Source organism: Acidovorax sp. Q11 (assembly GCF_054950075.1).
In genome coordinates this window covers 1-56,186 of sequence record NZ_JBUDZG010000020.1, presented here as the reverse complement: position 1 = coordinate 56,186, position 56,186 = coordinate 1, and the positions used below count along the sequence as shown (strand labels likewise).

Annotated in this window: 50 protein-coding genes, 1 tRNA gene and 1 riboswitch; of the genes, 22 read left to right on the top strand and 29 right to left on the bottom strand. The window is 65.0% G+C overall.

The window, feature by feature from the left end; all coding sequences use genetic code 11:
* The first annotated feature begins 32 nt into the window (after positions 1 to 32).
* A complete protein-coding gene (locus ACYZGB_RS15865; RefSeq protein WP_462389629.1) occupies positions 33 to 857 on the top strand; it encodes a DNA ligase in 825 nt (274 codons plus the stop codon).
* Between the two features lie 276 nt (positions 858 to 1,133).
* Here ACYZGB_RS15865 and ACYZGB_RS15860 read toward each other — a convergent pair whose 3' ends face one another.
* Complete coding sequence (locus ACYZGB_RS15860) at positions 1,134 to 3,419, bottom strand: Orn/Lys/Arg family decarboxylase (RefSeq protein WP_462389627.1); 2,286 nt, start codon at positions 3,417 to 3,419, stop codon at positions 1,134 to 1,136.
* Positions 3,420 to 3,566: 147 nt separating this feature from the next.
* Here ACYZGB_RS15860 and ACYZGB_RS15855 point away from each other — a divergent pair, with 147 nt between their 5' ends.
* The 3 genes from ACYZGB_RS15855 to ACYZGB_RS15845 all read left to right on the top strand — a co-directional run bounded on the left by ACYZGB_RS15855 (position 3,567) and on the right by ACYZGB_RS15845 (position 5,124).
* Positions 3,567 to 3,992: an NfeD family protein gene (locus tag ACYZGB_RS15855; protein WP_124514360.1), complete on the top strand. Its 426-nt coding sequence runs from the start codon at positions 3,567 to 3,569 to the stop codon at positions 3,990 to 3,992.
* A gap of 42 nt (positions 3,993 to 4,034) precedes the next feature.
* Positions 4,035 to 4,952, top strand: a complete 918-nt coding sequence (locus ACYZGB_RS15850; protein ID WP_462389678.1) for an SPFH domain-containing protein — start codon at positions 4,035 to 4,037, stop codon at positions 4,950 to 4,952.
* 82 nt (positions 4,953 to 5,034) lie between these two features.
* Positions 5,035 to 5,124 (top strand) — tRNA-Ser (locus ACYZGB_RS15845).
* A 206-nt stretch (positions 5,125 to 5,330) separates the two neighbouring features.
* On the opposite strand, the gene ACYZGB_RS15840 is transcribed toward ACYZGB_RS15845, so the two are convergent.
* Complete coding sequence (locus ACYZGB_RS15840) at positions 5,331 to 8,093, bottom strand: DUF349 domain-containing protein (protein WP_462389625.1); 2,763 nt, start codon at positions 8,091 to 8,093, stop codon at positions 5,331 to 5,333.
* 1,112 nt (positions 8,094 to 9,205) lie between these two features.
* Here ACYZGB_RS15840 and ACYZGB_RS15835 point away from each other — a divergent pair.
* From ACYZGB_RS15835 to ACYZGB_RS15820, 4 genes are all read left to right on the top strand, one after another.
* Entirely contained in the window at positions 9,206 to 10,045 is an 840-nt protein-coding gene (locus ACYZGB_RS15835) for a lytic transglycosylase domain-containing protein (RefSeq protein WP_462389623.1), read from the top strand.
* A 67-nt stretch (positions 10,046 to 10,112) separates the two neighbouring features.
* A riboswitch (ZMP/ZTP riboswitch) is annotated at positions 10,113 to 10,264 on the top strand.
* 36 nt (positions 10,265 to 10,300) lie between these two features.
* A complete protein-coding gene (gene glyA / locus ACYZGB_RS15830) occupies positions 10,301 to 11,545 on the top strand; it encodes a serine hydroxymethyltransferase (protein ID WP_462389621.1) in 1,245 nt (414 codons plus the stop codon).
* 21 nt (positions 11,546 to 11,566) lie between these two features.
* Positions 11,567 to 12,016, top strand: a complete 450-nt coding sequence (gene nrdR / locus ACYZGB_RS15825; protein ID WP_462389619.1) for a transcriptional regulator NrdR — start codon at positions 11,567 to 11,569, stop codon at positions 12,014 to 12,016.
* Between the two features lie 347 nt (positions 12,017 to 12,363).
* On the top strand, positions 12,364 to 13,263 hold the full coding sequence (locus ACYZGB_RS15820; protein ID WP_462389676.1) for a DMT family transporter: 900 nt from the start codon (positions 12,364 to 12,366) through the stop codon (positions 13,261 to 13,263).
* Positions 13,264 to 13,294: 31 nt separating this feature from the next.
* Here the strand turns inward: ACYZGB_RS15820 and ACYZGB_RS15815 are convergent, their stop codons facing one another.
* Positions 13,295 to 15,091, bottom strand: a complete 1,797-nt coding sequence (locus ACYZGB_RS15815) for a bifunctional metallophosphatase/5'-nucleotidase (protein WP_462389617.1) — start codon at positions 15,089 to 15,091, stop codon at positions 13,295 to 13,297.
* Between the two features lie 36 nt (positions 15,092 to 15,127).
* On the bottom strand, positions 15,128 to 16,225 hold the full coding sequence (gene aroC / locus ACYZGB_RS15810) for a chorismate synthase (RefSeq protein WP_462389615.1): 1,098 nt from the start codon (positions 16,223 to 16,225) through the stop codon (positions 15,128 to 15,130).
* Between the two features lie 151 nt (positions 16,226 to 16,376).
* Here aroC and ACYZGB_RS15805 point away from each other — a divergent pair, with 151 nt between their 5' ends.
* Complete coding sequence (locus ACYZGB_RS15805; RefSeq protein WP_462389613.1) at positions 16,377 to 18,614, top strand: sensor domain-containing protein; 2,238 nt, start codon at positions 16,377 to 16,379, stop codon at positions 18,612 to 18,614.
* 59 nt (positions 18,615 to 18,673) lie between these two features.
* Here ACYZGB_RS15805 and ACYZGB_RS15800 read toward each other — a convergent pair whose 3' ends face one another.
* Complete coding sequence (locus ACYZGB_RS15800) at positions 18,674 to 19,123, bottom strand: CBS domain-containing protein (RefSeq protein WP_094290784.1); 450 nt, start codon at positions 19,121 to 19,123, stop codon at positions 18,674 to 18,676.
* A 124-nt stretch (positions 19,124 to 19,247) separates the two neighbouring features.
* Between ACYZGB_RS15800 and ACYZGB_RS15795 the strand changes: the two genes are divergently transcribed.
* Together ACYZGB_RS15795 and ACYZGB_RS15790 are read left to right on the top strand one after the other, a co-directional pair.
* Positions 19,248 to 20,561 carry an O-acetylhomoserine aminocarboxypropyltransferase gene (locus tag ACYZGB_RS15795; protein WP_462389610.1) on the top strand — a complete coding sequence of 438 codons (1,314 nt, stop codon included), beginning with the start codon at positions 19,248 to 19,250 and terminating at the stop codon, positions 20,559 to 20,561.
* An 85-nt stretch (positions 20,562 to 20,646) separates the two neighbouring features.
* Entirely contained in the window at positions 20,647 to 21,465 is an 819-nt protein-coding gene (locus ACYZGB_RS15790; protein WP_462389608.1) for an alpha/beta fold hydrolase, read from the top strand.
* Between the two features lie 30 nt (positions 21,466 to 21,495).
* Here ACYZGB_RS15790 and ACYZGB_RS15785 read toward each other — a convergent pair whose 3' ends face one another.
* A complete protein-coding gene (locus ACYZGB_RS15785; protein WP_462389606.1) occupies positions 21,496 to 22,758 on the bottom strand; it encodes a DUF418 domain-containing protein in 1,263 nt (420 codons plus the stop codon).
* Positions 22,755 to 23,363, bottom strand: a complete 609-nt coding sequence (locus tag ACYZGB_RS15780) for a TetR/AcrR family transcriptional regulator (protein WP_462389604.1) — start codon at positions 23,361 to 23,363, stop codon at positions 22,755 to 22,757. Before ACYZGB_RS15780 ends, ACYZGB_RS15785 begins: the two co-directional genes overlap by 4 nt.
* 190 nt (positions 23,364 to 23,553) lie before the next feature.
* Between ACYZGB_RS15780 and ACYZGB_RS15775 the strand changes: the two genes are divergently transcribed.
* Positions 23,554 to 23,889, top strand: a complete 336-nt coding sequence (locus tag ACYZGB_RS15775) for an Mpo1-like protein (protein ID WP_462389603.1) — start codon at positions 23,554 to 23,556, stop codon at positions 23,887 to 23,889.
* A gap of 88 nt (positions 23,890 to 23,977) precedes the next feature.
* Here the strand turns inward: ACYZGB_RS15775 and ACYZGB_RS15770 are convergent, their stop codons facing one another.
* Positions 23,978 to 25,195, bottom strand: coding sequence for a YihY family inner membrane protein (locus ACYZGB_RS15770; RefSeq protein WP_462389674.1), 1,218 nt, complete (start codon positions 25,193 to 25,195; stop codon positions 23,978 to 23,980).
* A 328-nt stretch (positions 25,196 to 25,523) separates the two neighbouring features.
* On the opposite strand from ACYZGB_RS15770, the gene ACYZGB_RS15765 reads away from it, so the two are divergent.
* Both ACYZGB_RS15765 and ACYZGB_RS15760 read left to right on the top strand, forming a co-directional pair.
* Positions 25,524 to 25,955 (top strand): DUF2069 domain-containing protein, encoded by a 432-nt coding sequence (locus ACYZGB_RS15765; protein WP_462389602.1) that lies wholly within the window; start codon positions 25,524 to 25,526, stop codon positions 25,953 to 25,955.
* Positions 25,956 to 26,013: 58 nt separating this feature from the next.
* Positions 26,014 to 27,432 carry an FAD-binding oxidoreductase gene (locus ACYZGB_RS15760; RefSeq protein WP_462389600.1) on the top strand — a complete coding sequence of 473 codons (1,419 nt, stop codon included), beginning with the start codon at positions 26,014 to 26,016 and terminating at the stop codon, positions 27,430 to 27,432.
* Between the two features lie 27 nt (positions 27,433 to 27,459).
* Here ACYZGB_RS15760 and ACYZGB_RS15755 read toward each other — a convergent pair whose 3' ends face one another.
* Complete coding sequence (locus ACYZGB_RS15755; protein ID WP_462389599.1) at positions 27,460 to 28,551, bottom strand: hypothetical protein; 1,092 nt, start codon at positions 28,549 to 28,551, stop codon at positions 27,460 to 27,462.
* Positions 28,552 to 28,730: 179 nt separating this feature from the next.
* On the opposite strand from ACYZGB_RS15755, the gene ACYZGB_RS15750 reads away from it, so the two are divergent.
* Positions 28,731 to 29,198: an N-acetyltransferase family protein gene (locus tag ACYZGB_RS15750; RefSeq protein ID WP_462389597.1), complete on the top strand. Its 468-nt coding sequence runs from the start codon at positions 28,731 to 28,733 to the stop codon at positions 29,196 to 29,198.
* A gap of 209 nt (positions 29,199 to 29,407) precedes the next feature.
* Entirely contained in the window at positions 29,408 to 29,839 is a 432-nt protein-coding gene (locus ACYZGB_RS15745) for an SMI1/KNR4 family protein (protein WP_462389595.1), read from the top strand.
* A 173-nt stretch (positions 29,840 to 30,012) separates the two neighbouring features.
* Here the strand turns inward: ACYZGB_RS15745 and ACYZGB_RS15740 are convergent, their stop codons facing one another.
* The 9 genes from ACYZGB_RS15740 to ACYZGB_RS15700 form a co-directional block, all read right to left on the bottom strand.
* Positions 30,013 to 31,050 (bottom strand): PfkB family carbohydrate kinase, encoded by a 1,038-nt coding sequence (locus ACYZGB_RS15740; protein ID WP_462389593.1) that lies wholly within the window; start codon positions 31,048 to 31,050, stop codon positions 30,013 to 30,015.
* Positions 31,051 to 31,078: 28 nt separating this feature from the next.
* Positions 31,079 to 32,626: a xylulokinase gene (gene xylB, locus ACYZGB_RS15735; protein ID WP_462389591.1), complete on the bottom strand. Its 1,548-nt coding sequence runs from the start codon at positions 32,624 to 32,626 to the stop codon at positions 31,079 to 31,081.
* A 153-nt stretch (positions 32,627 to 32,779) separates the two neighbouring features.
* Positions 32,780 to 33,712, bottom strand: a complete 933-nt coding sequence (locus ACYZGB_RS15730) for an AraC family transcriptional regulator (RefSeq protein ID WP_462389589.1) — start codon at positions 33,710 to 33,712, stop codon at positions 32,780 to 32,782.
* Between the two features lie 30 nt (positions 33,713 to 33,742).
* Entirely contained in the window at positions 33,743 to 35,134 is a 1,392-nt protein-coding gene (dalD, locus tag ACYZGB_RS15725; RefSeq protein ID WP_462389588.1) for a D-arabinitol 4-dehydrogenase, read from the bottom strand.
* 19 nt (positions 35,135 to 35,153) lie between these two features.
* Complete coding sequence (locus ACYZGB_RS15720) at positions 35,154 to 35,888, bottom strand: SDR family oxidoreductase (RefSeq protein WP_462389586.1); 735 nt, start codon at positions 35,886 to 35,888, stop codon at positions 35,154 to 35,156.
* Positions 35,885 to 36,937, bottom strand: a complete 1,053-nt coding sequence (locus ACYZGB_RS15715; protein ID WP_462389585.1) for an ABC transporter ATP-binding protein — start codon at positions 36,935 to 36,937, stop codon at positions 35,885 to 35,887. The genes ACYZGB_RS15720 and ACYZGB_RS15715 overlap by 4 nt, the downstream gene beginning before the upstream one ends.
* A gap of 49 nt (positions 36,938 to 36,986) precedes the next feature.
* Positions 36,987 to 37,835, bottom strand: coding sequence for a carbohydrate ABC transporter permease (locus ACYZGB_RS15710; protein WP_462389583.1), 849 nt, complete (start codon positions 37,833 to 37,835; stop codon positions 36,987 to 36,989).
* A gap of 17 nt (positions 37,836 to 37,852) precedes the next feature.
* Positions 37,853 to 38,716 (bottom strand): carbohydrate ABC transporter permease, encoded by an 864-nt coding sequence (locus ACYZGB_RS15705; RefSeq protein ID WP_056163511.1) that lies wholly within the window; start codon positions 38,714 to 38,716, stop codon positions 37,853 to 37,855.
* A 146-nt stretch (positions 38,717 to 38,862) separates the two neighbouring features.
* Entirely contained in the window at positions 38,863 to 40,194 is a 1,332-nt protein-coding gene (locus ACYZGB_RS15700) for an ABC transporter substrate-binding protein (protein ID WP_462389581.1), read from the bottom strand.
* Between the two features lie 439 nt (positions 40,195 to 40,633).
* On the opposite strand from ACYZGB_RS15700, the gene ACYZGB_RS15695 reads away from it, so the two are divergent.
* Positions 40,634 to 40,921 carry a DUF4148 domain-containing protein gene (locus tag ACYZGB_RS15695; RefSeq protein WP_462388874.1) on the top strand — a complete coding sequence of 96 codons (288 nt, stop codon included), beginning with the start codon at positions 40,634 to 40,636 and terminating at the stop codon, positions 40,919 to 40,921.
* Between the two features lie 92 nt (positions 40,922 to 41,013).
* Entirely contained in the window at positions 41,014 to 41,307 is a 294-nt protein-coding gene (locus ACYZGB_RS15690; protein ID WP_462389579.1) for a DUF4148 domain-containing protein, read from the top strand.
* 154 nt (positions 41,308 to 41,461) lie between these two features.
* On the opposite strand, the gene ACYZGB_RS15685 is transcribed toward ACYZGB_RS15690, so the two are convergent.
* Positions 41,462 to 41,974 (bottom strand): N-acetyltransferase family protein, encoded by a 513-nt coding sequence (locus ACYZGB_RS15685; protein ID WP_462389577.1) that lies wholly within the window; start codon positions 41,972 to 41,974, stop codon positions 41,462 to 41,464.
* 113 nt (positions 41,975 to 42,087) lie between these two features.
* Between ACYZGB_RS15685 and ACYZGB_RS15680 the strand changes: the two genes are divergently transcribed.
* The 4 genes from ACYZGB_RS15680 to xth all read left to right on the top strand — a co-directional run bounded on the left by ACYZGB_RS15680 (position 42,088) and on the right by xth (position 45,041).
* A complete protein-coding gene (locus ACYZGB_RS15680; RefSeq protein ID WP_462389575.1) occupies positions 42,088 to 42,957 on the top strand; it encodes a thymidylate synthase in 870 nt (289 codons plus the stop codon).
* A 97-nt stretch (positions 42,958 to 43,054) separates the two neighbouring features.
* Entirely contained in the window at positions 43,055 to 43,669 is a 615-nt protein-coding gene (locus tag ACYZGB_RS15675) for a DUF4337 domain-containing protein (RefSeq protein WP_462389573.1), read from the top strand.
* A 31-nt stretch (positions 43,670 to 43,700) separates the two neighbouring features.
* Positions 43,701 to 44,189: a dihydrofolate reductase gene (locus ACYZGB_RS15670; protein WP_462389572.1), complete on the top strand. Its 489-nt coding sequence runs from the start codon at positions 43,701 to 43,703 to the stop codon at positions 44,187 to 44,189.
* A gap of 75 nt (positions 44,190 to 44,264) precedes the next feature.
* Complete coding sequence (xth, locus tag ACYZGB_RS15665) at positions 44,265 to 45,041, top strand: exodeoxyribonuclease III (RefSeq protein WP_252661563.1); 777 nt, start codon at positions 44,265 to 44,267, stop codon at positions 45,039 to 45,041.
* Positions 45,042 to 45,195: 154 nt separating this feature from the next.
* Here the strand turns inward: xth and ntrC are convergent, their stop codons facing one another.
* From ntrC to ACYZGB_RS15615, 10 genes are all read right to left on the bottom strand, one after another.
* A complete protein-coding gene (ntrC, locus tag ACYZGB_RS15660; protein ID WP_462389570.1) occupies positions 45,196 to 46,839 on the bottom strand; it encodes a nitrogen regulation protein NR(I) in 1,644 nt (547 codons plus the stop codon).
* Between the two features lie 51 nt (positions 46,840 to 46,890).
* On the bottom strand, positions 46,891 to 47,913 hold the full coding sequence (glnL, locus tag ACYZGB_RS15655; protein WP_137745198.1) for a nitrogen regulation protein NR(II): 1,023 nt from the start codon (positions 47,911 to 47,913) through the stop codon (positions 46,891 to 46,893).
* A gap of 84 nt (positions 47,914 to 47,997) precedes the next feature.
* Positions 47,998 to 48,510, bottom strand: a complete 513-nt coding sequence (locus ACYZGB_RS15650) for a hypothetical protein (protein WP_462389569.1) — start codon at positions 48,508 to 48,510, stop codon at positions 47,998 to 48,000.
* A 213-nt stretch (positions 48,511 to 48,723) separates the two neighbouring features.
* Positions 48,724 to 50,139, bottom strand: coding sequence for a type I glutamate--ammonia ligase (gene glnA, locus ACYZGB_RS15645; protein ID WP_462389567.1), 1,416 nt, complete (start codon positions 50,137 to 50,139; stop codon positions 48,724 to 48,726).
* A gap of 172 nt (positions 50,140 to 50,311) precedes the next feature.
* A complete protein-coding gene (locus ACYZGB_RS15640) occupies positions 50,312 to 51,133 on the bottom strand; it encodes a competence/damage-inducible protein A (RefSeq protein WP_462389565.1) in 822 nt (273 codons plus the stop codon).
* Positions 51,130 to 52,074, bottom strand: a complete 945-nt coding sequence (locus tag ACYZGB_RS15635; protein WP_462389563.1) for an EI24 domain-containing protein — start codon at positions 52,072 to 52,074, stop codon at positions 51,130 to 51,132. Before ACYZGB_RS15635 ends, ACYZGB_RS15640 begins: the two co-directional genes overlap by 4 nt.
* A 41-nt stretch (positions 52,075 to 52,115) precedes the next feature.
* Positions 52,116 to 53,129 carry a sterol desaturase family protein gene (locus ACYZGB_RS15630; RefSeq protein ID WP_462389671.1) on the bottom strand — a complete coding sequence of 338 codons (1,014 nt, stop codon included), beginning with the start codon at positions 53,127 to 53,129 and terminating at the stop codon, positions 52,116 to 52,118.
* An 87-nt stretch (positions 53,130 to 53,216) separates the two neighbouring features.
* Complete coding sequence (locus ACYZGB_RS15625) at positions 53,217 to 54,026, bottom strand: polysaccharide deacetylase family protein (protein WP_462389561.1); 810 nt, start codon at positions 54,024 to 54,026, stop codon at positions 53,217 to 53,219.
* Between the two features lie 17 nt (positions 54,027 to 54,043).
* Complete coding sequence (locus tag ACYZGB_RS15620; protein WP_462389559.1) at positions 54,044 to 55,027, bottom strand: YncE family protein; 984 nt, start codon at positions 55,025 to 55,027, stop codon at positions 54,044 to 54,046.
* A gap of 185 nt (positions 55,028 to 55,212) precedes the next feature.
* Positions 55,213 to 55,971, bottom strand: a complete 759-nt coding sequence (locus ACYZGB_RS15615) for a 16S rRNA pseudouridine(516) synthase (RefSeq protein ID WP_462389557.1) — start codon at positions 55,969 to 55,971, stop codon at positions 55,213 to 55,215.
* Between the last annotated feature and the right edge of the window lie 215 nt (positions 55,972 to 56,186).

Below are 56,186 nucleotides of genomic sequence, written 5' to 3'. Positions count from 1 at the left end.
GCCTGGGGGTGCTGGGCCTGCTGCCTGCCGCCATGGCAGTGCACGCGGCCGATGCCCCCGCCCTGCTGCTGGCCAACGTATACCGCCCCGGCATGCCGCTGGCCGACTACTGGGTGAGCGAGAAGTACGACGGCGTGCGGGGCTACTGGGACGGCCACATGCTGCGCACGCGCGGCGGCGAAACGGTGGCCGCGCCCGCCTGGTTCACCGCAGGCTGGCCAGCCACCCCCATGGACGGCGAGCTGTGGGCGGGGCGAGGCAGTTTTGCACATGCCCAGTCCACCACACGCCAGCAGCAGCCAGACGATGCGGCCTGGCGGCAGATGCGCTTCATGGTGTTTGATCTGCCCACCCAGGGCGGCCCGTTTGATGAGCGCCTGCCCGCACTGAAGGCCCTGGTCGCCCAGATCCACCAGCCCTGGGTTCAGGCCGTGCCGCAGCACCGCGTGGCCACCGACGCCGCCCTGCAAGCACTGCTGCAGCGCACGGTGCGCGCGGGCGGCGAGGGGCTGATGCTGCACAAGGGCAGCTCGCTGTACCGCTCAGGCCGCAGCGACGACCTCATCAAGCTCAAGACCCACGAAGACACCGAGGCGCTGGTGGTGGGCCACCTGCCGGGCAAAGGCAAACATGCAGGGCGACTGGGTGCGCTGCTGGTCGAAATGCCAACTGGCCAGCGCTTCAAGCTGGGTGCAGGGCTGACGGATGCCGACCGCGCCGATCCGCCGCCCATTGGCAGCTGGGTGACCTACCGCTATCGCGGCACACATGACGGCGGCCTGCCGCGTTTTGCGAGTTTTGTGCGGGTGCGGCTGGACAGGCCTGTTGCCACGATGCCCACAACAGCAACACGCTGAACCAACTATCAAAAAATAGCTACCAGCGCTTGATGGACGCGCGGTGGCAGCCTTTTTGACTTAAATTTTCACCCACCCCACCAGGCTCCGGCCGTGGTGGTGCTGTGGGCGGGCTCAGAGACTGAGAGTTTTTTGGCTGTGCCCGAAAGGTGCGCAAAAACACCCTGGATCTAGGCGCAAAGCACAGCCATAGCGCGGGCTATGGCGAGCATTTGCAACGACGAGCCGGGGTGTTTTTGCGGACAAGGCGGGCGCGGACGGAAGACGCTCAGTCTCTCAGGGCCTGCCCGCTACGCAATCGGCGTAGTAGCGCACCTGGCCGCTCTCGTCCTCTACCTCCACCAGGCCGTGGATGTCGGTCTCAAAACCCGGGCACAGCTTCGCAAATTCGCGCGCGAACTTGAGGTAGTCCACGATCTTCTTGTTGAACACCTCGCCAGGGATCAGCAGCGGAATGCCCGGTGGGTAGGGCGTGACCAGGCCCACGGTGATGCGGCCTTCCAGGTGGTCAATCTCCACGCGCTCGGTCGTGCGGTGCGCAATGTGCGCGTAGGCGTCCGACGGCTTCATGGCGGGCGTGAGGTCCGAGAGGTACATCTCGGTCGTCAGGCGCGCGATGTCGTACTTGGCGTACATCTCGTGCACATGCTGGCACAGGTCGCGCAGGCCCATGCGCTCGTAGCGCTTGTGCTGCTGGCAGAACTCCGGAAGGATGCGCCACATGGGCTGGTTCTTCTCGTAGTCGTCCTTGAACTGCTGCAGCGCCGTCAGCAGCGTGTTCCAGCGGCCCTTGGTGATGCCGATGGTGAACATGATGAAGAAGCTGTACAGGCCCGTCTTCTCCACCACCACGCCGTGCTCGGCGAGGTACTTGGTCACGATGCTGGCGGGAATGCCGGTCTTGTCGAACTTGCCATCCAGGTTCAGGCCGGGCGTGACGATGGTGGACTTGATCGGGTCCAGCATGTTGAAGCCGTCAGCCAGCTGGCCAAAGCCGTGCCATTTGCTGCCGTTCTTCTTGCCCTTGCCATCGCTGCGGATGATCCAGTCCTCGGCGCGGCCCAGGCCCTCGTCCACGAGCTTGTCGGGGCCCCAGACCTTGAACCACCAGTCGTTCTTGCCGAAATCTTCTTCCACCTGGCGCATGGCGCGGCGGAAGTCCAGGGCTTCGAGCAGGCTTTCCTCCACCAGCGCGGTGCCGCCGGGCGGCTCCATCATGGCGGCGGCCACGTCGCAGCTGGCGATGATGCTGTACTGCGGCGATGTGGACGTGTGCATCAGGTAGGCCTCATTGAAGAGGTGGCGGTCCAGCTTGGCGGTCTGCGAGTCCTGCACCAGCACATGGCTGGCCTGGCTGATACCGGCCAGCAGCTTGTGGATGGACTGCGTCGCATACGTCACCGAATACTTGGGGCGCGTGCGCTTCTTGCCCATGGCGTGGTAGCTGCCATAGAACGGGTGGAAGGCCGCGTGCGGCAGCCAGGCCTCGTCAAAGTGCAGGTTGTCCACGTAGCCATCGAGCATGCCCTTGATGGTCTCGGTGTTGTAGAGCACGCCGTCGTAAGTGGACTGCGTGAGCGTGAGCACGCGCGGCTTGACCTTTTTCGCATCCACGCCCTTGAGCAGCGGGTTGGCCTTGATCTTGGCCTGGATGGCGGCAGGCTCGAACTCGCTTTGCGGAATCGGGCCAATGATGCCGAAGTGGTTGCGCGTGGGCTTCATGAACACGGGGATGGCCCCGGTCATGATGATGCTGTGCAGGATGGACTTGTGGCAGTTGCGGTCCACCACCACGACGTCGCCGGGGGCCACGGTGTGGTGCCACACCATCTTGTTGGACGTGGACGTGCCGTTGGTCACGAAGAAGCAGTGGTCGGCATTGAAGATGCGCGCGGCGTTGCGCTCCGATTCGCCAATGGCGCCGTTGTGGTCCAGCAGCTGGCCCAGCTCTTCCACCGCGTTGCACACGTCGGCGCGCAGCATGTTTTCCCCATAGAACTGGTGGTACATCTGGCCCACGGGGCTCTTGAGGAAGGCCACACCGCCCGAGTGCCCAGGGCAGTGCCAGCTGTACGAGCCGTCTTCGGCGTAGTCCAGCAGCGCCTTGAAAAACGGCGGCTGCACGCTCTCCAGGTAGCTCTTGGCCTCGCGGATGATGTGGCGCGCCACGAACTCAGGCGTGTCCTCGAACATGTGGATGAAGCCGTGCAGCTCGCGCAGGATGTCGTTGGGCAGGTGGCGGCTGGTCTTGGTCTCGCCGTGCACGTAGATGGGCACTTCGGCGTTCTTGCGGCGCACCTCGCCGATGAAGTTGCGCAGACTCAGAACGATCGGGTCCAGCCCTTCGCCCACAGTGAACTCTTCATCGTCGATGGACAAGATGAAAGCGCTGGCGCGGCTTTGCTGCTGCGCAAATTGGGACAAATCCCCATAGCTGGTGACCCCGACCACCTCAAAACCCTCGGCCTCAATGGCCTGCGCCAGGGCGCGGATACCCAGACCCGAAGTGTTCTCGGAACGATAGTCTTCATCGATGATGATGATGGGAAAGCGAAACTTCATGCGCAGCCTCCGTGCAAACGTGCCCTGCCCGGCCAAAAAACGAAATAGGCGCGAAGTGTAAGGAATAACGTTGCCGCGCCTTTGAACTGCCTCCCTTTTGACCCAGAATGTGGTGCACTAAACACAACCGACCCAAGGAGGTTCAGCATGGAGGCATCCACCATCTGGTGGCTGGCAGCGGGGGCCGTGGTCGTTGCGGAGCTGCTTACCGGGACGTTTTATCTGCTGATGGTGGCGCTGGGGCTGGTTGCTGCAGCATTGGCCGCCCACATGGGCCTCTCGGCAACAATGCAAGTCGTGGCGGCTGCGGCGGTTGGCGGTGTTGCCGTGGTGGGCTGGTACTACTTCAAGAAGAAGCGCCCCGAAGACCCCTCAGCCCGCGCCGACCGCAGCGTGAACCTGGATGTGGGGGAAACCATTCTCATCAGCGAATGGGGTTCCGACGGCACCACCCAAGTGAAATACCGAGGCGCAAGCTGGACCGCGATTCATCGCCCCGGAGTGACGCCTGCCACCGGAATGCACAAAGTTGTCGAACTTGTAGGCAACCGCCTGCTGGTAGAACCTTTGTAACCCTCTTCAGCAATCTCTCCCGAAAGGTTTGATATGGACGGCATCTACATCGCATACGCCATCGCCATAGTGGTCGTTGTCGTCGTGATCCGCAGCTTCAAACAGGTTCCCCAGCAAAACGCCTGGGTTGTCGAAAGGCTCGGCAAGTACCACGGCACGCTGGGCCCGGGTTTGAAGGTCATCATTCCCTTCTTCGACAAGGTGGCCTACAAACACAGCCTCAAGGAAATCCCGCTCGACGTGCCCAGCCAGATTTGCATCACGCGCGACAACACCCAGTTGCAGGTGGACGGCATTTTGTACTTCCAGGTGACGGACCCGATGCGCGCCAGCTACGGCTCCAGCAACTACATCGTGGCTGTCACGCAACTGGCGCAGACCTCACTGCGCTCGGTCATCGGCAAGCTGGAGCTGGACAAGACCTTCGAAGAGCGCGACATCATCAACGCCCAGGTGGTGCAAGCGATTGACGAGGCCGCGCTGAACTGGGGCGTGAAGGTACTGCGCTATGAAATCAAGGACCTGACTCCTCCTAAGGAAATCCTGCACGCCATGCAGGCCCAGATCACCGCTGAGCGTGAAAAGCGTGCGCTGATTGCAGCCTCCGAAGGCCGCCGCCAGGAACAGATCAACATCGCCACTGGCGAGCGCGAGGCCTTCATTGCCCGCTCTGAAGGTGAAAAACAGGCCGTCATCAACAAGGCCATCGGCGAAGCCGAGTCCATCCGTGCCGTGGCCCAGGCCACCGCAGAGGCCATCGAGCGCGTGGCCACCGCCATCCGCCAACCCGGCGGCGAACAGGCCGTGCAGCTCAAGGTGGCGGAAAAGGCGGTGGAGGCCTACAGCCAGGTAGCGTCCGACGCCACCACCACGCTCATCGTGCCCAGCAACATGACCGAGGTGTCGGCCCTGATCGGCTCGGCCATGAAGATGGTGCAGGCGTCGCAGAAGGCCGGCTGAAAACGGGCCAGCACCTTTTTTTGCCGCCAATCCCGCTACCGGCCCAGATAGGTGCAATCCTGTGGCTATAATCGAGGGCTTCGGAGAGGTGGATGAGCGGTTTAAGTCGCACGCCTGGAAAGCGTGTGTGGGCTAATCCCCACCGCGGGTTCGAATCCCGCCCTCTCCGCCATATGCAAATTTTCAGAGCACTTCCTGTGCTTTGAAAACGCCAAAAAAATCCCCGCATGCCGGGGATTTTTCATTTCTGCTGCCTACATCCCGCCGCAGCCAATCACCATCACACCACCCATCCGTGCATCTGCGCATTCGCCAGCACGGACACGCGGCACATGCCCGGGAGCCCCTTCGGACTACCCGAGCAGCACCCTCATTCCTTTACTGCTTGCGCAGCAGCGTCTTCAGCACGTTCTGCAAACGCCGGGCACTGGCAGCGTCGCTGGCACTGGCCAGCACGCGGGCAGCGTCCTGGCCCCAGGTCTGGGCCGGTGCCGGGTCGTTGCGGCGCGTCAGCAGTTGCAGTTGCAGCATGCGCCGAGCAGCGATGTGCTCCGCAGGTGTGGGGGCTTCGGCTGCCATTTCCAGGCGCAGCAAGGCCTCGGACGCATCTCCCTGGGGCGCGGCAGACAGAGCCTGGGCCCATGCGGTGCGCACGGATGCCGTCACGCGGCCACCCAGGTCTTGTGCGCTGGGGACCTGGGACGGATCGCGCTTGTCCCACGCGGCGAGCAACTGGGTCAGGGTTTCACCATGGGCCTGGGCTGCCAGCTTTTTCAATGCCAGCTGGGCATGCTCCATGGCGTCGCGCTGTGCCCTGAAGGCCGCATCGCCCAGGCGGGGACCACGGTCTTCATGTGCTGGACGCTCACCCATGCGGCCGCCACGGTCATTGCGATCACCAAAACGGCCTTCGGTGCGCGGGCCACGGCCCGCGTCACGGTCGCCGGGACGGCCATCGCGACGGTCGCCTGGGCGCGCGCCACGGCCAGGGGCGGCTGGTGCATCCTTTTTCATGCCAGGGCGGTCGTCGCCACGCACAGCTACCACGGGGCGGGCCGGCTTGGGGGGTGCCACAGGGGCCGCAGCAGGTGCTGCAGCTTCGCCATCAGCCAATGCCTCGCTCGCTTCGGCATCCGCCACAGGGGCATCACCCCCACCGGCCTGCTCTGCAGGCGCGGCTGCGCTTTGCGCTGCCTCCGCCTTCTGCGCTGAAGCAACTGCTTCGGCCGCCTGGGCCTGGCCACGCAATGCCGCCTCCAGCGCTTGCACGGCAGCACGGATCTGCTGGGCATCGCCCGTGGCATTGGCGGCTTCCAGAGCCTTGGAGGCGTCCAGCACCACGCGGTCGCGCGCGCTCAGCTCGGTAGTCGCCTTTTCCCGGTCGGCCGACTTGCGATTGAACGCCTCGTCAATGGGTTTACGGAAAGCATCCCACAGCTTTTGTTCGTGCTTGCGATCCAGCGGCACAGACTGCGCCTCGGCTTGCCAGCGCTGCTGCAGGGCCTTGACCGCGTCGATGCGCAGCGTGGGCGCAGCGCCCAGTGCCGCTGCCTCCTCGATCATGGCGTGGCGGCGGGCCAGGCTGTCTTTTTGCGCAGCCTCCAGCGGCGCAGCAGCCAGTGCAATGGCCTGCTTCCACTGCGGCTGCAGTTCGGCAAACAGCTTTTCGCCCACATGGCCGCCCTCGCGCCAGCGGTCACCAAACTGGTACAGGGCGCGGTTCATGCCCTTCCAGTCGGTCGATGCGGCGTGCTCTTGCGCCCAGGCCTTGACCTCTTCGATCAGCGCCAGGCGCTGCGCCTTGTGCTCAGCCGCTTCGGTGCGGATCTTGTCCAGCCAGGCCTCGACGACCTTGTGCGCGGCATTGCAGGCTTCGTCGAATTTCTTCCACAAGGCGTGGTTGGGGGCGCCGCCCTGATCTGCCTGTTTCCATTGGTCACGCAGGTTGCGCAGGGTCTCCTGCATCTTGCGGCCACCCAGGGCCTGCCCTTCGGGGCGATTGAGCAATGCCTCGGCCTTGGCGACGAGGTCTTCGCGCACCTGGTCAGCGCTCCAGCGCTGCCAGCCTTCCAGCTCGCCCGCAGCCACCAGTGCGGTGTGCACCTGCTGTTCCAGCGCGTTGTCGATGTGTTTGCCATGCACCTTGAGTACAGCCCGCAGGGCGGCTGCGGCACCAGCGCTGGCCTTGCCATGGCCTTCGGCAGTTTCCTTTTCCAGCGTTGCCAGGGCTTCGCGCACCACCTGTGCAGCCTTTTCCACCACCTCGGGGGCCACCTTGGACTTGGGGGCACGCGCGGGTTTGGCTGCAGCCGCAGCGGCGGCGGCCTCGGTAGGCAGGCCTCGCGCGGCACGCAGCTCGTCGGCCCACACGGGCACGGGGGGCAGTGGTGCTGCAGCGTCTTCGGCCGCAGCGGCCGCCTGGGCCACGGCGGGCTGGAAAGCTTCCCACACCACCAGCAGCTGGGTGCGGGAGGCATCCAGCAGTGGGGGGAAACGGGCTTCCACGCTCACCCAGCTGGCGTCGCCTGTCAGCTCCTGGGCCTGCTCCTGCCAGCGCGCGACGTCGGCGCGCAGCAGTTCGAGTGCGGCGTGGGCATCGCGCCAGGGCTTGGTCGAGAGCACTTCAATGCGTTGTGCGAGCAGCACGGCGGCTTCGCGCTGCACCTGCACGCGGTGCTGCAGGTCTTCGATGACCTTCACGCGGTCAGCCATCTGCACCTTGAGCAGCGACAGCGGTTCACGCGACAAGGGCGCACCGGCCTTGGCCGCATCGCGCTGCCAAGCCAGGGCGTCTGCAATATTGAGCTTGGGGGCGGCCAGCAGCGCCTGGGCTTTCTCGGCCCATTCGGCGGCGATTGCTTCTTGCCCCTTGGCGCGGCGGATTTCATCCAGGCGCTCGCGCACGGCACGGGCGGCCCCCTTGTCACGGCCGCTCAGCTCCTTGAAGACTTCCTGCAGCTGTTCGGGCGCGGGCTGGGTGGCCAGCCAGTCACGGATGCGGGAGGCGCGCTCGCCAGACGTGGCGGCAGAAAAAGCGCCGCCGGTCAGCGCGTCGAGCGGATGCGGCTCTTGGGTTTTGGCTGGGGCCGGATTCACTTCAGGTGCGTCGGACATTTTGCTGCGGGAAAAAAATGGAAACATGGATCCAATGGATAACGAAGGCACCCCCTGGCGCATTGCCAAAAGAGGACCTGCCACGGCAAGCGCACTGCATGCGTGCCGGACAACAAAGGGGCTATTTTCACCGGGTTCTGAGCGGGTGCCTTTGCGTGCACCACACCAACCTTCAACAGGTGATCTGGCACAAGGCTTGGACAAGCAGCCGACAGGCTGCGCCCCCTCCATGGGAGCCACGCCCCACTGCGGGCGAACAGTCGCCCCACCAGGGACAGCCCCCATTATCTATATATAGACGCCAATACCCAATCGCCAAGGGATCCTCTGCACGAATCGAGCGGCAAGTGGGCGCTGCGGATCGGGATGGGCTGCAAGGCGCAAAACGCAGCAATAGCCGTAGCTATTGCAAGTATTTGCAACGCCGCAGACCGCCCGAGACCGCTGATGCACACGGCGCGGTGATCTGTGCAGAGGATCCCAAGGGTGAAGCGCAAACAAGAAAGCCCGACGGACAGGGCCTCATGGCCTGCCCGCCGGGCTTGACGGCTGACACAACGGTCTTTGCCATCGGTCGCGATGCGGAGATGAAGGTCCGCATGGCGAGGAGGCAAGGGATTGCCTCCAGGGGTTGCCTTGGAAGCGGCATCTGCTGCACCTTGGCACTGAATGCCCTCGGAGGGAGATTTCGCTTCGTCTGGCGATGCCTGAAATCTACAGGCGCCTCCACCTTACCAAAGTCGTCCTCCGGGCTCAAATCGGATTCTCAATGACGGCCAGACGGCCGATTGAATTTGACACGAGAGCGTCACAACGACCACCCGCGCCAGACGACTTCCAACCCCTCCAAGAGCCCAAAAACTGTGATTTTTTACATATTTTTCATAACTCAATCATCTAACAACAAAGATTGTTAGTATTGACTATGCATTTAGAGAGCTTCTAGAATCCGCCAGCCCCAAAAACGGGCTAGTAAAAACCCCAACCCGCTGCCGAACCCGGCTAAGTCAAACCAGGCAACAAGCACTCCACAGACGTGCAGCCCGGACTTGATGGCGTACCAATCCAGGCGACTTGCCGGGAAGGTGCAGTCCCAGTGACTGCCCCGAGTTCCCGCTGTGCCTCAGAAAGGAAGAGCTATGACAGCGTCAGGAAAAATAGTCTCCGGCGTGCGAACCTTCGCGGCCGATGTGACCGAAGGTTTTCTTGAAATCACCCACAACAGCTTTGCCCTCATCGGCTTGGCCGTTGCCTTCATCATCATTGCCCTCACTGCCCGGCCCGATCTGCGCCAGGCAGGCGAAGAGCGCCTCATGGGCTGGCTGCAGGCCCGCCAGGTGGAAATGTTGGGCATGCCCATCGAGCCCGAAGCCAGTGAGCGCGCCACGGCCGCCAACCCCAAGGACCTGCCCAAGGAGCAGGCCGCAGTGGCCTTCTGGCTAAGCAAAAAGTACCGCGTGGCGCCCGAGCCGCTCAGCGTGCTGGTGGCCGAGGCTTATGAGATCGGCACCCGCGCCAAGATCGACCCCACGCTGATCCTGGCGATCATGGCCATCGAGTCGAGCTTCAACCCGTTTGCGGAAAGCGCCGTGGGCGCCCAGGGCCTCATGCAAGTCATGACCCGCGTGCACACCGACAAGTACCAGAGCTTCGGCGGCCACTTTGCGGCCTTCGACCCGGTGAGCAACCTGCGTGTGGGCGTCAAGGTGCTGCAGGAATGTATTGCGCGCGCTGGCTCCGTCGAGGGTGGCCTGCGCTACTACGTGGGCGCCGCCAACTTGGCCGACGATGGCGGCTATGCTGCCAAGGTGATGGCAGAGCATTTCCGCCTGCGCCAGGTCGCCAACGGCCGGGCCATACCTTTCAACCCACCCCCATCGCTGTCCACCCAGGCGCCTGCCCAGAGCATTCCGGCCGCCGCCCCCCCGGCAGCGCCCACCGCCAACGCCGACAAGGTGGCCATGCTGTCGGGTCTTTGAATCCCACGGCCCACCGGGGATTTGTGCGATGCACCTCGTAGGTGCACGCCACCGTGTCGGCTACACTAGCGGAGTACGCGACTGGCGATAGGCGCAGCACCCGCACAGGATGCTGCCGCTGACGTGGAAACCGACAAGGGCCCGCCCCTTGTGAACCACTGGGAAGCGTGCCGCACGGGGTTCACCCGCTGCGTTCAGCCGTTCGCCTGGGCAGCCCTTGTTTCAAGGGACACAAGTTCTTAGGACTGCCAAACCATGTACGACCGCAACATTCTTGTCGAACAAACCGACCCCGAACTCTTTGCCGCCATCCAGGCCGAAAACAAGCGCCAGGAAGAGCACATCGAACTCATCGCCAGCGAAAACTACGCCTCCCCCGCCGTCATGTGGGCGCAAGGCACCCAGCTGACCAACAAGTACGCCGAAGGCTACCCAGGCAAGCGCTACTACGGTGGCTGCGAGCACGTGGACGTGGCCGAACAGCTGGCCATCGACCGCGTCAAGCAGATCTTCGGCGCCGATGCCGCCAACGTGCAGCCGCACTGCGGCGCATCCGCCAACGAAGCCGTGTTCCTGGCCTTCCTCAAGCCCGGCGACACCATCATGGGCATGAGCCTGGCCGAAGGCGGCCACCTGACGCACGGCATGCCACTGAACATGTCGGGCAAGTGGTTCAACGTGGTCAGCTACGGTCTGGACGCTAACGAAGCCATCGACTACGAAGCGATGGAAATGAAGGCCCACGAAACCAAGCCCAAGCTCATCATCGCCGGTGCATCGGCCTACAGCCTGCACATCGACTTTGCACGCTTTGCCAAAGTGGCCAAGGACGTGGGCGCCATCTTCATGGTGGACATGGCCCACTACGCCGGCCTGATCGCCGCTGGCGTGTACCCCAACCCCGTGCCCCACGCCGACGTGGTGACATCGACCACGCACAAGAGCCTGCGCGGCCCCCGTGGCGGCATCATCCTGATGAAGGCCGAGCACGAGAAGGCCATCAACAGTGCCATCTTCCCCGGCCTGCAAGGCGGCCCGCTGATGCACGTGATCGCAGCCAAGGCCGTGGCCTTCAAGGAAGCGATGCAGCCCGAGTTCAAGGCTTACCAGGAACAAGTGGCCAAGAACGCCAAGGTCGTGGCCGAAACGCTGACCGCACGCGGCCTGCGCATCGTGTCCGGCGGCACCCAAAGCCACGTGATGCTGGTGGACCTGCGCGCCAAGGGCATCACCGGCAAGGAAGCCGAGGCCGTGCTGGGCGCCGCCCACATGACCATCAACAAGAATGCGATCCCCAACGACCCTGAAAAGCCGATGGTGACCAGCGGCGTGCGCATTGGCACCCCCGCCATGACCACGCGCGGCTTCAAGGAAGAAGAAGCCCGCATCACGGCCAACCTGATTGCTGACGTGCTGGACAACCCCCGCGACGAGGCCAACATCGCCGCCGTGCGCGCCAAGGTCAACGCCCTGACCGCACGTTTCCCGGTCTACCGTTAAGTAAGCCGGTCCTGGAAGTCCATGAAGTGCCCCTTCTGCAGCCACCTCGAAACGCAAGTCGTTGAAACGCGGGTGTCTGAGGATGGGGTCTTCATCCGCCGCCGCCGCCAGTGCGGCGCGTGCGACAAGCGCTTCACCACCTACGAGCGGCCGGAGGTGAACTTCCCGGCCATCGTCAAGAAGGACGGCCGCCGCATCGAGTACGAGCGCGGCAAGCTGCTGGCCTCGTTCAACCTGGCGCTGCGCAAGCGCCCGGTGAGCACGGAGCAGATCGACAGCGCCATCGAGCGCATCGAAGAAAAGCTGCTCAACCTGGGCCAGCGCGAAGTGCTGTCCGGCCGCATTGGCGAACTTGTCATGCGCGAACTCAAGAAGCTCGACAAGGTGGCCTACATCCGCTTTGCCAGCGTCTACCGCAGCTTCGAAGACATCGACGACTTCCGCGCCATGGTCGATGAGGTGCGCAAGTAAGTAAGTAAGTAAGTAAGTAAGTAAGTAAGTAAGTAAGTAAGTAAGTAAGTAAGTCACCGCCAAGCCAGGCGACGGAGCCGCCCCCACCCTGTCTAGCGGTGGCTTGGATTTCAGGCTTTTTTGGCGCCCACCGCGCGCCCACCAAGCCTTGGCAGCTATCAATAGCATAGCAATCAAAAGCACCACTGTTGTCCAGCAGGCTCCGCCAGCCGCGCTGTCACCAAGGCTACAGGACGCAGCGCTCCTGAAAAAATAGCTGCAAAGGTATACTGGACGCGCGCAAACGGCTCTTTTTGCTTTAAATTTCTCACCCGCACATGCGGCACACCCAGCGCCCGTGCCCGACAATCGCTGCGGTGAAAACCCGCCACTTCCTGCAGCTGGTGCTGCTGTCTGCCCTGTGGGGCGCCTCGTTCCTCTTCATCCGCATTGCCAGCCCCGTGCTGGGCCCCAACGTGATGGCGGCCCTGCGCATCGGGCTGGCCACACTCACGCTGATCGGCATCATGCGCGTCGCCAACGAGTCCTGGCCCTGGCGCCACTGGCGCGAGCTGTTCGGGCTGGGCACGCTCACCGTCGCCCTGCCCTTTTTGCTGTACGCCTGGGCGGCCTTGCACCTGCCAGCGGGCTACAGCTCGCTGCTCAACACCATGGCCGTGCCTTTTGGCGTGATCGCCGCCGCCTGGATGAAGGAGGACACGCTGAGCGCGCGCAAGTGGCTGGGCTGCCTGTGCGGCTTTGCGGGCGTGGCGCTCATCGTGCAGTTGGGCCCGGTGCAGCCCACGCCCGCTCTCTTGCTGGCGGCAGCGGCCTGCGTGACGGCATCGGCCTGCTATGGCATCTCGACCACCTGGATGAAACGCGCCACCCAGCGCATGTCCCCGCTGTCGATTGCCGCAGGCATCCATGCCGCCGCCCTGGTGCTGCTGCTGCCGGGCGCGGCCTGGAGCCTGCCTGAGGCGCGCTTCACGCCCGGCGCACTGGCCGCCGTGGCGGTGATGGGCATCGTGACCTCGGGCCTGGCGTATTGGCTCAACCTGCGGGTGCTCAAACATGTCTCGCCCGTGGCCGCCATGAGTTCGGCCTTCATGATCCCGTTGTTTGGCGTGGCCTGGGGCCATGTGTTCCTGGGCGAGGCCCTGGGGCCGGGCATGCTCTGGGGCGGTGCGCTGGTGCTGGTGGCGACCGGGCTGGTCACAGGCTTCAATCCCCTCACATGGCTGGGCGCGCTGCGTCGGCGCAGCTGAGCCCAGATCACCGTAGCCGTGCGGCCCCGCCTCAGCGGGCCACGCGCGTGATGCGGTCGGTGGCGGGGGGCGCCACCGGGCTTTGCTGGCGGAAGTAGGCCTCCAATGCGTCCAGATCCAGCGCGCCCACCTGCCGGTCCCGTCCCTGGGTCAGCACCGTGAAGTTGTCGCCGCCGCTGTCCAGAAAGCTGCTCATGACCACGCGCACCGGTTGCGCGTCGGCCAATGGCGTTCCGTTCAGCACCATCTGGCTGATGCGCGCCCCGGCGGGCTGGGTCAGGTCGTAGCGGTAGCTGAAGCCGCTGGACACCGACAGCACCCGGGGCCGCTGCACCGTGTTGCCGCCGCTGGCGAACTGCTGCTCCAGCACCGCACGGATCTGCGCGCCCGTGAAGGTCTTCACCACCAGCTGGTTGCCAAAGGGCTGCATTGCATACAGCTGGCCATACCGCACCAGCCCTTGTTCGTCCGGCACCAGGTCAGCGCGCAGGCCGCCGGGATTCATGAAGGACAGTTGCGCCCCCCCGTCTTCCGGCGCCCGTGTGGCCAGCAGCTGGGCATCGGCCACCAGGTTGCCCAGTGCGCTCTCCAGCGCCGCATTGGGCTGGCGCCGCATAGCCCCCTTCGCCTGCCCCACTGGTCGCTGGGCAAGCGGCACGGCGGCCGCACGGTAGGTGTCGATGATCCTCTGCACACCCGGGTCTGCCGGGAAGGCGGGCACGGCGGTGGTGACGGGCACCAGGCCCTGGGCACCGGTGAAGGCTTCGCCCTGCACCACCACATTGCGCGCCGTCTTGTGGACTACGCGGCGGGTCTGCGTGTCCACGCGCAGCTGGATGTCGGTGAGCAGCGTGCCGTACTGGCCCGCGCTGGTCAGCAAGAAGGGCTTGGCCGGGTTCACGCGGCTGTAGTCGCACACATAGGCCTGGTGCGTGTGGCCCGAGACCACCACGTCCACGGCCGGGTCCAGGCGCTCCAGGATGGGCACGATGTCGCCCGACAGGCCTGCGCAGCTCGTCTCCTGCACGCCCGCCGTGGTGCCGCCGCCTTCATGGATGGCCACCACGATCACATCGGCGCCCTGGGCCTTGAGCTGCGGGATCAGCGCATTGGCCGTGGCCGCCTCGTCCTCAAAACGCAGCCCAGCTACGCCCGACGGGCTGACCATGGTGGGCGTGGCCTGCAGCGTGAGGCCGATAAACCCCATGGTGACGGTGACACCGCCTTCGGTAAACCGCTTGAGCCCCGTGGCGGGCAGCAGGGTGCGACCGTCCTCGCGCACCGTGTTGGCCGCCAGCAGGCCAAATTTGGCGCCCTCGAAAGGCTTGCTGATGCGGCAGGGCTCGCGCGAGGTGAATTTCTCGCAACCGCCGTGCTGTAGCCGCAGCAGCTCGCGCCAGCCCCGGTCGAATTCATGGTTGCCGACCGCATTGAAGTCGATCTGCATGCGGTTGACGGCCTCGATCGTGGGTTCATCCAGGAACAGGGACGACACCAGCGGCGAGGCGCCCACCATGTCGCCCGCCGACACCACCGCATGGTGGCGGGACTGCGCCTTGAGGGCCGCCATGGCGCTGGCGAAGTAGGCCATGCCCCCGGCAGGCGCCAGCACGGGGCCTGCAGGCCCTTGCACCCGGTGCGCCATGTGGGGCGGCTCCAGGTTGCCGTGCAGATCGTTGAAGCCGATGAGGGTGATGTCGATGTGGGGCGGCACGCTGCCCGCCACGGGCGTGGTGGGCGCAATGCCGCTACAGCCAGCCAGCCACAGTGGCACGGCCAAGGCGGCCAGCGCCCGGCGGCGGAAGGCCCGGAACAAGCGGTTGCTCATACAGAGGGACCGCCCCGGGGACGGTGGGAGTTGGTTTTACAGAAACGAGGCCTGGATAGGCGGCACGGGCGGCACCACATCGCCGCACTGGGCGCGATGGCGCAGGGCGTGCTCCATCACCACCAGCGCCAGCAGGGCTTCCGCAATCGGCGCGGCGCGGATGCCCACGCAGGGGTCGTGGCGGCCCTTGGTGATGACTTCGGTGCTCTTGCCATGCACATCAATCGATTCGCGCGGGCTGATGATGGAGCTGGTGGGCTTGATGGCGATGCTCACCTCCAGGTCCTGCCCGGTGCTGATGCCGCCCAGCACGCCGCCCGCGTTGTTGGTGCGAAAACCCTGGGGCGTCATCGAATCGCCGTGCATCGTGCCCCGGTGGGCCACGCTGGCAAAGCCCGCGCCAATCTCCACGCCCTTCACCGCGTTCAGGCCCATCATGGCGTGGGCGATGTCGGCGTCGAGTTTGTCGTACAGCGGCTCGCCCAGCCCCACTGGCACGCCGGTGGCCTGCACGCGGATGCGGGCGCCGCACGAATCACCGGTCTTGCGCAGGGCGTCCATGTAGTCCTCGTACTGCTGCACGTCGGCCACAGGGGCGAAGAAGGGGTTGGCGCGTACGTGATCCCAGCTCTCGAACGGGATGGGCAGCTCGCCCAGCTGGGTCATGCAGGCGCGGAACTGGGCGCCATACTGCTGGGCCAGCCACTTCTTGGCCACGGCGCCTGCGGCCACCGTGGGCGCCGTGAGGCGCGCCGACGAGCGGCCACCGCCGCGCGGGTCGCGGATGCCGTACTTGTGCCAATAGGTGTAGTCGGCGTGGCCGGGGCGGAAGCTCTCGGCGATGTTGCTGTAGTCCTTGCTGCGCTGGTCGGTGTTGCGGATCAGCAGGGCGATGGGGGTGCCGGTGGTCTTGCCTTCGTACACGCCGGAGAGGATCTCCACCGCGTCGGGCTCGTTGCGCTGCGTGACATGGCGACTGGTGCCCGGGCGGCGCCGGTCCAGGTCGGCCTGGATGTCGGCCTCGGTGAGCGGCATGCCGGGCGGACAGCCGTCGATCACGCAGCCAATGGCCGGGCCGTGGGATTCACCGAAGTTGGTGACTGCGAATAGGGTGCCGATGGTGTTGCCGCTCATGGTGCGGGATTATCCCAGACCGATCGCCCCTGAAAAGGCCGGGCTACCCCCAGCAGGTCGTATCTGCCCAACCCCTCCTGCGAAGCGCGTTTTTCGCTTGGCATGGACCCCTTGCGCTTGCTAGGATAGGCACAACACTTTCGGGACTCTCATGCCCGCCGCAGCCCTTCCCATGCCCGGCCCCTCCTTCTCCGACTCGGAACCACTGCCCCCGGTGCTGGGCGACGCCCCCCTTCGCACGGCCCTGGATGCCAGCGATAACGCGATTGTGATGACCAACAGCGCCAAGCGCGTGGTGTACGTCAACCAGGGGTTTACGCGGCTCTTTGGCTTCATGCCCGAGGAGGTACTCGGCAAACTGCTCGACGACTTGCTGCTCGGACCCCACTCTGATCCGACCCTGCCGGACGTCATCCGGAACAACGTCGCCGCGCAGGGCGGGTTTCACATCGAGACCCTGCTATACGGCAAGTTCGGACAACCGCGCTGGGTGTCGCTAGTGGTCAACGCCTCGAATGAGGCCTCGGGTGGCCCGGGGGGCAGCATCACAGTTCTGACAGACATTACGCTGACAAAGATGCACGAGGTGCTACATACGCACGTGATGGAGGGCATGGTCCAAGAACTGCCGCTGTCGGACCTAATGGCGCTCGTGTGCCGCGAGGTGGAGCGAATTGCGCCCGAGGTGACGGCCTCCATCCTAGCCGTCGATGCTCGAGGCCGTCTGCACCCTTTGGCGGCCCCCAGCCTACCAATGGACATCTGCAATGCCCTCGATGGCCTGGCCATCGGGCCACAGGTGGGATCTTGTGGCACTGCCGCGTTCCGCAATGAGCAGGTGATCGTGACCGACATCACCAGCGATCCCTTGTGGACGGACTACCGCGCCCTGTTTGCCCCGACTGGCCTACGGGCATGCTGGTCCAACCCCATCAGCAACCACCAAGGCAAGCCGGTAGGTACTTTTGCTTTCTATTTTCGCGAGCCCCGCAGCCCCGATGCACTTCACCGGCGCCTGATGGAGGTAGGCCTGCACTTGTGTGCACTGGCCATTGAGAGAGACAACACCCACCACCGCATTCACCAGTTGGCGTCTTTCGACACGCTAACCGGTCTGCCAAATCGTGCCATGTTCCGCAGCAGCGCGGAACGCGCGCTGGTTAGTCTGGGGCACGAAGGACACCCCGGGGCCTTGCTGTTTCTGGATTTGGACCGGTTCAAGCAGATCAACGACACCCAAGGGCATGCCGCAGGCGACGCCCTGCTGTGCGAGGTGGCCGCGCGGCTCACGCAGTGTCTGCGCGCGCGCGACCTGATTGGGCGGCTTTCGGGGGACGAGTTTGTGCTGCTGCTGTCCGAGTGCTCCAGCGAACAGGCGGTGCAGATGGCCCAGCGCATGCTGGAGTCCATTGCCCAACCTCTGGACATCAATGGGCAGGTCCACCGGCCCCATGCCAGCCTGGGGATCGCCATCTTCCCCGACGACGGTGCGGACATCGACACACTGCTGCTGCACGCTGACCAGGCCATGCACCAGGCCAAAAGCGACCACAGGCACAGCCTGCAACTTTTCAGCGCCGAGATGAACCGCCGCGCGCAAGAGCGCGCCTCGCTGGAACGCGCGCTGCAGCAGGCGCTGGCAGAACGCAGCCTTACCCTGCACTACCAACCCCAGGTGCTCAGCAGCTCGCCAGACACGCTGCATGGCGTCGAAGCCCTGGCACGCTGGCACCACCCCACCTGGGGCATGGTGCCGCCTTCGCAGTTCATCGCCATTGCAGAAGAGGCGGGCTTGATCCACACGCTCACGCTGTGGCTACTGGACGAAGCCTGCCACCAGCTTGCGGCATGGCGCGCGGCAGGCCATCACGTGCCTTGCGTGGCAATCAACCTGTCAGGCCGCAGCTTTCACCAGCCCGGGCTGGCGCAGGAGATCGCCGACGCCTTGAAACAGCACGGCCTGCGCCCCGGGGATCTGCTGCTGGAGATCACCGAAAGCGTGATGATGGATGCGCGGCCGGTGACCCTGGCCAACATCGACACCCTGCATCGGCAAGGTTTCAAGCTGTCGCTGGACGACTTCGGCACCGGGTACTCCAGCCTCAGCTACCTGCACCGGCTGCCGATCAGCGAACTCAAGCTGGACATGGCCTTCGTGCAAGACCTGACCACCAGCGCCACGGCACGCGCACTCACGGTGTCGGTGCTGAGCATTGCGCACAGCCTGGGCATGGTCGTGGTGGCGGAAGGCGTGGAAACCGTAGGCCAGCAGCAATGGCTGCAGGCGCATGGGTGCCCTGTCATGCAGGGCTATCTGTTTGGCAAGCCCCTCCCGCCCGAAGACATCGAAGCCTGGCTGGGCGCCCGATCGACTGAACGCAACCCCTGACCCGGGCATCCACGCGATGGCCGGGCTGCGCCACGGCGGCAACCGGATGCGCCGGCGGGTCAGGCGCGTGGTTCTTCCTCAGGCCAATCCCGGATGTAGGCCTTGAGCATTTTGTTCTCGAAGTTCTGGCTGTCCACCACGGCCTTGGCCACGTCGTAAAAGCTGATAACGCCCATCAGCATGCGGCGGTCCATCACCGGCATGTAGCGTGCGTGGCGGTCCAGCATCATGCGGCGCACCTCGTCCATGTCGGTTTCCAGGGTGCAGGTCAGGGGGGCATCGTCCATGGCGGTGCGCACCAGCATCGTGCCCACGCTGCCGCCGTTTTTCACCACTGCCTGGATCACTTCGCGGAAAGTGAGCATGCCCACCAGGTCACCATGCTCCATGACCACCAGCGAGCCGATGTCGCGCTCGGCCATCAGGGCCACGGCGCCCGCCAGCGGCTCATCGGGCGAGGCGGTGTACAAGGTGTTGCCTTTGACGCGAAGGATGTCGCTGACTTTCATGGTGCGGAGTCTCCGGGAGAGCGGGAAGAGAGAGGGGCCATGCCGCGCGGCAGGCGCCGTAGACAATTTGCTACCAAATATAGCCCACAATGCCCGCCTGCATTGACAACATGGGAGACACCCGATGCCCGGTTATTCCGACCCCGGCTTTGACACGCTGGCCCTGCACGCGGGGGCGAGCCCCGACCCCGCCACCGGCGCACGCGCCACGCCCATCCACCTGACGACCTCGTTCGTCTTCGAGTCGAGCGACCACGCAGCGTCCCTCTTCAACCTGGAGCGCGGCGGCCATGTGTACAGCCGCATCAGCAACCCCACCAACGCGGTGCTGGAGCAGCGCGTGGCCGCCCTGGAAGGCGGCGTGGGCGCCATCACCACTGCCAGTGGCCAGGCCGCCCTGCACCTGGCGATTGCCACGATAATGGGCGCGGGCAGCCATATCGTGGCCAGCACGGCGCTGTATGGCGGCTCGCAGAACCTGCTGCACTACACGCTCTCGCGCTTTGGCATTGAGACCACTTTTGTGAAGCCGAGCGACATCGACGCCTGGCGCGCCGCCGTGCGGCCCAACACCAAGCTGTTCTTTGGCGAGACCGTGGGCAACCCGGGCCTGGATGTGCTGGACATCCCCACCGTGAGCGCTATTGCCCACGAGGCGGGCGTACCGCTGCTGGTGGACTCCACCCTGACTTCGCCCTGGCTCATGCGGCCGTTTGAACATGGCGCCGATCTGGTCTACCACTCGGCCACCAAGTTCCTCTCGGGCCACGGCACTGTGGTGGGGGGCATCGTGGTGGACGGCGGCAGTTTTGACTGGGACGGCCCGAAATCGGCCGGCAAGTTTGCCGAGCTGACACAGCCCTACGATGGCTTTCACAACATGGTGTTCACCGAAGAGAGCACCGTGGGCGCCTTCCTGCTGCGCGCACGCCGCGAGGGCCTGCGCGACTTTGGCGCCTGCATGAGCCCGCACACGGCCTGGCTCATTCTGCAGGGCGTCGAGACCCTGCCTCTGCGCATGGCGCAGCACATGCGCAACACCGAAAAGGTGGTCGAATTCTTGGCTGCGCAGCCCTTTGTGTCGCGCGTGGGCCACCCCATGCTGGCCTCACACTCCAGCCACGCCCTCGCGCAAAAGCTGCTGCCGCGCGGTGCGGGCTCGGTGTTCAGCTTTGACCTCAAGGGCAACCGCGAGCAGGGAAAGAAGTTCATCGAAACCCTCAAGGTCTTCAGCCACCTGGCCAATGTGGGCGACTGCCGCAGCCTGGTGATCCACCCGGCCAGCACCACCCACTTCCGCATGAGCGACGAAGCGCTGGCGGGCGCGGGCATCAGCCAGGGCACGATCCGCCTGTCCATCGGCCTCGAAGACGCCGACGACCTCATCGACGACCTCAAGCGCGCGCTGAAAGCTGCCGAGAAAGCAGTAAACCCATGAACCCCCACGCTCATCACTTCGTGTATTCGCGGCCCCCCAAGGGGGCGCAGGCCTCCCTTGGGGCGGCCCGGCGGGAGTCCTGACCATGCACCTCCAAGTCAACGGCGCCGCCATCTACTGCTACACCGGCGGCAAGGCATTTGATGCCACCAAGCCCACCGTCGTCTTCATCCACGGCGTGCTCAACGACCATAGCGTGTGGGCCCTGCAAAGCCGCTACATGGCCAACCATGGCTGGAACGTGCTGGCCATCGACCTGCCCGGCCACTGCCGCAGCGGCGGTGAAGCGCCCGCATCGGTGGAACAGGCGGCCGACTTCATCGGCGCACTGCTCGATGCCGCAGGCGTGCAGCGCGCGGCACTGGTGGGGCACAGCTGGGGTTCTCTCATTGCCATGGAAGCCGCCGCACGGCTCAAGGACCGGGTCAGCCACCTGGTGCTAGTGGGCACGGCCTTCCCGATGAAGGTGTCGCCCGCCCTCATCGAGGCCTCGCAGAGCGAACCCGAGAAGGCCCTGCGCATGGTCAACGTGTTCTCACGCAACACCTTGGCCGCGCCCCCATCGGCCCTGGGGCCCGGCACCTGGGTGTTTGGCACGGGCATGGCACTGGGTCGGCGGGTGCTGCGCAGCAACCCGGCCGTCAACGTGTTCCACCGGGGCTTCGTGGCCTGCGACAGCTATGCCGGTGGCGAGGCGGCCATGGCGCAACTCACCTGCCCGGTGCTGTTTGCGCTCGGTGCACAGGACCAGATGACGCCGCCGAAGGCTGCGCAGGGTTTGGTCAACGCAGCACGCGCGGCAGGCAAATCGGTGTTGATGGCGAGCCTGCCCGTGGGCCACCACCAGATGACCGAGGCGCCCGAGGAAACGCTGTTCGCGCTGCGCGACTTTCTGGCCCGCTGAGCAACACGCCGCCCGCGCCCTGGCCTGCGGTCAGGGCGCGGGGCGCCGCCATGTGGGCCACTGCCAGAGCGTGAAGGCCCGCAGCCACCACTCCACCGGGCCGTAGGCGTGTGCGGCCATCCAGCGGCGGCTCCACACCAATTGCGCGCCGTACAACGCGAACACCCCCAGCACCACCAGCCAGGGCGCCACCCGGCCCACGAGCGCGAGGCCATAGGCCGTGAAGACCAGCGCCCCCACCAACGACTGCAGCAGGTAGTTCGACAGCGCCATGCGCCCCGCAGGCTCCAGCGCCGCGCCCAGGCGCCGCCCCACGGTGCCGCGCTGCAGCAGCCACAGCAGCAGTGCCACATAGCCAAAGGTCAGCAACGGCGCCGTGGCCAGGTCCACCGCCAGCGCAGCCAGCACCACATGCTCGGGCTGCTGCACGCTGCTGCTGCCCACCTGCGCCGTGGCATAGAACAAGGCCCCCGCCCCTCCTACAGGCAGGCACCACGCCATCCACCGCCGCAAGCGCGCTGGCTGCTGCGCCACCCGGGCCAGGTAGCCCGAGCGATGGGCCGCAAGCCCCAGCAGGAACATGGCCAGTGCACAGGGCCCCTGCACAAACACCAGCACAAACCACACGCCTTCGGCCATGTCGCGCCCGCGCTGGGCGATGGCATCCAGCGCGCTCGAGCGGTAGGCCTGCGCGGCCTGCTGTGCCTTGGCATGCAGCTCGGCCACCGGTACCTCTATGGGCGGCACATGCGCCACCAGCCAGGCCAGCAGGCCCCAGCCTCCGGCCACCATGCCCAGCAGCGCCAGGGCCAGCACCGTGGCCGCTGCGGGTTTCAGCCCGCGCCAGGCCAGCAGCAGCACGCCCAGCAGTGCATAGGTGACGAGGATGTCGCCCGCGAACAGCAACCAGGCATGCGCAAGCCCCAGCAGCAAAAGGCCCAGCAGGCGGCGCAGAAAGCGCGGAACAAAGGCGCTGCCCGAACGCTCCGCCGAATCCATCTGCAGCGCAAAGCTGTAGCCGAACAGCAGCGAGAACAGCAGGTAAAACTTGGTCTCGAAGACGAAGCTCACCCACCAGCGCACAGCATGGTCCATGGGGCGCGAGAAGGCCGGGTCCACCACGCCCACACCAAAGTAGGTGGATGCAAAACTGCCCGCATTGACCATGAGGATGCCCAGCAGCGCAAAGCCGCGCAGCGCGTCGATGGCGTGTTCGCGCCCGGCGCCAGCCGGTGCGGGGTGGACGGGGGTGGTGGGTGCGGCGGGTGCGTGGGGGTGCGCTGCCTGCGTCATGCGCCCTCCCCCACCGGCACCACCACTGCGGCCAAGGCCCCCAGCACCAGCGAGCGATAGGCCTGGGCGTCAAAACGCTCTTCCACCATGGCCCGCCCAAAGGCGCCATCCAGCAGCAGCAGGATCCAGTCCGCCACCTGCGCAGGCGGCATGGTCAGCCGCGCCTGCTGGCGTTCCTCCGCCGTATCAAGCAGACGCACCAGCTGGGCCTTGCGGCCCGCCTCGCTCCGGGCCACGCTGGCAAACACATCAGGGTTGCGCACGGCCTCGGCCAGCACCTCCAGGCCGATGCGGGTGTACACCGGGTCGGCCAGCAGGGCGAGGCTTTCTTCCACAATGGCGATCAGCGCGCCGTAGAGGTTGTCGGCACCTGCCGCAGCGGCAAAACGCTCGGCAGTTTCGCGCTGGTCCTCTTCCACGATGGCCGCGATGATGGCCTCCTTGGTCGGGAAGTAATGGAACAGGTTGCCGGGGCTCATGCCCGCCTCGGCGCAGATCTCGGCGGTGCGGGTGGCATGAAAGCCCTTGCGCATGAAGCAGGCCACCGCGGCCTCCAGGATCTGCTGGCGCCGCGCCTGATGGCGCTCGGGGTCCACGGTACGCATAAAAAACCTTGTGCAGCTATTAACAAATCAACCAGTCGATTTATTAAAACACCGCACCCGGGCCGCTGTCAAATCTGCTACTCCATCCCTGCGGGCTTGGGCGTATAAAGCGCCAGGGGCCGCCTTTTCCCGTTGCTCACAAAGGGCCAGGGCATGGGGAGCCCCCTGAACAACAACAAAGGAGACAACGATGGACATCAGCGCCCCCCACACAGCCACCGACCCGCGCAGCTTCAAGAGTTTCGCGGAGTTCTACCCCTTCTACCTGACCGAGCACAGCAACCGCACCTGCCGGCGCCTGCATTTTGTGGGCTCCACGCTCAGCCTGATTTGCCTGGCCATGCTGGTGGCTACGGGCAAGCCACAGTACCTGTTGTACGGTTTGCTCTGCGGCTACGGCTTTGCCTGGGTGGGGCACTTCGGTTTTGAGAAGAACAAGCCCGCCAGCTTCAAGCGCCCGCTCTATAGCTTCATGGGCGACTGGGTGATGTACAAGGACATCTGGACGGGCAAGGTGCGGTTCTGATCGGAAAAATCAAGAAAAAATGGCCGCCTCCGCGCTTCCATCATGCATTTATAGCTATATTATTTATAGCAAATAGCAAAACGCCAGCTCATCTGGCCGGTGCGGCGCCTTCCAGCACATCCGCCATTTGCAGGGTCTCCAGACCCGAGCGCTGCCACAGCGGGTCCAGGCTTTGCGCGCGCTCCAGCAGCAGCTTCTCCACCAGGGGTGCAAGGGGTGTGTGGATGGGGTCGACCAGCAGCACATAGCGCAGCTCGGGCACGACTGAAGCACTCGCCGCAGCATCGGCCACCTCGCCCGCCCAGTCCAGGGCTGTGAGGGCTTCGAGCACGGGTTCAAGCTGCAGCACATCCACACGCAGCTGCTGCGCAAGCTGGCTGGGGCGCAGGCCTTTCATGGGCTGGCTGCGCGCGCGGTGCAGCTCCTGCAACACCTCGATGGCGAGCTGAAACGTCCAGCCCGCCACCGTGCCGCGCCGCGCCACGCCCGCCAGCAGGCTGGGCAGGTAGGCGGTGACCACGGCCCCCAGCAGCACGATGACCCAGGCCACATAGATCCACACCAGCAGGATGGGCAGCGTGGCAAACGCACCGTACACCACCGAATAGGTGGGCACCTTGCCCAGGTACAGCGCCAGCACCTTCTTGGCCAGTTCGATGCACACGGCCACAAACAGCCCGCCCGTCCAGGCATGGCGCCATTTGACCGGCGTGTTGGGCACATAGTGGTACAGCGACGCCATGCCCCCCGCCAGCACCACAAACTGGATCGAATCGAACAGCAGCTGCACCCCATCGGGAAGGCGCTTGACCAGCCCACCCGAGGCCGACATCACATACGACGTGAGCGCCAGGCTGGCCCCCATGAGCAGCGGCCCCAGCGTAATGGCCGCCCAGTAGATCAACACCCGCTGCCCCAGCGGCCGCAGCCGCTGCACACGCCAGATGTCGTTGAGCGTGCGGTCGATGGTCAGGATCAGCGCCAGCGCCGTGGCCAACAGGATGCTGAAGCCCGCCACCCCCAGGCCACTGGCCTTGGAGGCAAACTGGTTCAGGTAACCAATCACCTGCCGCGAGATGCTGTCGGGCACCAGGCTGCTGACCAGCCAGCCCTGCAGGGCATCCTGCAGCTTGCCGAAGATGGGGAACGCGGTGAACACCGCCAGCGCGACGGTAAAAAACGGCACCAGCGCCAGGATGGTGGTGAAGGTCAGGCTGCTGGCCGTGAGGCCCAGATGGTCCTCGCGGAAACGCTCACGCAGCGTCTGGGCCGTGGTCTTCCAGGGGAAGTGCGACAGCTCGGTCATCAGCGCCTCCACGCGCAGTGCGGCTGTCTGGAGCGTGCTATGCACTTTTACGTGCCCACGAAAGCCGGGGAAAGGCCCGGCAACTAGGCGCAGGACGCGCCGCGGTATGGATACCGCAAGCGTTCTGCAACAACGTGGCCGGGCCTTTCCCCGGCTTTCCCGAAGGGTTGGGCCAAAAGGCCAGCGCTCGCTGCGTTGCAACCCTTGCCAAGGCCCCAGCCTTGGCGGCGGCTTGCGCCTTGCGATCACTGGCCTTGTGGCCCAACGTGGGTAGGTAAAAGTGCATAGCACGCTCTAGAAAGGGCATGGCCGATATGATGCCACCCCAATGACTGCATCCCCCGCCATCCCTCTCCTACCGTCCGACAGCGGTGTCGCCGCCACACGCTGGCTAGCCACCGGCAGCCTGCTCGCCCTGATTGTTCTGTGCCTGGCCTGGGAGCTGGTGCTCGCCCCCTTGCGCCCTGGCGGCACCTGGCTGGCCATCAAGGCCCTGCCGCTGTGCATCCCGCTGGCGGGCATCCTCAAAAACCGCATGTACACCTACCGCTGGGTCAGCCTGGTGATCTGGCTGTATTTCACCGAAGGCGTGGTGCGTGGCTGGAGCGACAAGCCGCCATCGCAATGGCTGGCCTGGGCCGAAGTGGCGCTGTGCCTGGTGCTGTTCTCCGCCTGCACGCTGCATGTGCGCGTGCGCCAGCGCAATGCCAAGGCAGCTGCGGCCGCTGTAGAGGCCAGCGCGGGTGCACCCGCCCCCTGACGCCCCCACCGCAGCACCCCGCCCCATCCCATCCATGCACTGACCACACCGTTTGCCCATGACCACTTTGCTTGACACCCTGCGCACCCTCGTTGGCCCCACCCATGTGATCACCGAGGGCGACCTCACCGCCTGGGAACAGGACTGGCGCCGCCGCGTGCGCGGCAAGGCGCTGGCCGTGGTGCGCCCCGCCAACACGCAAGAAGTGGCCGCTGTGGTCAAGGCCTGTGCGGCGGCGGGCACCGCCATCGTGCCCCAGGGCGGCAACACCGGCCTGGCCGTGGGCTCCACGCCCGATGACAGCGGCACGCAGATCGTGCTGAGCCTCACGCGCATGAACGCGGTGCGCAGTGTGGACACCGACAACCTGACCATGACGGTGGAAGCAGGCTGCATCCTGCAGAACCTGCAGGATGTGGCGCAGAACGCGGGCGTGTTGTTCCCCCTGAGCCTCGCGGCCGAGGGCAGCTGCACCATCGGCGGCAACCTGGGCACCAACGCGGGCGGCACGCAGGTGGTGCGCTACGGCAATGCGCGCGACCTGTGCCTGGGCCTCGAAGTGGTCACCGCCCAGGGCGAGGTGTGGGATGGCCTCAAGGGCCTGCGCAAAGACAACACGGGCTACGACCTGCGCGACCTGTTCATCGGCAGCGAAGGCACGCTGGGCATCATCACCGCTGCGACGATGAAGCTCTACCCCCAGCCCGCCGCCAACCTCACGGCCTGGGCCGCCGTCCCGTCGATGGAACACGCCGTGGCCTTGCTGGGCCTGGCGCACAAGCAGCTGGGTGCGGGCCTCACGGGCTTCGAGGTGATGGGCCAGTTTGCGCTGAGCCTGGTGGGCAAACACATGCCGCAGCTGCGCGTGCCCTTTCTGGGCGACGACAACGCACCCTGGTGCGTGCTGCTGGAAAACTCCGACAGCGAATCCGAGGAACACGCCCGCGCGCGCTTCGAATCGCTGCTGGAGACCGCCTTCGAGCTGGGCTGCGTCACCGACGCCGTGGTGGCCGAGAACCTCACGCAGGCCCACCAGCTGTGGCACATCCGCGAAAGCATTCCGCTCGCGCAGGCCGAAGAGGGTCTGAACATCAAGCACGACATCTCGGTGCAGATCTCGCGCATCCCCGCCTTTGTGGCGCACACCGACGCGGTGCTGCAGCGCGAGATCCCGGGCGTGCGCCTGGTCAACTTTGGCCACCTGGGCGACGGCAACCTGCACTACAACGTGCAGGCACCCGCCGATGGCGATGCCAAGGCCTTCCTGCGCGAGCACGAAGAGCATGTGAACCACCTGGTCTACGAAGCCGTGGCCGAGTTCGGCGGCTCGTTCTCGGCCGAGCATGGCATTGGCGAACTCAAGGCTGACAAACTTGCCAAGTACCAATCGCCCGTGGCGATCGGCATGATGCGCGCCATCAAGCAGGCGCTGGACCCGCAGGGGATCATGAACCCGGGGCGGGTACTGAAGGTCTAACGCCGCACGGTCTGCGCAAACATAGGATCAGCGCGAGATGTGCAGGCCGCACACGGCCAGCAGCTCGTGCATCTGGGGCAGCAGCCCTCGGCCAAACGCATCGGCCTCGTACAGGGCATACCGCTCCAGGGCGCGTTGCTCGAAGTCAGGGGCGTTGACTGCAGCAGCCACCAGCAGATCGGGGTGGTAGTTCAGCAAGCGGTAGTCGCTGCGTTGGCGCAGGCCCACGAAGGGGCATTCCTCATCCGGCACGCGGTTGGCCCATCTGTCCAGATCCTCCAGGCTGTGCAACTGGTCCAGCCAGTCCAGCACGGCCCCGTCGTACAGCGCCGCCAGCTCATCCCGGCGCGTGGCAGCACTGTCTGCGCTGCCCATGGGCAACTCGTAGATCACCCCTCCCGCCTGTTTTTGGAACAGTGCCGGTGGCTCCAGGTAAGTGAAGGGCAGCCTGTGCGTCTGCGCGAAGTGCTGCAAGGACACCTTGAAGGCCGGCCCGCCATCGCTGTTAAGAGCGGGCTGCAGGAGGGAGGGCAATGCAAGGCGTATCCACACGCCGTGGTGCAAGGTGTCCCGCACCATGTCCGAGTACACCAGCGCTTCGCCCACAGGCAGCTTTTTCTTGAACCAGAATTCGCCCCGCAGCTTGCGCCAGCCCCGCTGCACAAACAAGGGCTCCAGCGATTGCTGCACCCAGCGGCTGCGCGCCGAGGGCGAGGTGTCCAGCTCAGGGAGCACAGGCACATCCGCCACGGCTGCAACAGATCCCATGGGGCCCATCACCTGCCCCGAAGGGGTGTGCACCTCGCCGCTCTGCGGATCAAAAATCACCCACCCCAGCTGGCGGGCCACGCGCTCGATCACCGGCAGCACCACCTCCAGTTCGGCCACGGCGGGGCTCAGGCTTTGCACCAGCGCAAACGGGTCCGGCTCCGGGGGTTCAGTCCAATAGTCCTCGGGCTCGCCATCCTGCGGCAGCCCGGCTGCAAGGGCTTGCATCAGCACGCCTGCCGCCGGATCGGGGTTGAAACTCAACTGCTGGCGCAGGTCACGCAGCGTGGCCTGCGCGTCGTTGCTGGAGACAGGGATCGGATGGCGCCAGAGGTGCAGAACGTAGCTCATGGGCAAGGCGTGGGGCACAGGGCCCGAATGCAGATCAGACGCGCATCGTAGCCCACCGAATCCCAGCAAACCGCAGGGCATGGCCGCCGCCGCGCAACTGCAGGCCCTGGCAAGGAAAACGGCCCTCCGGCTCTGCCTGCACAATCGCCGCTTCGCTCCACAACACCGCTCGGCCCGCCATGAGTTCTGCTGTCTCCATACGCCCCGCTCAGCCCTCCGACTACGCCGCATGGCGCCCGCTCTGGGACGGCTACAACGCCTTCTACAGTCGCTTTGGCGCCACGGCGCTGCCCGAGCACATCACCCAAACGACGTGGCAGCGGTTTCACGAGGCGGCGGAGCCCATGTTCTGCCTGGTGGCGCATGACAATGCCAGCGGCGAATTGCGGGGCCTCGCGCACTATGTGTTTCACCGCAGCACGACGCGCATCGAGCCTGTGTGTTACCTCAGCGACCTGTTCACCCGCGAGTCGGCACGCGGCCGGGGCGTGGGGCGATCTCTCATCCAGGCCGTGTACGACGCAGCGCGCGCCGCCCCATCTTCGCGCGTGTACTGGCAAACGCACGAGACCAACACTGCCGGGCGCCAGCTGTACGACAAGCTGGCCAAACACCACGGCTTCATCGTGTACGCGCAAGAACTCTGACCGCCACCCCAAGGACCTCTGATGACATTGCCCGACCTGTACCGCGCCATCGCCGAACACACCGGCACGTTCTCCTGCGAGCGCATCCACAAGCCGCAGGAGACCAAAACGGTGAACTTTCGGCACCACATCCAGCCCCCCGCTGCGCTGGATGCCCCCCTGCCCGATGTGGGCCAGCTGCGCGCGTTCTACGCCACGCTGGAGGCGTTTTGCTCTACCACGACGCCGACTCTGGCGACGCCGCCCGCTACATCGCCCCGCCCGCCGAATGGGCCGAGCTGCAAGAGGCCTTCAACGGCTGGACCGAGCACCTGGGCGACGAAGAACGCGAAGACATCCTGCCCGACTGGATCGACCACTGCCTGGTGGTTGGCGAGACACCGCACTCTGGCAACTACATCCTGATGGCCACCGATGGCGAATGTGCCGGACAGGTGTTCGAGTTTGACCACGACGGGTTCGAGTTCACCCACATGGCCGACGACCTGGTGGACTACGTCCAGCGCCTGCTCCACCTCGACAGCCAAATGCTGACGAACATCGCCTCGCACATGCGCTTCATCGACAAGAACACGGGGACCCAGTGGTGGATTCTGGAAATGAACGACAACCGGGGCCACCGGGTGTGTACCCAGGTGTGAGGTGCAGCGTGGGAGGCTGCCAATCACTATAAAAATAATAGCTACCACCGCTTACCGGATGCGCGCAGAAGCCTATTTTTCAACCCATATCAGCTTCCAAGCGATGTATTGGCAACGGGGTAGGCAGCCCCGAGCAGAGATGCGCCCCACGCGCGGAGCACTTCAGCACGGCACTACCCCTGGCGCACAGAGGCAGGCCGAGCGCGCGCCCACGCACTCGCAGACTCCCACCCCGGCGGCACACAGCCTTGCTCCATCACACACAGGCTCGCGCTGGCCAGTGCGTGGCGCAGTGCCTGCTGGCACGCGTCAGTAGCCAAGGCTGCAACAAACGGCACAAAGCCTGCACCACCGGCGGCGGCCTGCGCCTGCCGCAGCAGGTGTGCCAGCAGCCCCGCCAGAAAACTGTCGCCTGCGCCCACGGTGTCCACCACCTGCAGCGGCTGGGCTTCTTTCGCAAAACATTGCGCGCCACTGCGGTGCAGCAGCCAGGCACCTTCCGCGCCCAGCGTCAGCGCCAGCAGATGGGCTTGCGGGTTGACGACCAGCAGATGCTGCGCGCGGGCCAGGGCATCCACACCAGGCACAGCCAGATGCTCCAGGTCTTCGTCGCTGGCTTTGATGACATGGGCATGAGCCAGCGCGTCGTGCACCGTGGCGCGGTAGGCGGCCAGGTCGGGCATAACGGAGGGGCGCAGGTTGGCATCGACCACCACGCAGCGGCCTGCGGCGCGCTGGGCGGCCAGCCACGGCAGGTAGACGGCGGTGTCGCGGGCGTCGAGCGCCAGCGCGCCAGTGCACACCAGTTGCAGCGCGGGCAAGGCGGTGCAGACTTCGCCCAGGCTTTGGGCCGACACGGCGCGGTCGGCCACACCCTCGCGGTAGAAGGCGTAGTCGGGGTGGCCGTTTGCATCGAGGTTGACCACGGCCAGTGACGTGACTTGCTGCACGGGCTCGGGCTGGGCCAGCCCCACGCCGTCGGCCACGAGTTGCGCCGCCAGCTCGCGGCCGAAGCGATCTCGTGACAAGGGGTTGAGGTACTGCGTGCCCACACCCTGCCGGGCCAGCGCACGGCACAGGTTGTAGAGCGCGCCGCCCAGGCACGGCAAGTAGCTGCCATCGGGTCGGCGGATGAGATCGATGAGGGCCTCGCCCGCAATGGCGGCTTGGACAAGAGCTGTGGCGGTGGGGGTGTTTTGTGCGGAAGTCATGCTGGCTTTGGAGGGTGCAGGCAGAGCGTCAGAACTGCGATTGCAGTGCGGGGTACAGCGCGACAAAGCGGGCGTAGCGCTCGGCCAGCAGGGCTTGTTGTACGGGCTGGGGCGTGAAGGTGGCATCGGCGGGCAAAGGCTTGCACCAGAGGGCTTCGTCGCCACCACAGGCCATGGCGGCCAGGCGGGCCGCGCCCAAGGCGGCAGCGGCGTGTGCGCCCTGCGGGCGCTGCAGCGGTGTGCCCAACGCGCTCGCCAAAAGCTGCGCCCAGGGGTTGCTGCGGGCGCCGCCACCGACCAGCGCCAGGGCGCTGTCGGCGGCGCCTGCTGCAACCCGGGCTTCGACAGGCGCAGCCTGAACGGGGGTGGTGGTGCCAGCGTCAGCCAACTCCGCACCGCCCTGCCCTGCTCCTGCGGTGCGCATGGCGTTGAGGCCGTCGAGCAGGCCAAAGCCCACGCCTTCCATCACGGCATAGGCCAGGTCCGCCGCTTCATGCTCTGCGCGCAGCCCCATGAAGACGCCGGTGGCGGCTGCGTTGTTGTGCGGCGTGCGTTCGCCGCTCAGGTAGGGCAAAAACAAAGGTGCCTGGGCCCGGCGGCCGGGTACCAAAGTGCCCACGGCGTCAGACAGTTGCGCCTCATCGCTCCGCCCCGTGAGCCGCGTAACCCAGCCAAAGGCGCTGGCCGCGCTGAGCATGACGGACATGTGGTGCCAGCGCTGCGGCAGCGCATGGGCAAAGGCATGCACGGCACGCTCGGTGGCGGGCGCAAACGCATCCGTCACGCGGAAGACCACGCCCGAGGTACCCAACGACACAAAGCCCTGGCCTGTGGTGCGGGCACCCACACCCACAGCGCTGGCCGCGTTGTCACCCGCGCCTGCGGCGACCGTCACACGGTCTCCGAGCCCCCAATGGCGAGCCACGTCGCTGCGCAGTGTCCCTGTGGCTGCGTTGCCCTCGGCCAGTGCAGGCATGTGCGAAACATCGAGCCCACAAGCCCGCAGCATCACAGGGCTCCAGGCGCGGGCCTGCACATCCAGCCACAGCGTGCCAGACGCGTCAGACATGTCGCTCACCGCATCGCCCGTGAGCTGCAGGCGCAGCCAGTCCTTGGGCAGCAACACCGTGCGGATCTGGTCGAACACGGCGGGCTCGTGTGTGCGAAGCCAGAGCAGCTTGGGCGCGGTGAAGCCGGGCATGGCGAGGTTGCCGGTGATCTGGCGCGACGTGGGCACAGCATCTTCCAGCTGCGCACATTCAGCGCTGGCGCGGCCGTCGTTCCACAGGATGGCGGTGCGCAGCACCTGGCCTTGCGCACCCAGCACCACGGCGCCATGCATGTGGCCCGAGAGGCCGATGCCGCGCACCTGCGCCCAGGCGGCGGGCACCTGCGCGCGCAGCTGCGCCACGGCAGCCTCCACAGCGGTCCACCAGTCGGCCGGGTGTTGCTCGCTCCAGGTGGGCTGGGGGCGGTGCTGGGGCACAGCAGCGTCGGCCGTGGCGACCACGGCTTGTGCATCGTCCAGCAGCAGGAGCTTGACACCCGAGGTGCCTAAATCGATTCCGAGGTACATGGTGAATGAAGGGTCGGTGGCGGGCCCTGGCATCGACAGGCTCAGCCCGAACGGTGTATGGGTCGATGTGCGGCTTGGAAGGCACGGCCTGAGTGTTGGGTGGGGGCTATCTAGGCACTCACCGGCCTCCACAGTCCAGGACGCCGCCTGGCCTCACACCTTGCCAAATCTCCCCGCCCCCTGCTTGCGGAATTCGCTGGGCGTCATGCCCTTGATGTCCAGGAAGCGGCGGTTGAAGTTGGCCATGTTGTTGAAGCCCACGTCGTAGGCGATGTGGGTGATGTAGCGGTCGGACTCCATGAGCAGCTGGCAGGCGCGGTTCACGCGCACCAGGTTCACGAAGTCGGTGAAGGTGTTGCCCGTGGCGCGGCGAAAGAAGCGCGAGAAGCGGCTCTCGGTCATGCCCAGCTCCTGTGCCAGGTCGGCGGCGGCCAGCGGCTCGGCCAGGTGGTCGGTAATGCGGCTCACGATGGCGTTGATCTGGTCAAGCTGGGCGTCGTTGTCCTCGCTCTGCAGCTGCGTGCTCGACAGCAGGCGAAAGTCGGTGCAGCGCGCCAGATCGCTCAGGAATTCGCAGAACGCGCCGAACCGGGCCAGGCCCTGGCGCGCCTTGATGCGGTGCCAGTGCTCTTGCGCCTGCGCCTCCATACCAAAGAACTCGATGCCATGGCGCGCGCGCTCCAGCAGGGGCAGCACCTCGCGCAGCTCGGGGATGCTCTCGCTGCTGGCCACCAGCGGCGCGTGCGAGAACTGGATCACCAGGTCACGCAGCGGCACGCCGCCTTCGGGCAGGTCCATGCTGATCCAGTTGTGCGGCAGGCGCGGGCCGGTCAGCACCAGGTGGCCGGGCTGGAACTGCCCGATCCAGTCGCCCACAAACACCTTGCCCGACGTCGCGGTGATGAGGTGCAGCTCGTACTCGTCGTGGTAATGCCAGCGCGCCAGCGGCGTGGGAAAGCCGTGGGCCAGGCAGCGGATGAAGCCCGCAGTGTCCGGCGACTCGTAGCCCAGCGCGGGCGAGCGCACGTAGTCGTGCTCCAGCTCGGGCTTGGTCTGACGCGGGGCGGTGGGCATCTTCACGGTCATGGCAGTGGGTGGGCTGAAGTTACACCAGCATCAGGCGCTTGTCCGCTCTGCCACAAAGGCCAGCACGCGGGTATAGGCTTTGCGCAACGCGTCTACCAATTGGGGGTGGCTGGCCATCTCGCCCCACAGGGTCGTGTCGGCGGCGTAGGCCGCCACGGGGTCAGCGGCGTCGCAGATGGCATGCGCCACGGTCGGGTCCATGGCCTGGTCCTGGTAGGTGTAGGGGATCTGCCCCGCGTGCCAGCGCTGCAGGTAGGCCAGAAACAGCGCTGGCAGCATGGCCACGCTGTCGAACGGCGCGTTGCGCTCCAGCTTGTCGCGGATGGTGGGCGCGATCATGCCGGGGATCTTGGAGAACGCGTCCATCGCCACGCGCTGATTGGTGTCCGCAATGGCGGGGTTGCCGAAGCGGTCCAGCACCACGTCGCGGTACTGCTCCAGGTCGATGGGGCATGGCAGCAGCACCGGGATCGCGTCGTCGGTGACGTAGTCGTAGGCCATCTGGCGGATGGCCGCATCGTGCGTGCCTTCGTGGATGTACTGGTAGCCCGCGAGCGTGCCCGCCCAGGCAATGCAGCTGTGGGTGGCGTTGAGCAGGCGGATTTTGGCCTCTTCATGGGCCTGCACCGACTGCACCATCTCCACGCCCACCGTCTCCCAGTCGGGCCGGCCGGCGATGAAGTCGTCCTCGATGACCCACTGGATGAAGCTCTCGCCCATCAGGGCCGACTTGTCGTCCCAGCCAGTGGCTGCGCGCACGCGCTCGGCCACATCGGGCGTGGGGCGTGGGGTGATGCGGTCGACCATGGCGTTGGGGCTGCTGGTGTGCTGCACCACCCAGGCCTTGAGCTCTGCGTCGCCCAGCGCGTCGATGAACTGCAGCAGGCCACTGCGCGAGCGGTCGCCGTTGTGGCGCAGGTTGTCGCAGTTCATCAGCGTGACGGGGCCGGCACCCGAGCGCATGCGTGCGCGCAGGATGCTGACGAGGCCGCCATAGATGGTGTGGCCTGCCTGGCCGGCTTTCACGGCCGCCAGGTCGGCACGCAGGTCGGCAAACGTGGCCCAGTCGAGCTGGTTCTGGGCATCGAGGTAGTAGCCCGCCTCGGTCACCGTGAAGCTGATGATGCGCGTGGCCGCGTCGGCGCCTGCAGCGATCAGCGGGGCCAGGTCGTCCTGGTAGGGGATCACGCGCTGTATGGATTCGATGACGGTGTAGCTGCGTTCGCCCTGGGGCGTGACGGTCTCGAGCGTGTAGCGGCCGCCCTGCGCCTGCAGGGCCGCAATGGTGTCGGCCATGTCGGGGCGCAGGTTGCCACCCGCGATGGCCCAGCCCGTGTCACCTTGCTGGCGCAGCTGGTGAACGTAGACGGCCTGGTGGGCACGGTGGAAGGAGCCCAGGCCCAGATGCAGGATGAAATTCATGGTGCGTGAAAACAGGGTTCTAGAGATCAAAATTCGTGGGCATCATCACGACGTCGCGGATGGTCATGCCGCGCGGGCGGGTGAGCATGAAGAGCACCACGTCGGCCACTTCGGAGGCCTCGATGAGGCTGCCGCTCGCCTTGGCTTCGGCGAGCTTTTCCGCGGGCCAGTCGGCCAGCAGCGAGGTGATGACGGGCCCGGGCGAGATGGAGCCCACGCGGATGCCGTGCTTGAACACCTGGCGGCGCACGGTCTGCACGAAGCAGTTGACCGCCCACTTGGACGACGCGTAGACGGGCTCCCACGGCGTGGGGAAATGCGCGGCCAGCGAGCTGGTGACGATGATGTCACCCCGGCCACGCTCGATCATGTGGGGCAGCACGTTGTGCACGTTCTTCATCACCACGTTGACGTTCAAATTCAGCATGCGGTCGATGGCATCGGGGTCGGCATCCACCAGGTCGCCGCCCACATACAGCCCGGCGTTGGCGTGAAAGATCTCGAGCTGCCCCGCGAGCGCCAGCGTGCGCTGCAGCAGGCTGGCGCACTGCTTGGCATCGAGCAGGTCCAGCACCAGCGGCAAGGCGCTGGGGCCAATGGCGGCACACGCCTTGGCCAGCGCGGCCTCGTCGCGGTCGATCAGCACCACGCGCGCGCCGGCATCGGCCATGGCCTGGGCGCTGGCGAACCCGATGCCCGAGGCAGCGCCGGTGACCGCCGCCACCTGTCCTTGCAGGGTCTGCGCGGCACTCATGCTGCGTGGCCCGCCACGACGCGGCCGGCGGTGTCGAACCAGTGCGCGTGCGATGCATCGATGTCCAGGCTGACCGCATCGCCTGCGCGCAGGCCCGTGCGGTCGTTCTGGCGCGAGACGAACTGCGCGCCGCCGGGCGTGCTGACGTAGATCAGCGTCTCGGCGCCCAGTGCTTCGATCAGGTCCACCTGGCCGCCCACGGGCGTGGCGCCGGTGTTGCGCACGGTGATGTTCTCGGGGCGCAGGCCGATGGCGCCCACGGCGGCACCATCGCGGGCCGTTGGCGCCTGCTGCTGCACGGGCTGCGGCAGCTTGTCCACGGGCACCACGTTCATCTGCGGCGTGCCGATGAACTGGGCCACGAACTGGTTGGCGGGCTTGTCGTACAGCTCGAGCGGCGTGCCCACCTGCTCGATCACGCCGTCGCGCAGCACCACCACGCGATCGGCCAGCGTCATGGCCTCGACCTGGTCGTGCGTCACGTAGATGGTGGTGGCGCCCAGGTCGCGGTGCAGCTTGGCGATCTCCACCCGGGTCTGGCCGCGCAGCGCCGCGTCGAGGTTGGACAGCGGCTCGTCGAACAGAAACACCTTGGGTGCGCGCACGATGGCGCGGCCGATGGCCACGCGCTGGCGCTGGCCGCCCGACAGCTCCTTGGGCGTGCGCTGCAGATAGCTGGTGAGGTTGAGGATGCGCGCGGCGTTCTGCACCTTTTCGTCGATCACCTGTTTGTCGACCTTGGCGAGCTTGAGCGCGAAGCTCATGTTCTCGTACACGCTCATGTGCGGGTACAGCGCGTAGCTCTGGAACACCATGGCCAGGTCGCGCTTGCTCGACGGCTGGTCGGTGATGTCGCGGCCGTCGAGCATGAGCGAGCCGCCGTCGATGGCTTCGAGCCCCGCGATCAGCCGCAGCAGCGTGGATTTGCCGCAGCCCGACGGGCCGACGAAGACGATGAACTCGCCCTGCTGGATGGTGAGGTCGATGCCTTTGATGGCGCGGTGCTCGCCGAAGAATTTTTCGATGCCGCGCAGTTGAAGGTAGGCCATGGAATCGGGTTCCTGAAATCTTGATTGCGTTAGATAGGAAAGCAGCGCGTTACTTCACGGCACCGAAGGTGAGGCCCTGAACGAGCTGCTTCTGGCTGAACCAGCCGAACACCACGATGGGCGCAATGGCCATCAGCGACGCGGCGGACAGCTTGGCCCAGAACAGGCCTTCGGGGCTGGAGTAGGACGCGATCAGCGTGGCCAGCGTGCCGGCCTTGGCGGCGCTGAGGTTCAGGCTCCAGAAGGCCTCGTTCCACGACAGCACCAGGCACAGGAGGCCGGTGGATGCCAGGCCACCCATACCCAGCGGCAGCAGCACCAGGCGCACCTCTTGCCACAGCGTGGCGCCGTCCATGCGCGCGGCCTCCAGGATCTCGTGCGGGATGTCCTTGAAGTGCGAGTACAGCATCCAGACCATGATGGGCAGGTTGGACAGCGCGAACACGATGATCAGCGCGAGCTGCGTGTCGAGCAGGTGGCTCTTTTGCGCCAGCACGTAGATGGGCACCAGCGCGCCCACGGCGGGCATCATCTTGGTCGAGAGCATCCACATCAGGATGTCCTTGGTGTACTTGCCCTTGAAGAAGGCCATGGCATACGCCGCGGGCGCTGCCAGCATCAGCCCAACCAGGGTGGACAGCACGCTGGTGATGACCGAATTTTTGGCGTACAACAGGTAGTCGCTGCGCTCTTGCACTTCATGAAAATTCTCAAGCGTGGGCGTGAAGACGAACAGCGGCGGCACCGCGATGGCCTGCAGCTCGGTCTTGAAGGCCGTGAGGAACAGCCACCCCAGCGGAAAGAACAGCAGCAGGGCCACGCCCCAGGCGGCAGCGCTGCGCAGGGCCAGCAGCCCCAGCGGAAAGTTGGAACGGCGTCGTGTGGTGGTTGCAGTCATGTGCGTTGCCTCTGGTCTTATTTGTCGAGGTTCTTGCCGACCATGCGGATCAAAAACACGGCTGCGATGTTGGCCAGCACGACTGCGAACAGCGCCCCGGCCGAGGCCACGCCCGCGTCGAAGTTGAGCAGCGCCTGCTTGAAGATCAGGAAGGTGACGTTGGTGCTGGCATCGCCCGGCCCGCCGGCCGTGGTCGTGTAGATCTCGGCAAAGATGCTGAGCAAAAAGATGAGTTCGATCATGACCACCACGGCCACCGAGCGGCCCAGGTGCGGCACGTACAGGTAGCGCAGCTGCTGCAAGTAGTTGGCGCCGTCCATGCGCGATGCTTCCAGCTGCTCGTGGTTCATGCTCTGCAGCGCCGTCATGAAGATCAGCGTGGCGAACGGCAGCCACTGCCACGACACCATGACGATGACCGAGAACAGCGGGTGGTCGGTGAGCCAGTCCACCGGCGCCGCGCCGAAGAAGATCCACACCTGCGCGAGCACGCCGTAGATGGGGTTCATCATCATGTTCTTCCACATCAGCGCATTGACCGTGGGCATGACGAAGAACGGCGAGATCAGCAGCACCCGCACGATGCCCCGGCCCGGAAACGGCTCGTTGATGAGCAGTGCGATCGCCACGCCGAAGAACACCGTGATGAGGATCACGCTGCCCAGCAGCAAGACGGTGTTGACCACTGCGGCCCCGAACGATGGGTCGGTGACGAAGTACTCGAAATTCTCCAGCCCCGCAAAGCCCGTCTGGTCGGGCTGCATGAGGTTGTAGCGGATGAGCGAGAAGTAGATCGTCATCACCAGCGGCACGATCATCCACAGGAAGAGCGTGGCCATGGCTGGCGTGAGCAGCAGACGGGGAAGCAGGCGGCGGTTCATGGGAGCCTCAGAAAAAAGTCCAGCGGAAATAGGCGTTCAGTCGGCGTCGCGAGCGGGCCGAGGCGGGGTCGCTGTACCGCAGCCGTACTCTCGTACGGCGAGGAACACCGGCCCCGGATCGGCCCGCGCAGTAGCCGAATGAATGCCTATTTGTAGTAGCCAGCCTTCTTCATTTCGCGGTCAGCCGACACCTGCGATGCCTTCAGCGCCGCATCCACCGTAGTCTTGCCCGCCAGCGCCGCGCTCATCTGCTGGCCCACGGCGATGCCGATGGCCTGGAACTCCGGAATCGCTGCGAACTGCACGCCCACGTAAGGGCTCTTGGGCAGGGTCGAATCGGTCGGGTTGGCCGAGTCGATGGCGACCTTCTCGGCGGCGGCAAAGCGGGCGGCCTTCTGGAATTCAGGCGATGCGTAGGTGCTCTTGCGCGTGCCGGTGGGCACGTTGGCCCAGCCGTTGGTCTTGGCGACCAGCTGGATGTAATCCTTGCTGGTGGACCAGGTGATGAACTTCTGCGCGGCATCCACCTTTTTGGACCCAGCGGGGATCGCCAGATTCCACGACCAGAGCCAGTTGGCGCCCTTGGGCGTGTTCATGGTGGGAGCCTGGGCAAAAGCCATCTGGTCGGCCACCTTGGACTGCTTGGGGTCGGCCACGAACGACGCGGCGATGGTCGCATCCACCCACATGCCGCACTTGCCGGAGTTGGTCAACGCCAGGATCTCGTTGAAGCTGTTGGCCGACGAGCCGGGTGGGCCGTAGTTCTTGAGCAGGTCGACGTAGAAGGTGATCGCGTCCTTCCAGGGCTTGGATTCGAGCTGCGGCTTCCACTGCATGTCGAACCACTGGCCGCCGAAGGTGTTGACCAGCGTGGTCAGGAACGCCATGTTGTCGCCCCAGCCCGGCTTGCCGCGCAGGCAGATGCCGTACACGCCGTTCTTGGGGTCGTGCATCTTGGCGGCCAGGTCCTTGATCTGCGGCCAGGTGGGACGCTCGGGCACCTGCACGCCGGCCTTGTCGGCCAGGTCCTTGCGGTACATGAGCATGGAGCTTTCACCGTAGAACGGCGCGGCGAACAGCTTGCCGTCGATGGACAGGCCGCCCCGCACGGCAGGCAGCAGGTCGTCCACGTCGTAGGCGGCGTCGGTCTTCAGCTCCTGCAGCCAGCCCTTCTTGCCCCAGATGGGCGCCTCGTACATGCCAATCGTCATCACATCGAACTGGCCGCCCTTGGTGGCGATGTCGGTGGTCACGCGCTGGCGCAGCACGCCTTCTTCGAGCGTCACCCACTTGAGCTTGATGTCGGGGTTGGCCTGCTCGAAGTTCTTGCTGAGCTTTTGCATCTCGATCATGTGGCCGTTGTTCACGGTGGCAATCACGAGCTCGGTCTGCGCATGCGCAGCGGCGCCGCACAGCGATGCCGCCAGGGCAGCAACGGCCAGGGCCAGGCGGGTGTGTGGACGGGTGGAACGGGGCATCGGAACGTCTCCTGCGTAGTTGGTATGGATCTGCCATTCAACGCCGGTCGGATGGCTGGCATTGATGGCCTGAACGATACCGATGCTCTGATGCTCAGTTGATACTTTGAAAAGCCTCACACATACTAATTTTCGCCAGAATCTCAGGATTTATACCTATATCCATCAATTGGGTATGTGCATTGCGGGCCTGGGATGCCTGCCCTGGCCCTGCGGGGCGCTGTGCAAATTCGGCACAGGCGCGCGCCTCGTGCGCGCCCACTGTTTCCAAAACTGGAACAGTCAGTTTGCGACTAGATGGTTTTTCTCTGAACACCATCGGCGTACAGTTCAACCCATCGATGAGCCGAACCCGCAAGGCGACTCACCGAACCCGGTTCAGGATTGGTTTTTGACCCGGTTTTTTTGAGACGCTTTTTTAACTTCAAGGATTTTCATCATGAACAACACCGCACGTTTCCTCTCCATCGCCGCTGTCGCTGCTTTCGCCTCTTTTGGTGCCCACGCTGACGAAGCCGATGCTTCGCAGTTCGCTACCAAGTTCGAAACCAACCGCACCCGCGCCGAAGTGGCCGCCGAAGCCGCCACCGTGGCCCAGACCCGCAGCATCGAGCCCGCCGGTTCGCGTGTGGTGACCTACAAGAGCACCGCCGACCGCGCTGCTGTGCGTGCCCAGGCTGCTGACGCCGTGCGCACCGGCCAGATTTCTTACGGTGAGCGTGGTTGATTCTTCAGCGCCTGATTCGCTGAATCCACCGCCCTTCCTGTTTCGTATTGCCCAGTACATCCCTCTTTTTTGAATTTCATCGGAGTTTCACCATGAACAAGACCGCACGTTTCCTGTCCATCGCCGCTGTCGCTGCTTTCGCTTCTTTTGGTGCCCACGCTGACGAAGCCGATGGCTCGCAGTTCGCTCTGAAGTTCGACACGAACCGCACCCGTGCTGAAGTGGCTGCTGAAGCCGCTACCGTGGCCCAGACCCGCAGCATCGAACCCGCTGGTTCGCGTGTGGTGACCTACAAGTCCACCGCTGACCGCGCTGCTGTGCGTGCCCTGGCTGCTGAAGCCCTGCGCACCGGCCAGATCCCTTCGGGCGAATTCAGCGCCATGTAAACGGTTGACCGATTGACACAGTTGCGGGACTTCCCATGGTGGCGGCACTTCGCGCGGTGCGGGTGCTGCCACCATGTGGAAGTGTTTCCCCCCGACTCCCTGAAAGGGTGAAAGGGTTCCCGCATGGGAGCCCTTTTTTACATCCGGGAAAAGCTCAGGCCACCAGCGTCTTGAACATCACGTGGGCATCGACATAGCCCAGCGTGTGGTGCCGGAAGGCCCCGGGCAGCGTTCCCACGATCGCAAAGCCCAGGTGCTGCCACAGCCGCACGGCGCGCACATTGCTGGCCACCACCAGATTGAACTGCATGGCCCGAAAACCCATGGCCACGGCCTGCTGCTGGGAGTGCTCGCACATCAACGAGGCCACACCCTGCCCCTGCGCGGCAGGCGCCACCACATAGCCACAGTTGCACACATGGGCGCCCAGCCCGGCCTGGTTGGGCTTGATGAAATAGGTACCCCAAATCTCCCCGCCCGCGCCCAAGGCGACAAAGGTCGCGGCAGGCAGTTCTACCCAGGCTTTGTGGATCTCGGCCTCGGTGCTGTCAGGGGCAAAGGCATACGTGTCGCCGGCCTGGAAGGTGGTGCGCAGGATGGGCCATACGGCGGGCCAGTCGGCAGACTGGAAGGGGCGGATGGTGGCGGGAGTGGCAGGAGTCATCATGGCAGGTGCAAGGGATGGAAGGCGAGTCCCGCATTCTCCCGCTCCGCATAAAATCCGCAGTCGGCAACGGCCACCCCCTTGATGGCGGCGCCCCACTCTGAGTGATCGATCCCATGACCCAGCCTTCTGCCACCCCGGCAGCTCCTGCCTTGCTCGCCCGCCCCGCGCGCTCCCAGTACGAAGACTTCATGCGCCACGTGTTCACCCACGGCGTGCACAAGTCGGACCGCACGGGCACCGGCACGACCAGCGTGTTCGGGCACCAGATGCGGTTTGACCTGAAGGAAGGCTTTCCGCTGGTCACCACCAAGAAGGTGCACCTCAAGTCCATCATCCAGGAGCTGCTGTGGTTCCTGACCGGCTCCAGCAACAACAACTGGCTGAAAGAGCGCGGTGTGACCATCTGGGACGAATGGGCGCGCGAAGACGGCGACCTGGGCCCGGTGTACGGCGTGCAGTGGCGCAGTTGGCCCACGCCGGACGGCGGGCACATCGACCAGATCACCGATGTCATCCAAACACTCAAGACCAACCCCGACTCGCGCCGCATCATCGTGAGCGCCTGGAACGTGGCTGAGCTGCACAAGATGGCGCTCATGCCCTGCCACGCGTTCTTTCAGTTTTACGTAGCCCCGGCACAGGAGCCCGGCGGGCGCGGCACGCTGTCTTGCCAGCTGTACCAGCGCAGTGCCGACATCTTTCTGGGCGTGCCCTTCAACATCGCCAGCTATGCATTGCTGACGCACATGGTGGCGCAGCAGTGTGACCTGGATGTGGGCGACTTCATCTGGACTGGCGGCGACTGCCACATCTACAGCAACCACCACGAGCAGGTGCAGACGCAACTGGCGCGCACGCCCTACCCCTACCCGGTGCTGAACATCAAGCGCAAGCCGGACAACATCTTCGACTACGAGTACGAAGACTTTGACGTGGTGGACTACCAGTGCCACCCGGCCATCAAGGCGCCCGTGGCGGTGTAGCCGCTCGCTGCCCGCACCAGCACCGAAACCCGTTCCCGCAGGCCAGCGCAGCAGCGCTTGCCTGGCATCCATCACAACAACCTCCCCACACTTACCCATGTCTTCCGGCGGATTTCACGTACACGGCCCCCACGACCACGCAGTCGAGCATGCCACCCATGGCCACCACGGCGACCACGCTTCCAGCCATGGCGCGGAGGGCAATGGCTCGTCCATGAACAAGATCGCGATGTTCACCGCCATCGTGGCCACGGTGGGTGCCATCTTTGCCTACATGGGCGGGGCCACGCAGGCCAATGCCGGGCTGCTCAAGAACGACGCGGCCATCAAGAAGACAGAGGCCTCCAACCAGTGGAATTACTTCCAGTCCAAAAGCACCAAACAAAGCCTGGCCGAACTGGCACGTGACCTGACCCCCGCCGAAGCCGAAAAGGCCAAGTACCAGGGCAAGATCGACCGCTACGAAAAAGAAAAGAACGAGATCAAGGCCGTGGCCGAAAAGCTGGAGGCCGATGCCCATGCCTTCGACCAGAAAAGCGAAGCCCAGATGCACCAGCACCACCGCTGGGCCCAGGCCACCACGGCGCTGCAGGTGGCGATTGCCCTGGCTGCGATTGCGCTGCTGACCAGGAAGAAGTGGCTGGAATACGGCATGTACGGCGTGGCCGCCGTGGGCCTGGGCGTGGGCGCGCTCGCCGCCCTGCACATCTGACCGGATCAACCCCCACAAAGCACCGAGCCCCATGCCCCTGCACCTCATCTACGCCCGCGCCGCCAATGGCGTCATCGGCCGGGACAACCAGCTCCCCTGGCACTTGCCAGAGGACATGGCGCATTTCAAGCAGCTCACCCAGGGCTGCCCGGTGGTCATGGGTCGCAAGACCTGGGACTCGTTGTCCCCGCGTTTTCGCCCCCTGCCCGGCCGCACCAACATCGTGGTGACGCGCCAGGCGGACTGGCAGGCCGACGGTGCGCAGCGCGCGGCCAGCCTGGCGGATGCCCTGGCCCCGTGGGATGCTGGCCAGATGGTGTGGGTGATCGGCGGCGCGCAGATTTACGCCGAGGCCCTGCCCCTGGCCGACTGTGTGGAGGTGACGGAGATCGACAAAAACTTCGACGGCGATGCTTACGCCCCCACGCTGGGCGCGGCCTGGGTCGAGTCCGCACGCAGCAGCCACGTGAGCACCAACGGCCTGCCCTTCAGCTTTGTGACCTATGTGCGGGCGGCCTGAACACCACCGCCTCCGTTCACTCACTTATTGATAGCTACCAGCGCTTGATAGACGCGCGCTAAAGGCCAAAAACTTATGCAAATAGCCACCTGGAACGTGAACTCCCTGTCGGTGCGCCTGCCGCAGGTGCTGGCCTGGCTGGCCGCCAACCCGGTCGATGCGCTGTGCCTGCAGGAACTCAAGCTCACCGACGACAAATTTCCGCACGACGCGCTGAAGGAAGCGGGCTACGAAGCCGCCGCCTTCGGTCAGAAGACTTACAACGGCGTGGCCATCCTGAGCCGCCACCCGCTGCGCGACGTGGTGCGCAACATCCCCGGCTTTGGCGATGAGCAGGCCCGCGTCATCGCCGCCACGCTGGACACGCCAGCAGGCCCGCTGCGCCTGCTCAACGGCTACTTCGTCAACGGTCAGGAGCCGGGTTCGGAAAAGTTCGCCTACAAGATGCGCTGGCTGCAGGCACTGCAGGACATGGTGCGCGCCGAGATGGCCGCCCACCCGCGCCTGGTGCTGGTGGGCGACTTCAACGTGGCACCCGAAGACCGCGACTCGTACGACCCCGAAGGCCTGCGCGAAACCATCCATCACACGACCGAAGAGCGCAACCACTTCCAGGCGCTGCTGGGGCTGGGGCTGACCGATGCGTTCCGCATGTTCGAGCAGCCCGAAAAAAGCTTCTCGTGGTGGGACTACCGCATGCTGGGTTTCCAGAAAAACCGGGGCCTGCGCATCGACCACATCCTGGTGAGCGAGGCCCTCAAACCCACGGTGACGGGCTGCGTGGTGGACCGCGCCCCGCGCAAGAACCCGCAGCCCAGCGACCACACACCGGTGGTGGTGACCCTGGGTTGATTTGCTACTGATTCAATAGCTTTCAAGGTAATAGGGGCGCGCGCAAACAGCCTTTTTTTCTTGATTTTTGAATCACCAAAGCCAAAGAGCCCCTGGCAGCTTGCCGCTGCCAGGGGCTCTTTTCTATTCGGCTATCCGACTGTCAGGCGGGCGCTCACGCCTCGTCGGGTGCGTCCAGCCCCAGTTCCTGGATCTTGCGCGTGATGGTGTTGCGCCCAATGCCCAGGCGCTGTGCGGCTTCCATGCGGCGCCCATGGGTGGCTACCAGGGCCGTGCGGATCAGGCGCGACTCAAAGCGCCGCGTGAGTGCATCCCACACCTCCGGCTGGCCGCCCGCCAGCAGCTTTTGCGCTTCGGCTTCCAGCGCCTGCTCCCAGCTGTGGGCCGTGGCTGCGGGGGCCGCTACAGCAGCGTCGGCCGACCAGGACGGCACAGCGGCAGGCATGGACGCAGGCACCGGCCCAGCGGGGTGCAGCCCTCCTACCATTTCGGCGGGAGGCTGCGGCGCGGCGGGGGCCTGCACCACAGGCACCACAGCGGCCAGCGGCGCCACGGGCATGGATGTGACCGTGGCCGCAGGCTCGGCGCCCGCCGTTGCACGCACCGGCGGCTGGTAGACCGGCGCCTCCAGCACCTCGGGGGGCAGGTCTTGCAGGGAGATCACCTGCGCGGGTGCCATCACTGTCAGCCAGTGGCAGATGTTCTCCAGCTGGCGCACGTTGCCGGGGAAGGCGAACTGCTCCAGCCGCGCCAGTGCCGAATCGGCAATGCGCTTGGGTTCCACGCCCAGCTGCCGCGCGCTTTGCTGCAGAAAGTGGCGCGTGAGCATGGGCACGTCTTCGTGCCGCTCGCGCAGCGCAGGCAGGCGCAGGCGGATCACGTTGAGGCGGTGGAACAAGTCCTCGCGGAAGCCGCCTTCCTTGACGCGCTGCTCCAGATTCTGGTGGGTAGCGGCAATCACGCGCACATGGGCCTTGACGGCTGCATGGCCGCCCACGCGGTAGAACTGGCCGTCGGACAACACACGCAGCAAGCGCGTCTGCAGGTCAAACGGCATGTCGCCGATTTCATCGAGAAACATGGTGCCGCCCTCGGCCTGCTCGAAGCGGCCGCGCCGCTGGGTCTGCGCGCCGGTGAAGGCGCCGCGCTCGTGGCCGAAGAGTTCGCTCTCCAGCAAGTCCTTGGGGATGGCAGCCGTGTTGATGGCCACAAAGGGGCCGTCTGCCACGGGCGAATGCTTGTGCAGCGCGCGCGCCACCAGCTCCTTGCCCGAGCCCGATTCGCCGGTGATGAGCACCGTGACCTGGCTTTGCGACAGCCGCCCGATGGCGCGGAACACGTCCTGCATGGCGGGCGCCTGGCCCAGCATTTCGGGGGGCGCGGTCTGGCGCTCTTCGGTGACTTCTTCGCGCTGGCTTTCTTCCACCGCGCGGCGGATCAACTCCACCGCCTTGGGCAGGTCAAACGGCTTGGGCAGGTATTCGAACGCGCCGCGCTGGAAGGCCGACACAGCGCTGTCGAGGTCGGAATACGCCGTCATGATGATGACGGGCAGGCCGGGCTGCAGCTCACGCACCTTCTCCAGCAGTTGCAGGCCCGAGCCCCCGGGCATGCGGATGTCGCTCACCAGGACCTGGGGGCCCTGGCGGGCTGGGTCGCCTGCGGTGACATCGGCCAGTGCGCCCAGCACTTCGCGGGGGTGCGTGAAGCTGCGCGTGGGCAGGTTCTCGCGGGCCAGCGCTTTCTCCAGGACGAAGCGGATCGAGGGGTCGTCATCTACTATCCAGATCGGCTTCATATATTTTTCTTACCTTCCCTGTGGTTGCGTGTCAGGGACCATCGTGCGCTTTTAAGGCAAGGGGATCAGGATGCGGAAGTCGGTGCGACCCGGTACGCTGTCGCATTCGATCAACCCATGGTGGCGCTGTACGAAGGTTTGCGCCAACGTCAGCCCCAGCCCTGATCCGCCGTCCCGCCCCGACACCAGTGGATAAAAAATCCGTTCCTTGATGGCGTCGGGTACGCCCGGTCCGTTGTCGATGACATGCAATTCCAGTGCCAGCCGGTAGCGCTGGCGGCCGAACGTGACCTGGCGGGCCACGCGCGTGCGCAGCGTGATCACGGCATCGCCCGCAGCAATGCGGTCGGTGAGCGCCTGGGCGCCGTTTTGCACGATGTTCAGCAGCGCCTGGATGAGCTGGGCGCGGTCGCCCCGGAACTCGGGGATAGAGGTGTCGTAGTCGCGCTGGACCTTGAGGCCCTGAGGGTATTCGACCAACACCAGCGAACGCACGCGCTCGCACACCTCATGGATGTTCACGTCGCCCACCAGGTGCGGGTGGCGGTGGGGTGCCAGCAGCCGGTCCACCAGGCTTTGCAGGCGGTCTGCCTCGTGGATGATGACCTGGGTGTATTCGGTGAGCTCGCGGTTGTCGAGCTCCATCTCCAGCAACTGCGCCGCGCCCCGGATGCCGCCCAGCGGGTTCTTGATCTCGTGGGCCAGGTTGCGGATGAGTTCCTTGTTGGCCTGGGCCTGGTCGCGCAAGCGCTCTTCGCGGTCCTGGCGGGCCTGCTGCTCCAGCGGCCACAGCTCCACCAAAATTTCGCCCACCTGTTCGGCATCGGCCACGTTGACGTGCACGGGCACGGGCTCCTGGTGCAGGCGCTTCAAGCTGGCCTCGTAGCGCAGCGCGGCAAAGTCCTTGCCCCGGGCGCCTGCCAGGGCGGTCTGCAGCAAGGCGGGGTCGGTAAAGAAGGTGGAGAAGTCCGCGCCCTCCAGGGTGCGTCGCGACAGGCCCAGCGTGTTTTCCAGGGCTGCGTTGGCAAACTGCACGGCGCCATCGGCGCGCAACACAGCCACCAGGGTGGACATCAGGTCCAGCGAATGAAAACGCCCGGTGTCGGTGCCGGGGAGTTCAGGGGATGAAGGGACACTCACACGCAGGAGGGTTGTTGGTTAGTTGGCGGGTGCAGGCAGGCGGGCGATCTCGCGCTTAATGCCGGCGATGTCACTTTCGCTGCGGGCCACGCTGGCCTTGAGTTCGGCCGTGCGCTCCGTGTAGCGCTGGGGGTTGCGCAGGTCGAGCGCGTTGCGCTCAGGGGCGCCGTTGTTGTATTCCTTGACGAGGTCGGCATGGCGCGACTCGGCCTTGCGCAGCTCGGACTCCAGGATGGCGCGTGCATCGGAGTCGCGGGCCTTTTGGTCGTTGTTGCTGACCTTGGGCGCAGAAGAAGGCGACGTGGCCGCACCACCACCAGAGGAAGACGAGGGAGCAGGCGCCGCACCCGATGCAGGCCGGGTGCCCTGCACCACGGTGACATTGCCCCCTTCCACCAGCCTGCAGCCGCGCTCCTTAGCCTGGGTGGCGTTGTTGGTGTATTCGTTGCCGCAGCGGTAGATACGGTCTTGTGCCCAGGCGGCCGGGGCCGTGGAGGCAATGAGGAGCAGGGTGAAGAGCGTTTTTTTCATTCAGGTTCCTCGCATGGACATGCAGGAGAGAAAGGAGTATCCACCAATCGCCACACATCGCCAATCAAGCAAGGGCGGACCTGGGCAGGGGTTTATCCAAGGATGCAACACCCGCCACCTTGGTTCCGCCACGGGCCATGGAGATGTTTTCGGCCCCATAAAAAAAGGCGGCTTGCGCCGCCTTTTTCTGAGCAATGGTCTGCAGGCAGACGATTACAGCGAGTAGTACATGTCGTACTCGACAGGGTGCACGGCCATGCGGAAGCGGGTCACTTCGTTCATCTTCAGATCGATGTAGGCGTCGATCATGCTGTCGGTGAACACGCCACCCTTGGTCAGGAACGCGCGGTCCTTGTCCAGGTGCTCCAGGGCCTGGTCCAGGCTGTGGCACACGGTAGGCACCAGCTTGTCTTCTTCTGGGGGCAGGTGGTACAGGTCCTTCGTAGCGGCTTCGCCGGGATGAATCTTGTTTTCCACGCCGTCCAGACCCGCCATCAGCAGGGCTGCGAAGCCCAGGTAGGGGTTCATCAGTGGATCGGGGAAGCGGGCTTCCACGCGACGGCCCTTGGGGTTGGCCACGTAAGGGATGCGGATCGAAGCGGAACGGTTCTTGGCCGAGTAGGCCAGCTTCACCGGAGCTTCGAAGTGAGGCACCAGACGCTTGTAGCTGTTGGTACCGGGGTTGGTGATGGCGTTCAGGGCACGTGCGTGCTTGATGATGCCGCCGATGTAGTACAGCGCGAAGTCCGACAGACCAGCATAGCCATCGCCAGCGAACAGGTTCTTGCCGTCCTTCCAGACGGACTGGTGCACGTGCATGCCGGAGCCGTTGTCGCCGTGGTAAGGCTTGGGCATGAACGTGGCGGTCTTGCCATAGGCGTTGGCCACGTTGTGAATCACGTACTTTTGCAGGATGGTCCAGTCGGCGCGCTCCACCAGCGTGCTGAAACGGGTGCCGATTTCATTCTGGCCAGCGCCCGCCACTTCGTGGTGGAACACTTCGACCGGGATGCCCAGAGATTCGAGAATCAGGGACATCTCGGCGCGCATGTCTTGCGTGCTGTCAACGGGAGGCACGGGAAAATAGCCGCCCTTGACGGTGGGACGGTGGCCACGGTTGCCGCCTTCGAGCTTGGCGCCGGTGTTCCAAGGGGCTTCGTATTCTTCGATTTCGTAGAACGTGTTGTTGGGCTCGGTGCTCCAGCGCACGCCGTCGAAGATGAAGAATTCTGGCTCGGGACCGAAGTAGGCGGTGTCGCCCAGGCCAGAAGCCTTCAGGTAGGCTTCAGCGCGCTTGGCGATGGAGCGGGGATCGCGGTCGTAGGCCTTGCCGTCGGTGGGCTCGATCACGTCGCAGGTCAGGATCAGTGTCGTTTCTTCGAAGAAAGGATCGATGTTGGCCGTGCTGGGATCGGGGATCAGCTGCATGTCGGAGGCTTCAATGCCCTTCCAGCCGGCAATCGACGAACCGTCAAAGGCGTGGCCCGAAATGAACTTGTCTTCGTCGAAGTGAGAGACGGGCACCGTGGTGTGCTGTTGTTTGCCACGGGTATCGGTGAAACGGAAGTCAATGAACTTGACTTCGTTTTCCTTCACCATCTTCATCACGTCTGCAACGGTCTTGGCCATCAGGTTCTCCTGGGTAAAGCGCTTGTTGAAAAAAGATTTTGCCGAAATAAAAGCAGTTTGCGTGCCAGCCGAGTGCACTACCGCACTATGAAGGAGCGCCGCAGACTACGGGTTGGCACGGCATCTGCCCAAAAGCACCAAAACAGTGCAATCCATGGATCGAGCCTGAACATCACAGGTTGCGCACCAATTCGGGGCCGCAGTTTGCACCAAATTCGTGCAATCCTTTTTTCAGCTCCTGCCATGCGGCAGGAACCGACGGTGCAGGCCCTTTGACGCCCAGCTCGATATGCCGCCCGTATTGTGGATGATCCACGCTGGGCAGACTGAACACCCGCACCTGCGGGTGCATTTTTTCGATGCGTTCCATGAGAGGCGTCAACGCGGCCTCCATGGCGCCATAAACCACCACCGACTGCTCGGTCTGGGGCGTGCTGTTGAAGAATTCCGCGTAGTGCCGCTCCAGCACCCCTTCGATCATGGGCCAGGCCATCACGGGAAAGCCCGGCACAAAATGCACGGCCCCTCCGCCAGCCCCCTCGCAGCTGAAGCCGGGGATCTTGTTGTAGGGATTCGGAATGATGCGGGCCCCTGCCGGAAACACCCCCATGTTGAGCCGGTGGACGTTATCTGGTCGGTCGGCCTCGTAGGGTACGCCCTGCTCCCGCGCCACGTCCTGCATGCGTTCGCGGATCAGGGCCTCGGCCTCGGGGTGCAGCAGCAGTTCGCGCCCCAGGGCGCGGGCGGCACACTGGCGCGTGTGGTCGTCGGGCGTGGCGCCAATGCCCCCGCACGAGAACACCACGTCGCCCGATGCAAAGGCGCGCTGCAGGGTCGCCGTGATGCGGTCAGGGCTGTCGCCCACATAGTCCGCATAGGCCAGCGACAGGCCCCGTGCCGCCAGAAGCTCGATGACCTTGGGCATGTGCTTGTCGGCACGTTTGCCCGACAGGATTTCATCGCCCACGATGATGAGGCCGAAGGTGGGGGTCATGGTGCTGGATTCTCGGAGGACGAAGATGGGGCCGCAGGCAAGGCGGCCGCAGAGGATGCGGCGGGCAACGCGGGTGTTGCTGCTGCGGCAGGAGGCCCAACGGCATCCACCACGTTGGCGGTGGCCGCCAGGGGCGCCAGCCCGGCAGATTCGGCCCGCAGGCGCTGCAGTGCCGCCAGGCCGTAGTGGGTGAACCAGAGCGACGAGAACGCGAACACCAGGGTGTAGATCCAGATGGCCAGCGGAACCAGGATGAAAAAAACCGCCGCAAAAACGACCCCGGAGGCCCAGACAATGCTGGGCGCCGCCCCCAGGTAGCCGGTGATGATGCCGATGCCCAGCAGGCTGCTGCGATGGCGGCGGAATATCTCCTGGCGCTCTTCCTTGCTGGCATGGTCGGCCAGAGCATCAAACACCATGACCCGGTAAGTGAGCCAACCCCAGATCAAGGGTGGCAGCACCAGCACAAGCGGCGGCACCAGCCACAGTGGAACCGACACCACCAAGGCCACCAGCGCCAACAGAGTGGAGCCCACCGACCAGGCCACGCTGGCGATGAAGGAGCCGCCCTTCTTGCGCTCCAGGTTCGGAAAGCGCCGGTCGGCCACCAGTGCGACCAAGGCGGGTGTCATGAGCACCGCCACTGCCAGCAGCGATACCACCACCAGCACAGGCGCCACGGCCAGCACCACCATCAGGGGCGCCATCACGGCCGTCACATCCCCCAGGCCCCAGCCCTGCAGCCAGCTCCAGACGCTGGCGAGCAACGTGGAGGCGTCCAGCATCGCGCGCATGCCCTGGACCGCCGCATCCCAGTAGAAATAACCCAGGCCCAGCGCCAAAGCCACCATCAGCAGCAACGGCAAGACCGACAGGGCCACAACACGCGGCCGCAGGCAATAGACCGCAGCGCGCCAGAAAGAGTCAAGCAGAAGTCCCATGTCGACAAGCATACCTTGGGTGCCTATGGGAGGGAGACAAATCAGGCTTTGCCGAACAACCTCAGCACGCCCCGCCATTGCTGGGACCAGAACCCCTGGCCGTAGTCGCGCAACCGCCCTTTCGCATCGGGCTCGACCTGGTCGCGCACGCCGGTGGGGTCAAAGCGCCATTCGAAGTTGGCCGTGCGCATCAGCATGTCCCACCAGGGCAGCAGCACCCCGAAATTGTGGCCGCCCAGAACCACACGGGGTCCTTCGGACTTCGTACCGTCGGCTGCAGCCACCGCAGGCTTCACCGTCTCATGGCCAATGCCAATGCTGTGGTGCAGTCGGTGGAAACGTGGGCTGACCCACAGGCGCTCGCCCCAGCGGCCAAACCACAGACGCACATTGGCATGCTGAAAGCTCTCGCTGAGCTGGGTGATGGCCACAATGGCAATGAACTGCCCCGGGGCCACGCCAATCGCCTGCGCAACAACCACCAGAATCGTGTCCCGCAGCAGGTCGTCGAGCAGGTGGTTGCGGTTGTCGCTCCACATGGTCATCTGCTGCTGCGCATGGTGCAGGGAATGCAGGCGCCACCACCATTCAAAGTGGTGCTGGCCCCGGTGGATCCAGTAGTCCACAAAATCGAACACCACCAGGTACAGCAGCAGGCTCACCCAGGGGATGTCCGTGATCCCCGGCCAGACACCATCCAGCTGGAAGGTGCTGACCCCCGCCACGCGCAAGGCGCCAAACAGGGAGTCGGCCAGCGGGTCCACCGTGAAGAACAAGGCCAGGCGGAACACGCCCAGCCGGTGGATCAGCGTATAAAGGATGTCGGTGCGGATGGTGGCTCGGTTGGTCACTGGCTCCACCGGCCACAGCCGCTGCATCGGGCCGATCACGGCCACGATCACCGCCAGCTGGAGCAACCCCACCAGGAGCCAGCCTGCAGCCTCATAGCCAGTCTCCAGCACGCTGCTCAGGCCCAGCGAGAACATCAGCGGCTGCAGCACACCCTCAAACAGCCATTGCTGCGCGCCATCGAACCAACTGCCCAGAGATCCCATCACGTCATGCTCCCTTGCCTGCGCTGCAACAGGCCACGCAGCAAGCGCCTGCATCGGCATCCGCGCAACCCACCGCCCTGTTGTCCATCAGCGGGCCACCCCGTACTGGGGGTGCTCCCGCAAGGTCCGAAAGCAGAAACCCTGCTGCTTGAGGCCCACAATCAAGGGCTCCAGCACGGTCGGCGCCCAGGGGTCCTTGCGGGACCAGATGCCCAGGTGCGCCAGAAGAATGTCGCCGCTGCGCACGTCACGCAGGGCCTTGCGCAGCAGGGCCGCATTGCTGGCGCTCTCGCTGGGCAGTTCATCCCCCAGAAAACCTGCGGGCGACCAGCCCACATGCGCATAACCGCAGGCCTGCGCGGTGGCGATCAGCTGGGGGGATGTTTTTCCTCCGGGCGCGCGGAACAGTGGCAGCGGCGCCTTGCCCGTCACCACCTTCAGGCGATCGGCAGCACGACCAATCTCCGCGCAGTACTCGGCCGCCGACATCTGAAAATTCTGCCCCTCCCGAGGGCCCGCAGAAGGGCGCACGCGAAACATCGGGGCTTGCGCCGTGCCTACATCCGCACGCCAGTAGGTGTGGTCCCAGGTGTGCGAGGCGAATTCGTGGCCCTCTGCCGCGCGCGCACGCCACCAGGGTGCCCAGTGTTCACCCAGGCTGCCATCGCCTTGCTTGGTGCGTTCATTGGCCGCAAAAAAAGTCACCCGCACCTGCTGGCGGTTCAACACTTCGGCCACCAGAGGCGCCACCTCCATGTGACCGGTGTCGAACGTCAAATACAGGGGTTTCTTGCAATCATTTTGGGCGCTTGCGCCCGATGGACATGCGGCAATTGCTACAAATAGTATAGCAAACTGCCACCCCAATGTTGGTTTGTGGCCCAGCCTCGCGCCCATGGCCTCCACCCTCGTCCTCAACGCGGTGCGTGGTGCAAGGTCCAGACGCCGTGGGGCGACTTGCCCACCGTGACCTGCCGCACGACCTTCTTGGCTTCGGTATCCACCACCGACAGCTTGCGGGCCCAACGCGAACTCACGTAAATGAAGCGTCCATCGGCAGACACATCCATGCAGTCGGGGCCACCCGGCACGGGGTACGACTCCACCACCTGGTAAGTTGTCATGTCGATCTTGCTGATGGAATTGGCCACGCGGTTGCTCACGTAGAGATGGCGGCCATCCCCTGCAGCGCGGAATGCATGGGCCCCGTTGCCGGTCTTGATCTTCCGAATGCTCACCGGCTCACGCCCCGAGACATCAAACACTTCGACACTGTCGCTTCCGGTCAAGCCGACAAACAAGCGCTTGTCGTCGGGGCTGCCGTACACATCCGCCGGCATGGTGCCGGTCTTGATACGCCATTTGATGGTCTGGGTGGCGAGGTCCATGGCCACCAGCTCATCGCTGTCCTGCATGGTGGCGTATACCGTGGTGCTGCGGCTGTCGATCCACAGATGGCTGGGCGTGCGCGATGTGGCTACACGCTGCACCAGCGTCAGGTCCTTGCCATCCCAGCGATAAAAGTCCACATGGTTGAGGCGATTGGCGGCGGTGATGAACCACTTCATGTCGGGGCTGAAGCGCAGGTGGTACGGGTCCACAATGCCGCGCACCGTGCGCTGCACCTGGGCCGTACGCGGATCGATGAACGTCAGCGTGTCGCCCAAGGCATTGGCCACGATCACCGACTTTTCATCGGGTGTCAGGTAGAGGTGGTGCGGCTCTTTGCCGGTGGGAATCCGGGTCGTCTCCGTCCAGGTCGCCGGGTCAATGACACTGACATTGGCCTCCAGCGAATTGAGGACAAACAGAGGCGGCACCGCAGCCACCGCGCTCCCCATGGACAGCCACAGCCCACACAGGGCAACACATGTACGTGCAATCGAAAAAATCTTCACAGAGCCACTTTCAACACAGCCTGTGAGTGTAGCGTCCCGCCCACCCGCACTCGGCGATTGCAGGAGTAACGTAGCGCGTCAAGCATGAACATTGACCAAGGTCATGCGCCAACACGCTCTTTGATCGGCTCGCCCTGCCCAGCCCTGCCACCCAGCGCGGATGCGCCGATGCGCGGCCCCAGCCTTCAGGCAACTTGGGTCAACAGCCGCATCTCATCTTCACCGAGCCAGCGCCAGGCACCAGGCGCCAGGTCAGCAGGCAAATCCATGCCGCCAATTCTGGAGCGATGCAGCCCTTCCACCCGGTTTCCCACGGCAGCCAGCATGCGCTTGACTTGGTGGTACTTGCCTTCTGTCAGGGTCAGGTTCAGGCAACGGCTGGCAACCACCTCGCAACCTGCAGCGCGAACCGGCTTGGGATCGTCATCCAGCACCACCCCTGCCAACAATTGAGTCACCTGAGCGCTATCCACCGGGTGCTTGGTTGTGACCTGGTAGACCTTGGGAACATGCTTTTTAGGCGAACTCATGCGGTGAATGAACTGTCCGTCATCGCTCAGCAGCAGCATGCCGGTCGTATCCTGGTCCAGGCGCCCCACCGCCTGAACCCCTTGCACCGCACTCTTTGTGGGTCGCTGCCGCAATGGCGCGGGCAACAGGGTGTAGATGCTAGGGTAGGTGGACGGCTTCTGGGAACATTCGGTCCCGGCAGGCTTGTGCAACAGCACATAGGCCTTGGCATGGTAGGGCCAGTCAATGCCCCGAACCCGCAAAACCAGCCCTTCGGGGTCGTAATCAGAGGTTGCATCGGTACAAGGGCGATATTCGCACTCACCCGCACTCACAGTCGGCTCACGCACAGCCACCCAACCTTGTTGCACCAGTCCAGCGCAGACGCGGCGTGTGCCAAACCCTTGGGAATACAGAATATCTTGTAGTTGCATGGCAAAAGCAGAGTGAATCAGCGAGGCGCTATGAGAGTCAAGGCAATCCAGTTATTGCACATGCCTCTAAGCAAAATTGTGCCCCTGCAAAGCAAAAAACCCCAGTCTTGATGAGACTGGGGTTTTCTGGGCTGTAAGAGCCTGACGATGACCTACTTTCACACGGGAACCCGCACTATCATCGGCGCAAAGTCGTTTCACTGTCCTGTTCGGGA

Excerpts from the sequence above, each read along its gene's own strand:
- ACYZGB_RS15865 (WP_462389629.1), top strand. The coding sequence starts at position 33 with ATGGCAGTGCACGCGGCCGATGCCCCCGCCCTGCTGCTGGCCAACGTA.
- ACYZGB_RS15860 (WP_462389627.1), bottom strand. The coding sequence starts at position 3,419 with ATGAAGTTTCGCTTTCCCATCATCATCATCGATGAAGACTATCGTTCC.
- ACYZGB_RS15855 (WP_124514360.1), top strand. The coding sequence starts at position 3,567 with ATGGAGGCATCCACCATCTGGTGGCTGGCAGCGGGGGCCGTGGTCGTT.
- ACYZGB_RS15840 (WP_462389625.1), bottom strand. The coding sequence starts at position 8,093 with ATGTTTCCATTTTTTTCCCGCAGCAAAATGTCCGACGCACCTGAAGTG.
- ACYZGB_RS15835 (WP_462389623.1), top strand. The coding sequence starts at position 9,206 with ATGACAGCGTCAGGAAAAATAGTCTCCGGCGTGCGAACCTTCGCGGCC.
- glyA (WP_462389621.1), top strand. The coding sequence starts at position 10,301 with ATGTACGACCGCAACATTCTTGTCGAACAAACCGACCCCGAACTCTTT.
- nrdR (WP_462389619.1), top strand. The coding sequence starts at position 11,567 with ATGAAGTGCCCCTTCTGCAGCCACCTCGAAACGCAAGTCGTTGAAACG.
- ACYZGB_RS15815 (WP_462389617.1), bottom strand. The coding sequence starts at position 15,091 with ATGAGCAACCGCTTGTTCCGGGCCTTCCGCCGCCGGGCGCTGGCCGCC.
- aroC (WP_462389615.1), bottom strand. The coding sequence starts at position 16,225 with ATGAGCGGCAACACCATCGGCACCCTATTCGCAGTCACCAACTTCGGT.
- ACYZGB_RS15805 (WP_462389613.1), top strand. The coding sequence starts at position 16,377 with ATGCCCGCCGCAGCCCTTCCCATGCCCGGCCCCTCCTTCTCCGACTCG.
- ACYZGB_RS15800 (WP_094290784.1), bottom strand. The coding sequence starts at position 19,123 with ATGAAAGTCAGCGACATCCTTCGCGTCAAAGGCAACACCTTGTACACC.
- ACYZGB_RS15795 (WP_462389610.1), top strand. The coding sequence starts at position 19,248 with ATGCCCGGTTATTCCGACCCCGGCTTTGACACGCTGGCCCTGCACGCG.
- ACYZGB_RS15790 (WP_462389608.1), top strand. The coding sequence starts at position 20,647 with ATGCACCTCCAAGTCAACGGCGCCGCCATCTACTGCTACACCGGCGGC.
- ACYZGB_RS15785 (WP_462389606.1), bottom strand. The coding sequence starts at position 22,758 with ATGACGCAGGCAGCGCACCCCCACGCACCCGCCGCACCCACCACCCCC.
- ACYZGB_RS15780 (WP_462389604.1), bottom strand. The coding sequence starts at position 23,363 with ATGCGTACCGTGGACCCCGAGCGCCATCAGGCGCGGCGCCAGCAGATC.
- ACYZGB_RS15775 (WP_462389603.1), top strand. The coding sequence starts at position 23,554 with ATGGACATCAGCGCCCCCCACACAGCCACCGACCCGCGCAGCTTCAAG.
- ACYZGB_RS15770 (WP_462389674.1), bottom strand. The coding sequence starts at position 25,195 with ATGACCGAGCTGTCGCACTTCCCCTGGAAGACCACGGCCCAGACGCTG.
- ACYZGB_RS15765 (WP_462389602.1), top strand. The coding sequence starts at position 25,524 with ATGACTGCATCCCCCGCCATCCCTCTCCTACCGTCCGACAGCGGTGTC.
- ACYZGB_RS15760 (WP_462389600.1), top strand. The coding sequence starts at position 26,014 with ATGACCACTTTGCTTGACACCCTGCGCACCCTCGTTGGCCCCACCCAT.
- ACYZGB_RS15755 (WP_462389599.1), bottom strand. The coding sequence starts at position 28,551 with ATGAGCTACGTTCTGCACCTCTGGCGCCATCCGATCCCTGTCTCCAGC.
- ACYZGB_RS15750 (WP_462389597.1), top strand. The coding sequence starts at position 28,731 with ATGAGTTCTGCTGTCTCCATACGCCCCGCTCAGCCCTCCGACTACGCC.
- ACYZGB_RS15740 (WP_462389593.1), bottom strand. The coding sequence starts at position 31,050 with ATGACTTCCGCACAAAACACCCCCACCGCCACAGCTCTTGTCCAAGCC.
- xylB (WP_462389591.1), bottom strand. The coding sequence starts at position 32,626 with ATGTACCTCGGAATCGATTTAGGCACCTCGGGTGTCAAGCTCCTGCTG.
- ACYZGB_RS15730 (WP_462389589.1), bottom strand. The coding sequence starts at position 33,712 with ATGACCGTGAAGATGCCCACCGCCCCGCGTCAGACCAAGCCCGAGCTG.
- dalD (WP_462389588.1), bottom strand. The coding sequence starts at position 35,134 with ATGAATTTCATCCTGCATCTGGGCCTGGGCTCCTTCCACCGTGCCCAC.
- ACYZGB_RS15720 (WP_462389586.1), bottom strand. The coding sequence starts at position 35,888 with ATGAGTGCCGCGCAGACCCTGCAAGGACAGGTGGCGGCGGTCACCGGC.
- ACYZGB_RS15715 (WP_462389585.1), bottom strand. The coding sequence starts at position 36,937 with ATGGCCTACCTTCAACTGCGCGGCATCGAAAAATTCTTCGGCGAGCAC.
- ACYZGB_RS15710 (WP_462389583.1), bottom strand. The coding sequence starts at position 37,835 with ATGACTGCAACCACCACACGACGCCGTTCCAACTTTCCGCTGGGGCTG.
- ACYZGB_RS15705 (WP_056163511.1), bottom strand. The coding sequence starts at position 38,716 with ATGAACCGCCGCCTGCTTCCCCGTCTGCTGCTCACGCCAGCCATGGCC.
- ACYZGB_RS15700 (WP_462389581.1), bottom strand. The coding sequence starts at position 40,194 with ATGCCCCGTTCCACCCGTCCACACACCCGCCTGGCCCTGGCCGTTGCT.
- ACYZGB_RS15695 (WP_462388874.1), top strand. The coding sequence starts at position 40,634 with ATGAACAACACCGCACGTTTCCTCTCCATCGCCGCTGTCGCTGCTTTC.
- ACYZGB_RS15690 (WP_462389579.1), top strand. The coding sequence starts at position 41,014 with ATGAACAAGACCGCACGTTTCCTGTCCATCGCCGCTGTCGCTGCTTTC.
- ACYZGB_RS15685 (WP_462389577.1), bottom strand. The coding sequence starts at position 41,974 with ATGATGACTCCTGCCACTCCCGCCACCATCCGCCCCTTCCAGTCTGCC.
- ACYZGB_RS15680 (WP_462389575.1), top strand. The coding sequence starts at position 42,088 with ATGACCCAGCCTTCTGCCACCCCGGCAGCTCCTGCCTTGCTCGCCCGC.
- ACYZGB_RS15675 (WP_462389573.1), top strand. The coding sequence starts at position 43,055 with ATGTCTTCCGGCGGATTTCACGTACACGGCCCCCACGACCACGCAGTC.
- ACYZGB_RS15670 (WP_462389572.1), top strand. The coding sequence starts at position 43,701 with ATGCCCCTGCACCTCATCTACGCCCGCGCCGCCAATGGCGTCATCGGC.
- xth (WP_252661563.1), top strand. The coding sequence starts at position 44,265 with ATGCAAATAGCCACCTGGAACGTGAACTCCCTGTCGGTGCGCCTGCCG.
- ntrC (WP_462389570.1), bottom strand. The coding sequence starts at position 46,839 with ATGAAGCCGATCTGGATAGTAGATGACGACCCCTCGATCCGCTTCGTC.
- glnL (WP_137745198.1), bottom strand. The coding sequence starts at position 47,913 with ATGTCCACCCTGGTGGCTGTGTTGCGCGCCGATGGCGCCGTGCAGTTT.
- ACYZGB_RS15650 (WP_462389569.1), bottom strand. The coding sequence starts at position 48,510 with ATGAAAAAAACGCTCTTCACCCTGCTCCTCATTGCCTCCACGGCCCCG.
- glnA (WP_462389567.1), bottom strand. The coding sequence starts at position 50,139 with ATGGCCAAGACCGTTGCAGACGTGATGAAGATGGTGAAGGAAAACGAA.
- ACYZGB_RS15640 (WP_462389565.1), bottom strand. The coding sequence starts at position 51,133 with ATGACCCCCACCTTCGGCCTCATCATCGTGGGCGATGAAATCCTGTCG.
- ACYZGB_RS15635 (WP_462389563.1), bottom strand. The coding sequence starts at position 52,074 with ATGGGACTTCTGCTTGACTCTTTCTGGCGCGCTGCGGTCTATTGCCTG.
- ACYZGB_RS15630 (WP_462389671.1), bottom strand. The coding sequence starts at position 53,129 with ATGGGATCTCTGGGCAGTTGGTTCGATGGCGCGCAGCAATGGCTGTTT.
- ACYZGB_RS15625 (WP_462389561.1), bottom strand. The coding sequence starts at position 54,026 with ATGGGCGCGAGGCTGGGCCACAAACCAACATTGGGGTGGCAGTTTGCT.
- ACYZGB_RS15615 (WP_462389557.1), bottom strand. The coding sequence starts at position 55,971 with ATGCAACTACAAGATATTCTGTATTCCCAAGGGTTTGGCACACGCCGC.